43 protein-coding genes, 1 tRNA gene and 12 pseudogenes (1 of these 56 cut by a window edge) are annotated in these 57671 nt (G+C 44.1%); 24 read left to right on the top strand and 32 right to left on the bottom strand.

Translation table 11 applies throughout. The annotated features are described in order from the left end of the window. The 7 genes from ACLWMH_RS08490 to ACLWMH_RS08460 all read right to left on the bottom strand — a co-directional run. A protein-coding gene (locus tag ACLWMH_RS08490) for a leucine-rich repeat domain-containing protein (RefSeq protein WP_411916230.1) crosses the window boundary here: on the bottom strand, positions 1-259 show its beginning. The gene continues 1973 nt to the left of window position 1, outside the view; the window shows 259 of its 2232 coding nt (coding positions 1-259); its start codon is at positions 257-259; the stop codon falls past the left edge of the window. Between the two features lie 17 nt (positions 260-276). Next, a complete protein-coding gene (locus ACLWMH_RS08485; RefSeq protein ID WP_411916229.1) occupies positions 277-3129 on the bottom strand; it encodes a leucine-rich repeat domain-containing protein in 2853 nt (950 codons plus the stop codon). A gap of 432 nt (positions 3130-3561) precedes the next feature. Further along, on the bottom strand, positions 3562-8022 hold the full coding sequence (locus ACLWMH_RS08480) for a choice-of-anchor J domain-containing protein (RefSeq protein WP_411916228.1): 4461 nt from the start codon (positions 8020-8022) through the stop codon (positions 3562-3564). Positions 8023-8400: 378 nt separating this feature from the next. Next, positions 8401-9489: a hypothetical protein gene (locus ACLWMH_RS08475; RefSeq protein WP_411916227.1), complete on the bottom strand. Its 1089-nt coding sequence runs from the start codon at positions 9487-9489 to the stop codon at positions 8401-8403. A 189-nt stretch (positions 9490-9678) separates the two neighbouring features. Next, on the bottom strand, positions 9679-10452 hold the full coding sequence (locus ACLWMH_RS08470) for a hypothetical protein (protein WP_411916226.1): 774 nt from the start codon (positions 10450-10452) through the stop codon (positions 9679-9681). An 84-nt stretch (positions 10453-10536) separates the two neighbouring features. Continuing rightward, positions 10537-10929, bottom strand: a complete 393-nt coding sequence (gene imm40 / locus ACLWMH_RS08465; protein ID WP_411916225.1) for an Imm40 family immunity protein — start codon at positions 10927-10929, stop codon at positions 10537-10539. A 27-nt stretch (positions 10930-10956) separates the two neighbouring features. After that, positions 10957-11304, bottom strand: coding sequence for a hypothetical protein (locus ACLWMH_RS08460; protein ID WP_411916224.1), 348 nt, complete (start codon positions 11302-11304; stop codon positions 10957-10959). Positions 11305-11564: 260 nt separating this feature from the next. Between ACLWMH_RS08460 and ACLWMH_RS08455 the strand changes: the two genes are divergently transcribed. Both ACLWMH_RS08455 and ACLWMH_RS08450 read left to right on the top strand, forming a co-directional pair. Then, a complete protein-coding gene (locus ACLWMH_RS08455; protein ID WP_411916223.1) occupies positions 11565-11744 on the top strand; it encodes a hypothetical protein in 180 nt (59 codons plus the stop codon). A 413-nt stretch (positions 11745-12157) separates the two neighbouring features. Then, positions 12158-12262: pseudogene (locus ACLWMH_RS08450) on the top strand (TraQ conjugal transfer family protein); the annotation flags it as partial. A gap of 480 nt (positions 12263-12742) precedes the next feature. On the opposite strand, the pseudogene ACLWMH_RS08445 reads toward ACLWMH_RS08450, so the two are convergent. The 3 genes and pseudogenes from ACLWMH_RS08445 to ACLWMH_RS08435 all read right to left on the bottom strand — a co-directional run. Continuing rightward, positions 12743-12991, bottom strand: a pseudogene (locus ACLWMH_RS08445) (PcfJ domain-containing protein); the annotation flags it as partial. A gap of 221 nt (positions 12992-13212) precedes the next feature. Then, entirely contained in the window at positions 13213-14826 is a 1614-nt protein-coding gene (locus tag ACLWMH_RS08440) for a TonB family protein (protein ID WP_411916222.1), read from the bottom strand. Between the two features lie 5 nt (positions 14827-14831). Next, on the bottom strand, positions 14832-15206 hold the full coding sequence (locus tag ACLWMH_RS08435; protein ID WP_066042316.1) for a BlaI/MecI/CopY family transcriptional regulator: 375 nt from the start codon (positions 15204-15206) through the stop codon (positions 14832-14834). 122 nt (positions 15207-15328) lie between these two features. Between ACLWMH_RS08435 and ACLWMH_RS08430 the strand changes: the two are divergent. Continuing rightward, positions 15329-15562: pseudogene (locus ACLWMH_RS08430) on the top strand (transposase); the annotation flags it as partial. Between the two features lie 3 nt (positions 15563-15565). Here the strand turns inward: ACLWMH_RS08430 and ACLWMH_RS08425 are convergent. The 4 pseudogenes from ACLWMH_RS08425 to ACLWMH_RS08410 all read right to left on the bottom strand — a co-directional run. Further along, a pseudogene (locus ACLWMH_RS08425) lies at positions 15566-16005 on the bottom strand (PcfJ domain-containing protein); the annotation flags it as partial. Continuing rightward, positions 16002-16405: pseudogene (locus ACLWMH_RS08420) on the bottom strand (PcfK-like family protein). The pseudogenes ACLWMH_RS08425 and ACLWMH_RS08420, both read right to left, overlap by 4 nt. Before the next feature lie 22 nt (positions 16406-16427). Continuing rightward, positions 16428-16613: pseudogene (locus tag ACLWMH_RS08415) on the bottom strand (hypothetical protein); the annotation flags it as partial. Beyond that, positions 16611-16835 (bottom strand): annotated as a pseudogene (locus tag ACLWMH_RS08410) (hypothetical protein); the annotation flags it as partial. The pseudogenes ACLWMH_RS08410 and ACLWMH_RS08415, both read right to left, overlap by 3 nt. A gap of 200 nt (positions 16836-17035) precedes the next feature. On the opposite strand from ACLWMH_RS08410, the gene ACLWMH_RS08405 reads away from it, so the two are divergent. From ACLWMH_RS08405 to ACLWMH_RS08370, 8 genes are all read left to right on the top strand, one after another. Further along, on the top strand, positions 17036-17254 hold the full coding sequence (locus tag ACLWMH_RS08405; protein ID WP_411916221.1) for a TetR/AcrR family transcriptional regulator: 219 nt from the start codon (positions 17036-17038) through the stop codon (positions 17252-17254). A gap of 27 nt (positions 17255-17281) precedes the next feature. After that, entirely contained in the window at positions 17282-17467 is a 186-nt protein-coding gene (locus ACLWMH_RS08400; protein WP_411916220.1) for a hypothetical protein, read from the top strand. A gap of 303 nt (positions 17468-17770) precedes the next feature. After that, positions 17771-18685: a DNA cytosine methyltransferase gene (locus ACLWMH_RS08395; protein ID WP_411916219.1), complete on the top strand. Its 915-nt coding sequence runs from the start codon at positions 17771-17773 to the stop codon at positions 18683-18685. After that, positions 18672-19586 (top strand): DNA cytosine methyltransferase, encoded by a 915-nt coding sequence (locus ACLWMH_RS08390; protein ID WP_411916218.1) that lies wholly within the window; start codon positions 18672-18674, stop codon positions 19584-19586. Before ACLWMH_RS08395 ends, ACLWMH_RS08390 begins: the two co-directional genes overlap by 14 nt. Next, complete coding sequence (locus ACLWMH_RS08385; RefSeq protein WP_411916217.1) at positions 19579-22077, top strand: type IIL restriction-modification enzyme MmeI; 2499 nt, start codon at positions 19579-19581, stop codon at positions 22075-22077. Before ACLWMH_RS08390 ends, ACLWMH_RS08385 begins: the two co-directional genes overlap by 8 nt. Then, positions 22070-24031 (top strand): DEAD/DEAH box helicase, encoded by a 1962-nt coding sequence (locus ACLWMH_RS08380; protein ID WP_411916216.1) that lies wholly within the window; start codon positions 22070-22072, stop codon positions 24029-24031. The genes ACLWMH_RS08385 and ACLWMH_RS08380 overlap by 8 nt, the downstream gene beginning before the upstream one ends. Further along, positions 24024-25751, top strand: a complete 1728-nt coding sequence (locus ACLWMH_RS08375) for a GIY-YIG nuclease family protein (RefSeq protein ID WP_411916215.1) — start codon at positions 24024-24026, stop codon at positions 25749-25751. Before ACLWMH_RS08380 ends, ACLWMH_RS08375 begins: the two co-directional genes overlap by 8 nt. Before the next feature lie 330 nt (positions 25752-26081). After that, positions 26082-26321, top strand: coding sequence for a hypothetical protein (locus tag ACLWMH_RS08370; RefSeq protein WP_411916259.1), 240 nt, complete (start codon positions 26082-26084; stop codon positions 26319-26321). A gap of 9 nt (positions 26322-26330) precedes the next feature. Here ACLWMH_RS08370 and ACLWMH_RS08365 read toward each other — a convergent pair. The 10 genes and pseudogenes from ACLWMH_RS08365 to ACLWMH_RS08320 all read right to left on the bottom strand — a co-directional run. Continuing rightward, a pseudogene (locus tag ACLWMH_RS08365) lies at positions 26331-26616 on the bottom strand (conjugal transfer protein TraG); the annotation flags it as partial. A 57-nt stretch (positions 26617-26673) separates the two neighbouring features. Beyond that, positions 26674-27933: a DUF1302 family protein gene (locus ACLWMH_RS08360; protein WP_411916214.1), complete on the bottom strand. Its 1260-nt coding sequence runs from the start codon at positions 27931-27933 to the stop codon at positions 26674-26676. Continuing rightward, positions 27933-28718 (bottom strand): outer membrane lipoprotein-sorting protein, encoded by a 786-nt coding sequence (locus tag ACLWMH_RS08355; protein ID WP_411916213.1) that lies wholly within the window; start codon positions 28716-28718, stop codon positions 27933-27935. The genes ACLWMH_RS08360 and ACLWMH_RS08355 overlap by 1 nt, the downstream gene beginning before the upstream one ends. A 22-nt stretch (positions 28719-28740) precedes the next feature. Next, positions 28741-30465 carry an ABC transporter ATP-binding protein gene (locus ACLWMH_RS08350; protein WP_411916257.1) on the bottom strand — a complete coding sequence of 575 codons (1725 nt, stop codon included), beginning with the start codon at positions 30463-30465 and terminating at the stop codon, positions 28741-28743. Further along, positions 30458-32242, bottom strand: a complete 1785-nt coding sequence (locus tag ACLWMH_RS08345; RefSeq protein WP_411916212.1) for an ABC transporter ATP-binding protein — start codon at positions 32240-32242, stop codon at positions 30458-30460. Before ACLWMH_RS08345 ends, ACLWMH_RS08350 begins: the two co-directional genes overlap by 8 nt. After that, positions 32242-34632 (bottom strand): efflux RND transporter permease subunit, encoded by a 2391-nt coding sequence (locus ACLWMH_RS08340; protein ID WP_411916211.1) that lies wholly within the window; start codon positions 34630-34632, stop codon positions 32242-32244. The genes ACLWMH_RS08345 and ACLWMH_RS08340 overlap by 1 nt, the downstream gene beginning before the upstream one ends. A 182-nt stretch (positions 34633-34814) precedes the next feature. Further along, a complete protein-coding gene (locus tag ACLWMH_RS08335; protein ID WP_411916210.1) occupies positions 34815-34991 on the bottom strand; it encodes a hypothetical protein in 177 nt (58 codons plus the stop codon). 9 nt (positions 34992-35000) lie between these two features. Beyond that, the gene (locus tag ACLWMH_RS08330; RefSeq protein WP_411916209.1) at positions 35001-35633 is read right to left on the bottom strand and encodes a TetR/AcrR family transcriptional regulator; all 633 of its coding nucleotides are present in this window, start codon (positions 35631-35633) and stop codon (positions 35001-35003) included. A gap of 135 nt (positions 35634-35768) precedes the next feature. After that, entirely contained in the window at positions 35769-36065 is a 297-nt protein-coding gene (locus ACLWMH_RS08325) for a hypothetical protein (RefSeq protein WP_411916208.1), read from the bottom strand. A gap of 627 nt (positions 36066-36692) precedes the next feature. Continuing rightward, a pseudogene (locus ACLWMH_RS08320) lies at positions 36693-37047 on the bottom strand (hypothetical protein). Here ACLWMH_RS08320 and ACLWMH_RS08315 point away from each other — a divergent pair. The 3 genes from ACLWMH_RS08315 (at position 36994) to ACLWMH_RS08305 (ending at position 41301) form a co-directional block, all read left to right on the top strand. Continuing rightward, positions 36994-37140 (top strand): hypothetical protein, encoded by a 147-nt coding sequence (locus tag ACLWMH_RS08315; protein ID WP_411916207.1) that lies wholly within the window; start codon positions 36994-36996, stop codon positions 37138-37140. The pseudogene ACLWMH_RS08320 and the gene ACLWMH_RS08315 sit on opposite strands and share 54 nt — an antisense overlap. Further along, on the top strand, positions 37118-37318 hold the full coding sequence (locus tag ACLWMH_RS08310) for a hypothetical protein (RefSeq protein WP_411916206.1): 201 nt from the start codon (positions 37118-37120) through the stop codon (positions 37316-37318). Before ACLWMH_RS08315 ends, ACLWMH_RS08310 begins: the two co-directional genes overlap by 23 nt. Positions 37319-37602: 284 nt before the next feature. Continuing rightward, positions 37603-41301: a T9SS type A sorting domain-containing protein gene (locus ACLWMH_RS08305; RefSeq protein WP_411916205.1), complete on the top strand. Its 3699-nt coding sequence runs from the start codon at positions 37603-37605 to the stop codon at positions 41299-41301. An 89-nt stretch (positions 41302-41390) separates the two neighbouring features. On the opposite strand, the gene ACLWMH_RS08300 is transcribed toward ACLWMH_RS08305, so the two are convergent. Beyond that, positions 41391-41464 (bottom strand) — tRNA-Arg (locus ACLWMH_RS08300). Positions 41465-41666: 202 nt separating this feature from the next. Here ACLWMH_RS08300 and ACLWMH_RS08295 point away from each other — a divergent pair. Beyond that, complete coding sequence (locus tag ACLWMH_RS08295) at positions 41667-44288, top strand: leucine-rich repeat domain-containing protein (RefSeq protein WP_411916204.1); 2622 nt, start codon at positions 41667-41669, stop codon at positions 44286-44288. Positions 44289-44517: 229 nt separating this feature from the next. Here ACLWMH_RS08295 and ACLWMH_RS08290 read toward each other — a convergent pair. Beyond that, positions 44518-45667: pseudogene (locus ACLWMH_RS08290) on the bottom strand (IS4 family transposase). Positions 45668-45811: 144 nt separating this feature from the next. Here ACLWMH_RS08290 and ACLWMH_RS08285 point away from each other — a divergent pair. The 6 genes from ACLWMH_RS08285 to ACLWMH_RS08260 all read left to right on the top strand — a co-directional run bounded on the left by ACLWMH_RS08285 (position 45812) and on the right by ACLWMH_RS08260 (position 48736). Then, on the top strand, positions 45812-45991 hold the full coding sequence (locus ACLWMH_RS08285) for a hypothetical protein (RefSeq protein WP_411916203.1): 180 nt from the start codon (positions 45812-45814) through the stop codon (positions 45989-45991). Positions 45992-46004: 13 nt separating this feature from the next. Further along, positions 46005-46628 carry a T6SS immunity protein Tdi1 domain-containing protein gene (locus ACLWMH_RS08280; protein ID WP_411916202.1) on the top strand — a complete coding sequence of 208 codons (624 nt, stop codon included), beginning with the start codon at positions 46005-46007 and terminating at the stop codon, positions 46626-46628. 76 nt (positions 46629-46704) lie between these two features. Beyond that, positions 46705-47145, top strand: coding sequence for a transposase (locus ACLWMH_RS08275; protein WP_411916201.1), 441 nt, complete (start codon positions 46705-46707; stop codon positions 47143-47145). Positions 47146-47254: 109 nt separating this feature from the next. Further along, on the top strand, positions 47255-47689 hold the full coding sequence (locus ACLWMH_RS08270; protein WP_411916200.1) for a hypothetical protein: 435 nt from the start codon (positions 47255-47257) through the stop codon (positions 47687-47689). Positions 47690-47865: 176 nt separating this feature from the next. Then, positions 47866-48081, top strand: a complete 216-nt coding sequence (locus tag ACLWMH_RS08265) for a transposase (protein ID WP_411916199.1) — start codon at positions 47866-47868, stop codon at positions 48079-48081. A gap of 112 nt (positions 48082-48193) precedes the next feature. After that, positions 48194-48736, top strand: coding sequence for a DUF4948 family protein (locus ACLWMH_RS08260; RefSeq protein ID WP_411916198.1), 543 nt, complete (start codon positions 48194-48196; stop codon positions 48734-48736). Between the two features lie 15 nt (positions 48737-48751). Here ACLWMH_RS08260 and mobC read toward each other — a convergent pair. The 5 genes and pseudogenes from mobC to mobB all read right to left on the bottom strand — a co-directional run bounded on the left by mobC (position 48752) and on the right by mobB (position 54302). Beyond that, positions 48752-50755: pseudogene (gene mobC, locus ACLWMH_RS08255) on the bottom strand (conjugal transfer protein MobC). Between the two features lie 153 nt (positions 50756-50908). Continuing rightward, positions 50909-51427: an ATP-binding protein gene (locus ACLWMH_RS08250; RefSeq protein WP_411916197.1), complete on the bottom strand. Its 519-nt coding sequence runs from the start codon at positions 51425-51427 to the stop codon at positions 50909-50911. Between the two features lie 55 nt (positions 51428-51482). After that, on the bottom strand, positions 51483-51887 hold the full coding sequence (locus ACLWMH_RS08245) for a hypothetical protein (RefSeq protein WP_411916196.1): 405 nt from the start codon (positions 51885-51887) through the stop codon (positions 51483-51485). Then, positions 51859-52935 carry an N-acetyltransferase gene (locus ACLWMH_RS08240; protein ID WP_411916195.1) on the bottom strand — a complete coding sequence of 359 codons (1077 nt, stop codon included), beginning with the start codon at positions 52933-52935 and terminating at the stop codon, positions 51859-51861. The genes ACLWMH_RS08245 and ACLWMH_RS08240 overlap by 29 nt, the downstream gene beginning before the upstream one ends. An 83-nt stretch (positions 52936-53018) precedes the next feature. Beyond that, positions 53019-54302 (bottom strand): conjugal transfer protein MobB, encoded by a 1284-nt coding sequence (gene mobB / locus ACLWMH_RS08235; protein WP_411916194.1) that lies wholly within the window; start codon positions 54300-54302, stop codon positions 53019-53021. Between the two features lie 55 nt (positions 54303-54357). Between mobB and ACLWMH_RS08230 the strand changes: the two are divergent. The 3 genes and pseudogenes from ACLWMH_RS08230 to ACLWMH_RS08220 form a co-directional block, all read left to right on the top strand. Further along, a pseudogene (locus ACLWMH_RS08230) lies at positions 54358-54840 on the top strand (conjugal transfer protein TraO); the annotation flags it as partial. 12 nt (positions 54841-54852) lie between these two features. Next, positions 54853-55317, top strand: coding sequence for a DUF3872 domain-containing protein (locus tag ACLWMH_RS08225; protein ID WP_411916193.1), 465 nt, complete (start codon positions 54853-54855; stop codon positions 55315-55317). Between the two features lie 208 nt (positions 55318-55525). Next, the gene (locus ACLWMH_RS08220; protein ID WP_411916192.1) at positions 55526-56062 is read left to right on the top strand and encodes a ClbS/DfsB family four-helix bundle protein; all 537 of its coding nucleotides are present in this window, start codon (positions 55526-55528) and stop codon (positions 56060-56062) included. Between the two features lie 38 nt (positions 56063-56100). Here the strand turns inward: ACLWMH_RS08220 and ACLWMH_RS08215 are convergent, their stop codons facing one another. Next, on the bottom strand, positions 56101-57366 hold the full coding sequence (locus ACLWMH_RS08215) for a PcfJ domain-containing protein (RefSeq protein ID WP_411916191.1): 1266 nt from the start codon (positions 57364-57366) through the stop codon (positions 56101-56103). Between the last annotated feature and the right edge of the window lie 305 nt (positions 57367-57671).

Raw genomic sequence — 57671 nt, 5'->3', positions numbered from 1 at the left:
TAAAGCCTACTTTCCCCTTAAGGATGCTTGCATCCCGCAGGTCAAGGATCTTGAGACTATATTGGTTTTGTATCGCCTTCATATCGGCATCATTGAGTGCTCCACTGACCTTCATGTGGATAAGGTCAGAGCGACTTCCAAGGTCAGCCGCTAGCTGTCCGGGCGATTCATTTACAAAGGTATAGACCTCTTGTGCAGATAAGACTCCTAGGCTAGTAAGGAGTACAGTTAAGATGAGTAGTACACGAAACCGTTTCATAGCTTTACGTATTATGATTATTGTAATGTAATTATTGCTGTGTAGCCCCCTAGAGCCAGGAGATATGTTCCAAGGGGAAGGGTGGAGAGATCTATCTCTTGACATCCGCTAGTAGAAGCAATTCGTAAGACATGCGCTCCACTTAGGCTATAGATATCGAGAGGCGTTAAAGCCATCATTTGCCGAGCTCTATCGGATAGATAGACTATACCATCAGTGATCGTAGGGTAAAAGAGTAGATTCTCCGCACACTTTGAGGAAATTTTTTCTATTCCCGATGGTGTACCCTCATAAGGTATGTCTCGCTCTCCATTAAAAGCCATAACGAGCCAGTTCTTCTTTCGAGCCTTATCCGCAGAGCTTTGCGAGCATACATTTGCCTCAGATGGATTTTTAAGGTCTAAAACACGTATCTCTGCTGCCGGACGTTGAGTAGGACTCTTTTGAGGCAACGTCTGAAGTAGTCTGTCCATAGCTTGCTCTCCGATCTTATTACAATCCAGTGCGACAGCCTCTAGTCGAGGAGAGGATGAGAAGTCCAGTTCGGTAAGCCTATTTCTGTAGCATCTTAGTTGCTCTAGTTTAGTCAGACCCTCTAGGGAGAGATGCGTCAGTGCATTACCACTACAATCTAAAGATGCTAAAGATTGGCACCCCTGGAGAGATAGGTCGTCAAGTACTTTATTGTTTGAGCAATCGAGCTCGCGTATAGCCGGTGCCTTGGAGAGATCTAAGCTTTTGATGCGATTAGAGCCACAGTCTAACAGCGTAAGCCCTATGAGTCCCTCAGTAGATAGGATGGTAAGCTTATTAAAGGTGCAAAAGAGAATCTTGAGACGTGACAGTCCTGTCAGGTTTAGTTCGGTAAGTACGTTGTCCGTACAGTTTAGCCACTCTAGATTGCGACAGTCCGTCAGTGTCAAGCGAGTCATCTTGTTTCTAAAGCAGAGCAGGGTTTTGAGCGCTTTAAATGGATTTACATCTAGTGACTCAAGATGATTTTCGGAGCAGTCTAACTTCTCTAAGCTTGGAGCGTGTAGCGTAGTGAGCTTGACGAGGTCGGACTTTGCTACGTCCAATTCCTCTATCTCTCCAACGATTAAGACCTTGGATGCGTATAGTTGATACTCTCCATTTTCCGTAAGTGTAGCACCCCACACCTGTAGCGGTCGTTGGCTTTGCATCTTAAGGTTAATTTTGTCATAATAACCTCTCTTGGTCTCCAATAGGAGATGTGGTGGCAGTGCAAGAGCACCAGACCCATCACCCGCTACATCTACTCGCCATCCATGAGCTATAGCGATGTCTGTATAGCTGGTACTCGCTCCGGGATTTCCCTCGATAGTCAGATTAGTCCAGTCTACCTTTCTTTCTGGCTTTGGAAGGCTTTGATAAAGCTCTGTCAGTGAGGAGGCGTCAAAGTTATTGTGCGCAATCTTTATGATACCGATCTTACGGCAGTGGCTTATGTCAATACGCTCTAAGCGATTTCTCTCAGCCTCAAGTTGGTATAGCTCAGGGCAATTAGAGAGGTCTAGCTGATTTAGTTCTAATCCCCCAAGGTATAGTTTAACAAGCCTTGGGGTATGACTTAAGTCTATCGGAGCCTTCAGGGGATTGTGAGATAGAGCTAGCTCTTGCAGAGCGGGAACGCGAGAGAGGTCTATACTCTTGAGATTATTCTCTCGTATGTAGAGCTCCTCTAGCAGAGGCGTTGACTCCAAATTGATTGAAGATAGTTGGTTGCCTCGTAGGTAGAGCTTGAGCAGTTTTGGGTTGTTAGATAGGTCTAGCTCGGTAAGATTATTACGACGTAGGTAGAGCGCCATAAGATTAGGTGCATGAGAAGTATTGATCGCCGTAGCTCCGGCTCCATTTGCCTCGAAGTGTGTCCAGTCTCCGAAGAATGTTAGCTTATCTCCGAGAGGAGTTCCTTTCACCTCTAGCCTAGCACCTGACGTCTCTTGAGTCATTGCATAGTGCTGCAAATGTCCATCCCCCCAGTCTATTTCAAAAGAGACGGGACCACTCTCGGCCAAGCGCAAGTAGTATATCTGCTCTGTGCGTTGTCGGGTCTCAAGCGTAATCTGAGCAGGCAAGCAACCGGAGCCATCGCCCGGAATTTGTGGTCGCCAATTCTTATCGACGGCTATCGAAGTATTGCTCGTCTTAGCTTCATTAGTATCATCACTCTTCGCATTAATTAGATTTGCCTTACTTGCAGGGGCTGATAGTGTAGGCAAAGTCGCATAAATCTGATCTAGGGTACAGGCGTCGAGCTTATTGTTTGCAAATTGTACTCGTGTAAGCAGAGGGCATCCGGAGAGGTCTAGCTCCTGGAGCTTGTTGTCATTGAGATTGATATTTGTAAGCTTAGAGCCTGCTGAGAGATCTATATGCTCTAGTCCACACGCTTGGAGAGATAAAGCAGTTAACTCAGGAAAAGAACCTACACTAAAGGAGGCTATCTCGTTTTGGGAGAGAATGAGTTTCTTTAGCGGATGCCTCGTTTGCTCCTGATTAGCCACACAACTTGTAATTCTTCCGGCAGTGCAGGTTAGTGCACTGACAGACCCGATGATCTCTATCTTAGATCCTGAGCCCTCTATGAGCAACTCTTTAACTGCCGTCCCCACAGTTTCTGTCTGAGTCCACGAGCCTCGCTGTAGGGTGATCCGGGTTTCTGCTTGGGTTGCAGCTATCTTAATTGACACGGCATCGGATCTGTTTGTCGTTAATTCAATCAGCGCATTAGTCTGCTGCGCGGAGAGAGTACTCACGGGAACCAAAAAGAGCAGACACGCTACCAGCGCCCCAGCGCATAACGAAAGGATATGGGTCACATCAAGTATATTAAACTTTCGATCCATAAGCATTTAAAATAGAAGTCTTAATTATAGTTGATATTCATTTTACTGTCGCCAAAGGTAAGAAAAAGTATTTCAATAAAAAGCTCAAAATCTAGATCTATATGATATGGATAACACTGTCTTACCCTGAAAAAAGATGACTCGTAAGTAAGATAATTCGATGCTTGCCCTGGCGTAAAAAGTAGTCCCTCCGCAGATGTATTCAATTTATTTACTCTTAAACATTTATCTGCCCAAGAAAACTAATTTATCAAAAAGAGAAAGGGCTATATCGGAAAAGAAGCCACTAAGGGTTGGCCCACTTTGGGTCATAGCTATGTTCCGATCTTTATACTTTGGAGATTCGTTTGTCCTTAGAAAAAGAGGTTCCCAAAAGCTTCTTTTTGCGGAAAGTCTTTTGGGAACCCACTTTCTTCGTTATACGATTATCGACTATTTCACAATCGTTTTATACGCATTATCACCAATTACTATTATATAGGCTCCTTGCGCAAGGAATACAAATGAGACATTATCCAATCTTTGTTCCACAATAAGCTCACCGTTGCTTTGATAGATCTTGGCATTTTGTCCGTCTGCACCTTTTATCTGAATGCCTCCTGCAAGCCCGATGACCTCAATCCCGGAATATATATTGGAAATGCCATTGGGAATCTGGAGAGCAGCCTTATTGGTAGGCAACGACTCGCCTTTGTCATAGACAGCGGTTACCAAATAGGTATACTCTTTACCCGGTTCCACATCGGTATCTCTAAATTCCCGGGCAGTTACGTATTCGGTATTCCGTTTCTGTCCGTCACGATAGACATTATATCCTTTTAGCTGTAATTCTTCCGGTTGAGCACCTGCTTTTATATAAGAAATATCGTCTAATAGGAGTGCAAATTTCTTATCTGATACATTTCTGATCGCAAAATATTTGCTTCCTTTCGGCACATCAAAAGTATATTCTTTCCATCCCTTTACATTTTCGACATTAATCGTCTCACCAACCTTGACAAAGTGGTTCGGATCTTTATCGGAAAGAGAGTAAAGAAGCTCTATTTGCTCCGGCAGATAAGGCGCACCCATACCGGCTTTCGCAAAAAACTTGATGGTTTGAGCCGAGCCATCGAGCTCCGGAGATATCAGCCAGTCGTCATTCTGTTGCTTTATCAGTCCTTCTGCAGCACAGGCAAAGCTTGCCAATACTTGATTTCCTGAATAAGGATCCCAACTGGCATAAGGAATACCCGCATTATCTACATTGAACACCTGAAACGCCATAGGTTCGCCTGCATGAGGATAATCTATTGGTCCCATATCGGGGTGTAATGTAATTCGGATTGTTCTCTGCTTATCACGGTCTATCGTAGTCCAATCTCCGAAATTAGATATCAAAAAAGCTTCATAATCCTCAAAGGTATCGAGGGTTCGCTTATTTGCCCGATGAATCAGATCCGGAGCGGTCCAGGAAAGACGGACGTCTCCCTTTTCTGAAATTGCCTTAAGCTCGGTTGGTGTCGGATAGTCCGGATAGATAACGGTTGCTTTTACTTCATTTGAAGTATCGTTGCTCTGCACCTGATCTTCGGAGAAAGAGAGGGCTGCCGTATAAGTATTTACTTCAGGATCCAAGACAGACGCTTTTTCCTTGAAAGAGACAGATGCGATACCATCGGCATCCGCATATACTCCCTGTATACGGTTTACTTCTTTCCCATTCTTAAAAAGAACTACCTCATAATCCACTCCGTATACTTCTTGGGAGGTGTTATTCCGAAACGTAAAGTCAAACTTTCCGTATTCGTTGGTAGTTATTCGTTCGGGACCCGAAAAGCTCCAGGCCATAAGGTCATAATCACTTTTCTCTACAATGGATACATTGTCATAATCGGCAAAATTCTCCAAAGTATGCATTGCTTTCCCCTCAAATCCTATTTGTATAAAAGATGCGGTCTTATACTCCTCAGACAGCTCTACACTGTAGCGGTTCCACCCCGTATCGCCATCCTTTCCTTCCAAACGCAGCAAGGGAACAAATCCTTTGTATTCGGGAGAAATGCTGACCGTCAGGGAATCACCGACTCCGTTGAAGCGTACCCAAAAGTTTAATACGGGTTTTTGCAGTCCTCTTATATCTATTTTGGGGGATTCGCTTCGGGCTGATTTACCAAGAGATGTGGCAGAGAAGGATTGCATACCTCCGTCGTTGTCTTGTGGTAGTACGCCTTTGAAGTCGCTCATACAGTAGCAGTACGCTTCGCCTATCTTCCCGTTTGTCATTTTCGTAAGCCAAGGACCGCTTTTCATTGTAGCTTTGGGGAAAGACTCTACCATAGGAGCCTTAACAGCAGGCCCGGCAATAGCCGTACAGGTCTGCCATGCTTTTCGACCGGATCCGGCATCATTCACGGCATAAACGCTATAGGCCTGAAAGAGTTGCTTGTCTTTGACCGGAAGCTGGTCATCGTAATATGTATTCTTTCCAAGATTTCGATCCGAAGTTTCATATCCGATTGAAATATAATAGGTCAGATTTTCGGGATCGATATAACCTCCGTTCATTCCTTTCTCGGGGGCATCCCAGGAAATATGTATACGTCCGCTTTGCTTCAAGTCTTCTACGGCACGAAGGTTTACTACCCCTCCGGGAACGTCCATGCCCACATATATTCGTTGAGACTTATCGATACTCTCTACGCCATCCGCTGAAACGACTAATACTGAATAGGTATGCAGCCCGGTAGGAACATAGGTATCTTTATAAGAATATTCTGTCCCCGGTACCGCTTCCGTTATTGTGTTAATTGTTTTGCCGTCTCGATTAATCCGGATGCTAAGCTTGCCCTCTATTTTTTCGCCTGAAAGGAGCGTGGTGGGCGCATTAAAGGTAATATGAGCCTCATTTGCTCCCTTTTCTCCGGGAATGACCTTGAAATCGGAAACAGATTCCGGCGCTGTCACGGGAATCTCGATTATGCTCAGATTATCGATATAAATAGAGCCTCGGTTGGCCTCACTTATGGCATGGATGCCTATGTATGCGATGCCGTCGGAGGTCGCCCGGAAGAAGGTGCTCACGGGGATGTTTCTGTTTTGCACTGTAATCTCCATCGGATCTATAAGACGAATGGTCATACCTTCTGCCGAAGGTTGTGTGCCGAGAGCTACTTCAATGCGTTCTACCGGATAAGTGTTGTTTGCGTTAAATGTCACTTTGTATATAGCGCCTTTATTCATCTGAACAGGCGGAGTGATAAGCCAGTCATCGGCAACATTTGCATTTGCACTGTAACCTACTTTTTGCCCTATATCGGAATAGGTCCATGTATTAGTGTCATTATTGCTGTCAAGAATGACAAATCCATCGATATCCTCTTTTCGATCAAACTCATTGAGATAGGGAAGCACCAGAGCATTGCCTATTTGTATTTCTTTCGAGATCAAAGGTAGGCTGATAAATTGTCCGTTCTTTGCAAATATCTTGTAGTAATATACATGCTTTTGCAGAGAAGTTATCTTGTCAGAAATAGAGCAAGTCGCCAGATTTTCCGCCAAAATAACGGAGTCTTGTTCGCTACCTTTGATAAATCTTACGATTTTGTAGCTCAGGTTTTTGTCATCCAGAAAACCCCCTTTTGCACAGCCCGACGGAGCTTTCCACGAAAGCGTTATATCTTGCCCCTGTGCTTCAAGCATACAATCTGATGGAGCAAGAGGAATACCGTATCCGAACCATGCTGTGTCGCAAGTCATTCGACTAGTTGCATCGGGTTTGCCTGCAGTCGCTTTTATTGTGGTTGTAACACCGATAACGGCGCTTCCTTCCGTACTGACGGATATGGGTAACGAAACTTTCTCTCCCGGTGCTCCGGTACTACTCTTCATCAATGCTCCATTTATGCGTACGCACCACTGCAATTGCGAAGGCAAATCTCCGCCGTCCTCCCCCTTGGAGGGTAAGACAAAGGATACATCGGCAGTATTCAATGAGGTTAGCGTAACCTTCAGATCCGTTACTTCTTTGGGAAGTGCCATAAGATCAGGAGCTTGCCACAGAAATACACCCGTAAACTGCTCGCAGGTAGAGGTTCCCTTATCGGCTCCGAAGTCTGCAACCAATTTAGTCGTCGCATCCTCCGGATTTATCTCGAATACACCGGTATCCCAATATTCATTGTAAGTAGAGAACCAGTATATCTTTCCACTGTCGTAATCACAGGTTGCACTCTGCCACATAGCGTTGGTTTCTACCTTCGTACTTCCCACAAGGGTACATTTGGCGGTATACTTGTCTATCTTGTAAAATTTACCGCTTGCTCCGATACCATAGAGTTTGCCCGAGAGATTAGCCGTTAAGCCTACCATTCTCTCTGCAAGCTCTCCAATCGGCTCGGATCTAAAGGATGAGGTGCCGTTTGCCTCGGACATGACAAGTCGTCCGAGCGTTTGAACTTTGGAATAATCCGAATTGGAGAAACAGCCGAAAATCTGCCGGGTCTCCGGATCAAAAGTCAAATCGGAAGCGATAGAAGAAAAAGAAACACTTGTATATTTTTGCTTAAGCGACCAGTCCTTCGTATCATAAACATATAACGTAATGGGGAAGGTAACCTTACTCCCTTTCTCGGTATAATTGATACTATAATAAAGCCCTTGAGCAAAAGTGCCACCTCCGTAGGTGCGAATCCCCTTTTTAACGAGCTTTATTGCTCCGGGGGCACTCGGGGAGAAGGTGTATATTCCATCGCCCTCATAATACGCACCATGTTCGTAAAATGTACCGATAATGCTCCCATAAAGTTTCAAGTCGGAAAGCTTTGTTTGTGACGGTACATATTGTTGCCCTCTTAGTATCAGGGGCATACTCAGTATCCATAGCATCAGATACCGAAATAAATACTTTGTCATCCTTTGCGACATAATATCGTTTTTCCTAGGTTCCCGCAGAGTGTCCCAAAGAATCCATTGCGATGAATTTGTGGATCATGCACACCGGGTCGCATTAGGGCATTTCTGCATCAAATTTCGTTTTGCAAAGATATTATATTTATTCTGTATGTTTAGTAGAAATATCATTGAAATTATGGACAGCTAGATGTCTTAGTCTTGCTATTGGTACTATAAAAGGCAGAAAAATAGGGACTATACACTTCGTCTGTATAGTCCCGTTCTTCCGAAAAATTATTTCCCCACTCGTTGACTTACCTCGTGTATTTGGATTGGGTGGTTGATACTTCGATTCTTGTTCTTTCATATATACAGATAGTAAAGAATATCGAAGCCTCATCACTCTATATCTATCCATTTAATGGTTGTCTCATATTCATTATCCGCCGTGCAAGCACCTTCTTTGGTCAGTATGTAAATGGGAGCTTTGATTCGGCCACCTACAAACTCGCAATCCACACCACAGGTAATGATATAGTGCCACGACTCATTTGAAGTATCGTAATAGTGTACTTCACAATCATTTCCGGGTGCTCCGCAAGCTCCTGTGTAGATAATGGCATAAAGCCGATCACCCACCACCTTTATGTCCTTATAACCATAGGAGTAACTGCTTTCCGGAGGAGTAAATGCGGCTATAGAATGGGTTTGTTTATCTATTCTATACAGAAAAATAGAGCCGGATTCGTTAGTGGTGTAGCAGAAAAAGTCGCTTTTGCTTTCAATAGATATGAGCCGGGGTGGATCCATATAGTTGATTTTTCGGGTAACGGTAGTTGGTTCCCCCTTATCCGACCGGATCTTTCTTTCGGTCCAGTTGCCATAACGGTCTTTCGTAAGATCCTTTATGTTATAGCGGATAGTTTCCTTCCGTCGGTCTTGGGCTTCGTAGTCATACCACCATTCCGTATGGCGTTCTACGGTGGTGAACTTATTGTCTTTATCATAGAGAAAGTGATAGCTATTAACTCCGCCTTCTTGATCTAATAATTCGAGGTTAGCAAGGCTACGGCTTTGGGCACGATAAGTAAATTTAGCGTAGAACGTTCCCCCTTTTAGAGCAGTCAATCTATTCATATCGTCAAACTCCATATTATAAGGCCTATCGCCCAAATCGGAGTATTCTACTTCGGTAAGTTTCCCATCTTTGTCAAAAGTGAGATTTCTAAAAGGAAGCCCCATATTCTCACCGGAATATGAAACAGATTTAACCGGTCCTTGCAGTTCAAAGAGCTCGTAGTTATTGTCAGCACTCTGAAATTTTCCCGCCTCGTAAAGCTTTTGAAGAACTACATCATTCGATTGGACTGATTCTCCTTCACTGCTTTCAGTCTCTGCAATATCCTGTTTATCGGATTGCTTTTTGCAGCTTGAAAGCAGGAGCGTGATGGATATTAGAAGTAGTATTGCTTTGTGCGTATGTACCATAATCTTTGTAATGATAATGGGTTATTTGATTGAGACTTGGCAAAGTTATAACTTTATCTTTTAGCTTATCGCAGCACTTGTAAAGAGTAGATAAAGAGATCTCATCGCTACCACAAAGGGGATGGCTATTTAGATGCATCAAGGCGGAGAGCTTGCTTTGCTTTTTCTTCCGTAAGTAGTTTGTTCTCCTCATAAGAAGTTTGGATGCTCCCGCAAGAAAGCGTGTACAGCCTCTCTCATCCTATTGTAGTAAGCCGCTTCTCCACCGGGAATAGAGTACGACGGATGATAAGAGTTTACGATAATAAAGTGCTGCTTTTCCGAGAAATAGATCCATTCATCATTTCCCTCTCCAAAAGCCTTTACGTCCGGATATAACGCTCTCAAAAGCTCTGTTCCGTGCAGACGAGTGCAATCTAAGTAAATTGAAGCTCCCTTATATATCTCTAATTGCCTCAATAGCAAAGTGCGAGAGGTTTGTACGTAGTCAGCCAATACCTGTTTCTTGATAGAACTCTCTCCAGGTACTTTTTTAAGATTGATCCTTACCCAAGGACACGTCTCGAAGCACTCTTGAGCTACATCGGTAGCGGGATATTCGGGCATTAGGCCATCGCGATCAATATTTAGCAACCCATATATCCAACAGCGAAGATTGCGATAAAAGGTATACTGTATGGACGCAGTTGGCTCTTCAGAATTATTCTTGCGCCCATGCTCTTCTCTTATATCCCACGCTATGTCGTCATTAAGGTCTTTGGTGAGGATTACTAATCCCCGTTTCTTATTGCAATAGGATTTCCATTCGGTCTCTTCGTTACCGGGCAGTCTCCCCCAGTAACCATTGGCGTAGTAAAACTCCCCCAGGTAATGCAATCCATCTCCGGATACTCCTTTGCCATTATCTAAAAGCTTCTGAAATTCTTTGAAGATGCGTTCTTCTTGCTGATGTATAGACTCCATGGGTACTAATGAAAATAAGATTTTTACAAAGGTATATTTTTAGCGTAAAAAACTATATCGGACAGCAATAGTTCGCTTTCCCTATTATTCCAGATATTCAAGGATGTCTGTTTCTGTCACTATTGAAAACAGATTTTTGACGATGTTATTCTCAGGGTAACTTTCAATATACTTTTCAGCTACAAGACAGCTTCTTTGCACAAATTGTTGCTGAGTTTCGCCTGTTTCTAAGTTGCAATACCAACTGTCACAACTATCCGTTATAAGTTCGTTATTAAAGCAGTACACATCACCTCCCAGAATAGGGATGTGATTCTTCCTTAATCTAGAAATGATGTTAAGTGCCTGCTCTTTGGGAAAAGCATAAGCATCAATCCCCAACGGCATTAAGGAATAATAGCTCTTCATATCCGTTCGCTTTGAATGATCGTTGTTGTGGTACGTTTCTACTGAGTTGCTCGCTCTACATGGTCTCATCCTTGGAGGCGGTAGTTACCTTTAGGGCTATAATATAAGATTCCCTTTTTCCCATTCATCTAAAGTTATTTTAGCTGTTAGCGAATGAATATTGTTGTCACTCGCAATAGTTTGCAAAATTTGCCTGGCATTGCGTTCAAAAATAGGCAAAAGATATGTTGCTGCCCACATACGCACACCAACAGATTCGCTATATAGAAACTTAGACAATTGCTTTAGGTTATTTGTCTCTTTTAAATAACGAGCACTTTTAGCTATTACCTGATAGCTTTTGTTTGCTTGTGTGTAATTACCAGCTTCTGTTGCTTCGGCATGCTTTATTGCAGCTTCTTCAAACCTCCTACAAGCCGTTTCTATTCTTTTTAAGGATTCCATCCAAATTTCTTTAATGTTTCAATTCCAAATTTATATGCATCATAACTTTGAGTACTTAGCCATTGGCATACCGTTTTACCACCGGTAAATGGCCGGATAGAAGAATGATACCCTGAAGCTTTTGCCTGAATGCTGCCTGCACCCAGCTTGATTTATATAGGATACACTGCGCAAACTATTTTTACGGCTAAGAATGGCTTTTATCTGATAAGACATATTTTATTAGAAACAAATAGTAGCAACTATACAATGCGAGCAGTATGAACAGCCAAGCAAGGGAACGCTTGGGATATACATCTAATATACTTAGTGCATATATGCAGGGAATAATAAGCGGAATAAAGAAAATAAATTTGCTTTTACGCCAAAATAACAATAGCAATAATAGGAATTGGATAGTAAATAGTATGCTTGCCCAAGCGATTATAGCCACTCCATAAGCCACATTAGGATGGGCTACAGGAGCTAATCTACTTATCAGGCTCATGCTTAATAAATAGATGATGCTAATTATTACATTCACAGCGACTGCGAGGAGTATTCTCATATCAATGGCTTAGATAAAACGGAGGAACTAAGAAATAAAGCAATTTTAATTTCATTTGTCTGTGTCTATGATCGTATAGCTGCGGCTCAATTTGTCGTTTCACTTTTGCCTTTATGAAAAGAAACTCACGCACAAAAGTAATAACAACTTTTTTCTTCATTTGCCCAACGCAATAGCATCTTTGAGACTCACCGCTCAGAAGCCCAAATCAAGCAATTAATTAAAGGAGCATGTCGTATACCGTGATCTTGCAGTCAAACGCCAAGCGGAACTCTGGCTCCAGCATAACGTATCAGCGAGGAAGAATCCTCCCTCTCCACCGACCGCCAAACGATTGACATCTACGTGGGGGACAACTTTGGCCAGCTTCAGCATCTCTCCTTTGACTTTAGCAACGAAAAGAATGAATAGGACTCTTACTATGATAAGAAATACAGAACGTCCCCCGTAAGTTCACGAGGGACGTTTCTTAATCTCTAATCCGAAAGTCAATCGCCTTTTCTGTGAATATGTGGCTTCAAAGAAGGTGTATTCCCAGGAGTCTCTTTGTTATCTCTCTGTCTCCTGTCTGGCTTACCAGTGCTTATCGCGATTCTTTTTGGTCCAGGTTTTATACTCATAAAATGTAACACCAGTCCTTTAGCTGGGGTCTTAATGTTAGACATACTTTATCTCAAGCAATTATCGTGCCAAATTCAAGGGGCAAAACAATTTAATGACAGATTTGGCACTTCTAATGTATTTGTAATTAACCCCTTTTCCTACGACTTTCTTTTGCTTCTTTGCTTTGGTCGCCTGCTCGTACTCAAAGACAAAGAAAAGAAGCCCCCGAAAGTGTTGCCGTCTGTCGGTTTCCTTTTGGGGGCTTTTGTTATTAGGATATGAAGATGTTTAAGCCGTGGCTTTCATTCTTTGCCTTATCAGCTGGTGATTGGCATTGACAAGGCTCACAATTTGGTCGTGGTATGGGCTATTTTGGTTGCACACACCACGGTTTTGGATTACTTGGAGTGTGTCAAGAGAGACCTCTATCGTTTCTATCCGCTTGCCCTCAATGGTAGCCGACAGAATGAGCGAGTTTTCTTTGAGATAGTACTCATTTGAAAATAGGCAGTGATGCAATTCAACTCCTTCGTCCATTTAGAGAATGTTGCGCGAAGTGCTATTCTCGCACATATGATTCATCAAATGTGCTAAGACTTTGCCCGAAGGATGAGATGCCACGCGCTGAGGGCAAGGTGCACGTAGGGCACCAGGCACACACAAAAGGATAAGGGTGATGGGAGCGTATAGCGTACGTGACCGAGCCCGAATTCCGAAAGCAACGAAGCAGATCGACTTTGTGCAATAGTCTCTTAAAGTTATTTGGTTGGTGCTGGGGTAGACCTAGGGAGCTTGAAACTGACAGGGATGGTAAAGCGGGCTCTTGCTGGCTGGCCATCCTGCATACCTGGCTTCCAATTGGGCATCGCATTGACCACTCTTAGCGCCTCGTTGTCTAGTGACTCATCTATGCCCCTAATGACTTTGGCATTGGAGACGGAGCCATCCTGCTCGATGATGAATGTGACGATCACACGCCCTTCGATATTGCCGTCAACAGCCTCCTTTGGGTATTGGATATTTTGGCCGAGCCACTCCATCATTGCCTTTTGTCCGCCTGGAAACTCAGGCATATCATCTAGGTACTCAAAGACCTTTTCCTTAACCTCTGCAGATTGTTGGGTTTTGAAGCTGATTGGAACAAAGAAGCGGGCTCTTGCCGGTTGTCCATCTTGCATGCCTGGTTTCCACTTAGGCATGGCATTGATCACTCTTAGTGCCTCTTTGTCTAGTAACTCGTGGACACTTTTCTTTACCTCGACATTGGAGATAGAGCCATCCTTTTCGACAATAAATGAGACGATTACACGTCCCTCGATATTGCCGTCTACAGCATTCTTTGGGTATTGCATATTTTGACTGATCCACTGCATCATTGCCTTTCCACCTCCTGGAAATTCAGGTAGTACATCTTGCTTTTCAAAGACTTTGTCTTCGGTTGGTGGCGGAGCCACTTCTGTGATGGTGCTTGCTTGGGCTTGCTTGATGGTGACCATCTGAGTACCGAGTGCCAAAAAGGCAAGTACTGGAAGGGCCGAAAGTGCGTAAACTATGGCTAGTTTCTTGTTGGTTCTGTTCTTGCTGTTCATCATTATGATTCGTTTCTTTAGGTTTTGCATAGAAAATGAGAGCGAGGGTAGCTCTACCTTTCGGCCTAGTGTACACTCCAGTAACTGGTACTGGTAGGTCTTTCGATCTCTTCCCTCTCGCAACACCCCTTGGTCTGCTAGGTACTCAAGGTTAGTGCGCAGTTGTTGGAGCAATCCCCACGCACATGGATTCCACCACTGTAAGGGCTGCAGCACCGTACTAATGATGATATCCCAATAGTGCTTCTGCCTGATGTGCTCCAGCTCATGCGACAGAATAGTGGGTGTGATATCGCTTTGTGATAATGACTTGGGGATAAAGATCGCCCTGCCAATCGTGAAGGGGGCTAGCTCTTCATCTACCTCATAAAGTGTGGCGTTGTGACTGAGCTCGCGCTTCGTGGAAGTACGGCATAATCTATAGAGTTTGTACCCGCCAGAGGTGAGCCAGATCAGCGTACTTGCTGCACCAATAGCCCAAGTTGCCATCAGCACTCTGGTCCAGTCAATAGTGTTTCTCTTTGTAGCAGGTGCAGTGATGGTTGGTTCCTCCTCTATCACAATGGTGAAACTGGGGAGTAGCTTGTCTTGTGCCTCCTCTACCTCCCTTTCTGGTACTGCTAAAGAGAACAGAGGGAGCAAAAGGCTAAAAACGATGGCGAGAAGGTAATACCACCGCTTGGCTCGGAGTAGAGTGCTTTTGCGGAGCAATACCACTCCGAGGAGATAAAAGAGAGCAATCCCTATCCCCGACAGCCCTAGATATTTCAACCAAATCATCATACCACTTACTCCTCTTCAATTAGTTTCAAAATCTCTGAGATCTCCTCCTTGCTTACCTTCTCCTCCTGTGCAAAGTGCTGTACCAGACTTTTGTACGAGCCTTTGAAGAAGTTGGCAACAATGTATTTGATGGTCTTGTCGGTGTACTCCTCTAGGCTTACCAAAGGGGCATAGAGGTGTCCACGTCGCTTCCCCGTACGAGTAACATACCCTTTGCTCTCCAGTTTATTGACCACCGAAGCCACCGTGGTGTAGGGAGTATCCGAATGCTCCATCAGGGGGATAGCATCGCTTATCTCTCCCTCTCCAATATGCCATAGTGCACGCATAAAATCCTCCTCGAGAGGGGATAGTCCGTTTAGAAAGTTTAGCTCACTCATATTGTTGTTATCTACGATCAATATCCTTGCTACGATTTATTCGTAGCAAAGTTACGACAATTTCGTAGATAAACAAACTTTCACCCAATATTTTTATCCTACATCGCTAGAAGTGGCTCGAACAAGCAGACGATTCGGGTGTTAGACATGTCAAACAAATCGCTAAAACCATCCGGTTCTATCAATGGGGCATTCTAAATTGGTATGATCACCCCATTTCCAATGGGGTGGTCGAAGGGATCAATAACAAGATCAAAGTCCTCAAAAGGATTGCCTACGGATACAGAGATGTGGACTACTTTCAACTAAGACTTTATGCTCTCCACGATCAGGTCATCACACAAAATCTCGGATGAACCAATATAATGTCCAAAAGTTCGCAGTATGGCTACTAGAGCTTGTCTTCCCGCATCGTTCCACCAATAATGACCAATCTCAATGACCGAGGTCTTTGCTCTGCAACCTTTCTCCATACCTACAACAAGGAGAAACATTCGCAACACTTGATACGCCCCACAAGTGGTTAGGAGCGTGAAGTACTGCTTCTGTTGTAACTTCCGCGCTCTTGTTGTCTTGACTTGCAGACTTGCCCTACATTGAGGGCAAGTGCAAGTATCTATAGGCTGCTCCAACATCCACTATAACCACAATCCATACAAGTCGTACGACCTTTAGGTAAGCGGAAGGCAAAGAGGTCGATGCACTCTCGGAATGCCCACTGATGCTGTGCTTTTGTTATCGGGCATAGTCTCGTACTCAGTGCCATTACGGCTTTCTCAAACTTGTTCCTAGGTTTCATAGGGCAAGGGTGTCAAATAGTGTGGGCTGGGATTGTGTAGAAGATGTTGTCTCGGTTCTTTCAGTTCTCTTGGGTCGCTCGCTTCGCTTCTGCAATTTGACAAGTTCCTCTTGTTGGTATTGCTTGATAGCTTCCTGCCGTGCTTGCTTTTTCTCTTCTTCGGAGAGTTCTACAACGTGATTGACCACAACATTGCAACCAGCTACTTTGTCAACCTCTATATCTCCTCATCAGCAAAGCCATTACAACCACTTCTTTGCACCTCACTCAAGATGTAGAGAATGCACTCCTCTATGTTCTTATGGGGCTTCTGTAGATTGGGTGCAAACAAAGGGTCTGTCATCGCACGTCCATTAAGGTATTCGGCTATCGTTCGGGTAAATTGTTCTGTTCCTTTCATTGTCTTATCGGTATTAGTGCTGTTAATGCTTGGGTATCTCTACGATTTGGTTGATAGGTCCATAGAGGTAGTTGCGTAGGCTGGTGCGGTCGGGAGCATAGTACTCTGCCCACTGTCCATATTGATTGACGAGGTACTTCTTCAATACATCGATGAAGTCAAATCGCCATCCTTGTAGCGGTACGGCAGAGCGGAAGTAGGTATTGTTGAACTGCTTGAGAAAGTTGGTCATAAAGTTCTTCAGCAGTCCATCTTTGCTGTTGAACTTCAGAAAAGTTGCCTGATTAGCTTCAAGTGGCTCAGTTGTTTTGAGCTTGCCCTTATCATCAATCCCCGAAACGATGGTGAGCTTCCCCGCTTCTTACTGGTTCTTTACTTCGGTGCGATCCTCTAAAACCAACACGTAGTTGTCATTGCTATTTGCTTCCATAAATCACTCTGTTTGATTTGAATAATACCTTTCAGACAGCAAATATATAGGCTAAAATCACCTCTTCTAAGTTCCAGAGAATTATAAGGAAAGGAAGTGATGAAAAAGAAAATTCGCCCAAGATTTGGTAGTTTGGGTAGTTTGATTTTTTATGTCAAACTTGGCACTCAGAAGGAACATTATTACAGTAGTACTAAGCGATGATAAGTAAGAGTGAAGAACGTAGGAATCAAATACTCGTTGGGGCATTCAAACTCTTTTTGGTGAAGGAGTATGCGGATGTCACTACGGCGGATTTGGAAGAAATAATCGGATTGTCTAGAGGAGCTATATACTATAAGGTAAAGAACAAAGAAGGGCTATACAGAGCGGTCATTGACAAATTCGTCTTTGAACTGTCTTACCCTGAAAAAAGTTGACTCGTAACTAACCTAATTATGAGTACAATGAAACAGACAAAAGACACAAAGTCTAAGCCCGCACAGGGATCAACAAATCGCCCAAGCAAAGGACATACCACAATGGTCGAACGGCTTGAGGCACTCAAGCGCTATTACATAAATGGCTACTCTGTCAAGCTTCTAGCGAGCCAGTACGAATATTCAATTAAGAAATGCAACTCATACCTATAAAAAATGGATCGCACCCTAAGCACAATCCAACATATTATTCAGAGAAGCAGAGAGAGAAAATCTACCCCAAATTGCCTGAGTCAACTAAAATCAGTATCTTTGAAAAGTCAAGCAATTCATTCTAGTTTGATGACAAAAACGATGTCAACCGATATCCGTTTCAGCCAAAAAAATAAGTTAACCATTTTCAGGGAACGACAATTCAAACAGGCAACAGCCAACGCTTGAAGTTCTAAAGAAGATAGCCTCTATCCTATCTATGGAAATGAAAGATTTGATTGTGGATAAATAAGACTAATAGCAATGGCAAAAAAAACGATACGTGTTATTGACCTATTCGCTGGATGCGGAGGTTTATCTCTCGGCTTTCAAAATGCAGGCTTTGAGATAGCTGCCGCTTATGATTTTTGGGATGAAGCAATAGCCATATATAAACGCAACTTTGATCACCCTATTTACAAGCGTGACTTAAATGATATTGATGATCTGAGTGATATGGAGGCATTTAGATCCAATGTGATTATCGGTGGGCCTCCTTGCCAAGACTATTCAAGTGCCGGACATAGGAACGAGAATCTTGGCCGCGCTCAACTCACTATTAAGTATGCCGAAATTATAACACGGATTCGACCGCAATTCTTTCTAATGGAGAATGTTCCCAATATACAAAAGAGTGAGAAATTGGGAATTGTCTTATCCATGTTCAAAGAAGCTGGCTACGGAATAACTCGCATGGTAATGGATGCGAGTAAATGCGGTGTACCTCAAAAAAGAAAGCGATACATCGTCATAGGTGGTCTGAACGAGAATGATGGTTTCTTAGACAGCCTCCTATTAGAAGGACAGAGCAAAAAGAGTATGACATTGAGGGATTATTTTGGAGATTCGTTGGGATTTGAATATTATTTCAGAGTTCCACGTTCCTATTCACGACGTGGCATATTCAGTATTGACGAGCCATCTATGACTATTAGAGGCGTAGATAGGCCTGTCCCATCTGGATATTCTGGACACCCTAATGATCCAATTCCATTAAATCCATCTATTCGAACACTTACGCCTCAAGAACGTAGCTGGATACAAACATTTCCACGCGATTTTGATTGGGGCGAAGGCTGCAAGACAAACTTAAATCTTGCAATAGGGAATGCTGTGCCTGTAAAATTGGCAGAGTATATTGCACGATGCCTAAAACAGTATATCAATGGCAAAAAATAACTATCGACTAATAGACCTCTTCGCCGGGTGCGGTGGAATGAGTCTCGGATTCCAAAATGCAGGATTTGAGGTTATTGCAGCGTATGATTTTTGGCAAGCAGCCATAGATATATATAAGGAGAATTTCCAGCACCCTATTTACAAGGTTGATTTGTCTCAAAAGAATATAAGCGAAGAACTTGTGGCTGCAAACCCGGACATAATCATAGGAGGGCCACCATGCCAAGACTTCTCCATAGCGGGCAAACGCGAATTTGAAGGTAAACGTGCCAATCTAACCCTGATATATAGTAATATTATTTCAGCGGTTAAGCCTCGTTGGTTCGTCATGGAGAATGTGTATAATATAGAGAAATCTCCCGTGTTTGCTCAAGCCGTATCAAACTTCCGAAAAGCTGGATATGGCATAACAAAACGAATATGGGACGCCAGTTATATGGGGGTTCCTCAAAAGAGGAAACGATATTTTGTAATCGGAAAGCTTGGCGCCCCCGATGATTTCCTCATGCCCAGTTTGTTAAGGGGACTTACGGAGAAACGCATGACAGTGAGACAATATCTAAAGGATTCTCCTTTGGATACAGAATATTACTATATGCACCCACGTAGTTATGCACGAAGAGCCATATTCTCTATTGATGAGTCAAGTGCAACTATTAGAGGCGTAAATAGACCGATTCCTTCTAGCTATCAATTCCATCCCGCAGATAAAACAAGAGACATCAATCTTGTTCGCTCTCTTACATCAAAAGAGCGGAGTTATTTGCAGACATTCCCTGCAGAGTTTATATTTGTAGGAGCTAAAACAGATATAGAGCAAGCTATTGGCAATGCTGTGCCTGTCAAGATGGCTGAATATATTGCAAAGCGAATCATAAGATACATGATGGATTATGATTGACGAGAACGCCATAAGACAACGCTTGGAAAACTTTGAATTTCAAGGTTATGCGAAAGCAGTTTCTAAACTGCTTTCTGCATTCGGTATACTTGAAACAACCATCGCTAAAATTACCTCTAAAATAGACCAAGGTGAAAGCGGGCCATTTTACGTATATCGACGTGCTGTTGTGTATTGTACTGAAGACATGGTGTCGGCGGAAGAGTATATCTCTGCCAAACGGACTATGCCTTTACTAATTGTGTTCACCACACGTCAGATTATCATTACCAATGAATATATTGGTAGGGTTATATGCGACTATGTGGATGTTGCTACATATATCAACTATCTGGCTCCTTTGCAAAGTTGGGATATAAATCGCAATGATCACTATAGTACCTTAGAACTTGACAGCCTCGTGGAATCATTGTACCGAGAATTAATATTGAATGGCAACGATGAGGAAAACACACGTTGCTTCATTTTCTCTCTTCTCTATATGGCACATTTTAGCACTTTGCTAGAGATGTCACAGGTACAAGAAAGTATCAAGGGTTATAATAACAGTGATAAAGAAAAGCTATCCAAGGTCTTTGATTTGTTCTTTGAATGGAAGTGTCCCTTTGTTACGGATAATACACGGGGCTTACTATTGAGCAACGATGTATATAAGTATATCTTTGCGATACTACAATTTGACACGAATTTGATTGATGCCGAATTCCTTACCTCGTTAATCTATAAGATGACAGGTAAGAATGAGGCTGGATTGTATGGGCATCAAACCTCATTTATAAATGTAGAAAAGCTGTTGCAACCATTATTCCTAAATGAGATGCAACGGAAGGCGAATGAATCTACCACAGAAAATGTGTCCCAAGTTGTAACAGAAATATACGATACAAGAGTCTTGGACCCGACCAATGGCCCTGGTTGCTATTTGGTCGCTTCCTACAACGGTTTGCTTCAACAATTGCGCGACATTGAGACCAAATTCGATATCACATGTGGAGACCCCTTGCATATTGACCAGTTTATAGGACTAGTGTCCAATGAACTGACGCGAGAACTTTCCCGTCTAGCACTTACATTTGTGCATAGTTCTGAGCTGAAACGTCTCGGACTTCTAAGCACAGATTCGATACAGGACACATACCATCAGTTGGCTATTCACGTTGGAGATGAACTAAATACTCCATGGGAAAATTATGTCCGCCCTGCAGATGCAGATTTCATGTATGTTGTTGGAAGCCCTGATTTTAAGGGCAACAATAGGATTCCAGCGTCTGCAAAACAGGCTATGTTGCGTATCTTCAAAAGCGAACAACTAAATAGTGCCGATTATTGTTCAGCATGGCTTATGAAAGCTGCCAGGTTTATTTCTGGCACTTCTGCAAAGGCTGCGTTTGTTCTTACGAATTCGGTGTCACAGGGTACACAATCAACTTTCATTCTAGACAAAATAAATGAAGCTGGTTGTGAATACATCTTTGCACATAGGTCTTTTAAATGGAAGACATCCAATGACAATAGTGGCGTAACTGTTGTTATTATTGGAATTGGCACAAAGGGGCGGTTGTCAAGGAAGTATCTATTTGAAGGAGGCAAAGAGTTCCGCTGTCAAGAAATCGGCGCGAGTCTTTTGCCCGATATTGATATACGTGTGAAGCGCCGGACAACACCACTGTCACCATTATTGCCACATATGTGCAAGGGCAATATGCCAGATGGGGCTACTTTCTTGACATTCACGTCAACCGAATTAGATGCTCTCCTGGACGCATATCCGGAAGCAACCAAATTCATTAAACCTCTGTATGGAGGCGAGGAGTTCGTTAAAGGAAAACCGAAATGGGTTTTGTGGATAACAGACAATGAATTAGAAGAAGCCAAACAGATACAAGGAATCGCTGACAGAATAGAGCAAGTACGCCAACAACGCCATAAGCCAAGTTCAACCTCTTCAGATAAGAGCAAAGCGAATCCACATAAGTTTAGGGAGGACCGAACTACAAGTAAAGGAAAGGTCTCGTTAATTGTGCCTTGTGTTACATCTGAAAACCGCCAATATTTTCAGATGGGCATTCTTGGGACCAATGCTATCGTTAATAATAATGTTAGCGTTGTTTTTGACTGCGATATATGGCTATTAGCACTTTTGGAATCTCGGATGCATGAAGTCTGGGCTAAGAATGCCTGTGGAGGGCATGAAACACGTCCAAGGTATTCAAGCGCACTATGCTATAATACTTTTCCTGTTCCAGACTTGACATCCAAACAAATATCTACGTTAAGAAATCTATCAAGAACGCTACTTGAGGTGAGGGAAAAGTATTGCGACAAATCATTAGCCGACATGTACTTGAATATGCCGCCTGAATTAGTTCGGGTTCATAAATTGATAGATGATACCGTGGATTCATACTACAGGAACCAACCTTTTTCTTCAAACGGAGAAAGGTTGATGTGGTTAAAAAACATGTATAATACGCTTATAGACAATGAATAATATCTTCAATACGACATACGACAGGAATGGTAGTAGCGTAACAACAAACGCTATGGGAATGCGCGAAATGCAGCAGAGAATATATGAGAAATATGCTTCTCAGTATCTTTTGCTGAAAGCTCCCCCTGCATCAGGCAAATCAAGGGCTCTTATGTTTGTAGCCATAGAGAAGCTCAAACAGGGTCTGGTAAAAAAGGTCATTGTAGCAGTTCCTGAGCGTTCAATCGGGAAGTCATTTTGCAGCACCAAACTCAAAGCAAATGGTTTCCACTCGGACTGGGTGATATCTCAGAAATACGACCTATGTTCGCCGGGCGTTGAGCCAATGAAGACAAAAGCGTTTGCTGCCTTTATGGAGGATGAAAATGCGTCAGTACTTCTATGCACCCATTCGACACTGAGGTTCGCCTATGAAAAAATAGGTTGCCAGAAATTCAACGATTGCCTTTTGGCCATCGATGAGTTTCATCATGTGTCAGCAGAGGCAGATAGTAAACTAGGCGAACTTATCAGGGCTATAATGGCCGATACTAATGCTCACGTCCTGGCAATGACAGGGTCATATTTCCGTGGTGATTGCGTTGCCGTCTTGAGTCCTAGTGATGAACGGAGGTTTGAGAAAGTCACATACAACTATTACGAGCAACTGAATGGTTATCAATATCTGAAATCCCTCGGGATTGGTTTCCATTTCTACAATGGAGTGTATTTTGAAGCCCTGAAAGATTCTGAGGTCTTGGACTTGTCGAAAAAGACAATTATCTACATCCCTAATGTAAATTCGTCAGAATCAACGGGTGAAAAAATAATGGAGGTTGACCAAATACTTGGCTGTATTGGAACTTACCAATATACTGATGACTTCGGTGTCTATCACATATGTTCTAGTGATGGACGGGAATTGCGTGTTGCTGACTTGGTGAACGATACAGACTATGAGCAGCGTGAAAAAATCATGTCTTATCTAAGGGCTATCAAAAAGCCCGAAGATATGGATATTATTATTGCTTTGGGTATGGCTAAAGAGGGTTTCGATTGGCCTTTCTGCGAGACAACATTAACAATTGGTTATCGAGGTTCTTTGACTGAAATCGTTCAGATTATCGGTAGATGCACACGTGACAGCAAGAACAAGACCCATGCACAGTTCACCAACCTCGTAGCAGAGCCAAGTGCTAATCGTGAAGAAATCGTTGAAAGTGTCAACAATATACTGAAAGCGATATCTGCATCATTGTTAATGGAAGAAGTTATAGCCCCCAAATATAACTTCAAACCAAAAGAGACTTCAACTTCTACAGAAGGGGAAACTGATGGAGCTTCCAAAAACGATGATGGAAGCGGGCATACCATTTTCATTGAAGGGTTCCGTGGAATTAAATCGGATAGGGTAAAAGATATCATCGAGAATGACCTTGTGGATTTAAAGGCAAGAATTCTTCAGAATCCTGATGTACAACACGCAATCGGACAGAATGTACCTGCTGAGACAATTAACAATGGTCTAATTCCCAAGGTTATTCGCGAGGTACTTCCCGACTTAAACGAAGAAGAATCTAAGGAATTGGGCACGTACATTGTGATAGACTCCGTTCTGTCATACAAGGACGTGAAGGATATTAATGGTCAGAAGTTTTTGGAATTTGCTAACCGGCTAATTAACGTAAATGACATAAACATAGACCTGATATATTCGGTAACCCCATTCCATGATGCATACGAGGTATTATCCAAATCTCTAGATGCCCGAGTCTTCCGCTCTATTCAGGCATACATCAAATCGATGCGAATTGATGTAACCGATGATGAGGCCAAGGCTTTTTGGCCAAAAGTTACTGAGTTTGCCAAAAAGATGCAGAGAGAACCCAATTTGGATAGTAACGACCCATATGAGCGTAGATTGGCAGAAGTGCTACTTTACGCGAAGAGAAGAATAATGGAAAGTCATGGCTGAAAAGAATTCTGATTTTATAGACTTTTTGTTTCAGAACGACCCTTTAGGTTTGTTGAAAAAGCAACCTAAAGCTAAACAAAGATCAAATCAAACCGTTCTATTACAGAACTTCGAGGAAATTGTAAATTTCTTCGAAGAGCATGAGCGTGAACCTAAAAAGTCGGCATCTGATATATACGAATTTCAATTGTTCTGCCGTCTTGAAGCCATACGGAATAACTCTAAGATGGTAAAAGAGCTAAAAGAGTTTGATATGTATGGACTTTTGGAAGGGGTAAGCATATCCAATATCACTCTGGAAGACATCTTGGGAGACGATCCTTTAAATCTGTTGTCCGGTGATTACGATAGTTCTATCTTTGAGATGAGTCATGTGCAAAAGTCTGACCGCATACAGCCAGAGTATATATCGCGGCGCAAGTTCTGTCAGGACTTTGACACCTACAGACCAATGTTCGAATCGCTGCATAAGGATTTGGAAGAAGGCAAAAGGAAATTGGCTGTTTATCATCCACAAGATTTGGTCCCCGACAAATTTTATGTTTTGGGAGGTGTCATAGTATACTTAAAATCGGTGGATGGCGAGTCGAACCTATACCGCTTCAAAAGTGGTGATAGGCAACGCTTTGATGGTCGCACGTGTTGCATTTTTGATAATGGGACAACGTCCGATATGTTATATCGTTCACTAGACAAGGCTCTCCAAAAAGAAGGCTATGCTATAACCGACTTTGACGAAGAACAGCTTGTTGCTGAACGAATTGAAGAAAACGATCAGGCAAGAGGCTTTGTTTATGTCCTTAAAAGCAAACACGCCAAATTGCGGAACGTTCCTGATGTATATAAGATTGGGAGCACAACAACATCTGTAACAGACCGCATTAAAAATGCCGTCAATGAACCAACCTACCTTTATGCAGGTGTTGAAGTCGTGCAGGTTTATAGGTGCTATAATATCAAACCCCGTGAGCTAGAGGATAGGTTGCATACCTTCTTCGACCAAGTTCGACTTAATATCAACATCCCAGATGACAGGGGCGTTGTTATCTCACCGCGTGAATGGTTTTGTGTAAATATCAATGTCATTGGAGAGGCCGTTGACAAAATCATCCACAGAACCATAGCTGGTTATGTATATGACCCATCATCACGATCAATCATCGCCAAAAGTGCAAGTCTTGAACCAAAATTGGGTGATGCAGAACTTTACGAGAAGATAATCAATGAAATTAATCTCATAGGAAAAAGCATGGAGCAGAAGCCATCCTTGTATCAAGGTAAGGATGAAGAAGCCCTTCGAGATGTTTTTATCGCTATGTTAGAAAGACGATTTCAGTCAGTAACCGCCACAGCCGAAACTTTCAATCACATAGGGAAAACGGACATCCTACTTAAAGATGCGACAGATAGCTCCAATCTGTTTATTGGCGAATGTAAAATATGGCGTGGTAAAAAGCATTTCATGGAATCCATTAACCAACTGTTTGACAGATATCTTACTTGGAGAGATACCAATGCAGCACTTATGGTTTTTGTCCAAGGAACGGACCTTACTACTGTCATCAGTGTAATAGAGGATTCTGTCACACAGCATCAATATTACAAACGCACCTGCGGAAAGCATAATGAAACATCTTTAAGTTACATCTTCGGTTTGCCCCAAGATGGCCACAGAGAAGTTAAACTGGAAGTTGTGGTATTTAATTTTGACAAATCATAAAGCACTTATGAATGCAACAGATCTTAAAAAATGAATTGCCTTCATCCGTAAGTGGCTCTGTTCTAAAAGAAATCATGAAGGCCATACCAGTTTTATCCGCTTTTGTTTCAATAGCGGATAATTATTTTATGACATACAATACAATAATATGGTTGATACGTTGTACTATCGCTCATTGTCTCTTGTTTTATCTTCTATAGACAACGCTTGAGGTAGAGTAAGGTTTCCTTGCCCATAGGTGGAAAGGTCTGTAATTCGATGTAGTTTGTATAGCCGTCTAAGACTATGTTTGAAAGACCTCTATTGACCTCCTTTTAACTCTCCAGGGATATGCAACGTCTTCTTTCTCTACTATGTAGATGCGGTAAATACCTATCAGTAGAGGCGGGGCAATACCAAATAGAGGGAGAAATACTATCCGCTGTTCGTGATATCTTAGCACGTCAAGAGGCTTTATGTCACTTCAAGACGACAGATATCAAGTCCCTAGAGAATCAAACAGTTGACTTTAGATTGGTGCAAACCTCGGGCAATATGCTTCAAAAGCTACTTGGGGATATTGGCATCTAGCATCTCAATTTACTCCTTAATCAGATGAGAGAGTGTTTGGTCAGCTTTGATACGAGCAGTCTCAGAGTCTACGAGGGATAGCACCTCTTGCTTAACTTGGCGATAATTGGCTTCGCAGACTGTCGGAGCCATTTTCGTTTGTGAAGTCCGCTATGACGGGGATAGGCTGGTAAGCTTTCGTTTCAGCAGAGACCTTGGCAACATCCACAACGATCTCAGCGTGGAAGATTTTCTGATCGATGCGTTCGTCAAAATTGTCTGAGACAGCTCCAACGAACATACCCTGAGTGGGGTTGCGTTTCTATTGTTGTGCTATTCAGTAGGTGTCGTTTGCTTTGCTCATCACATTCGATTAAAAGCTATATTTTGCCTTCGCCCATACTTCTGAATTGTTTTTGTACGTGCTGAACACGCCCTCATTGCCTCCAAACCAATCATACCCGAGAGAGAGCTGAATGAAGTCATTCAGAGAATAGGCGGCAGTAAACCGACTAAACCAACCTTTATGGTTGAGGTCGAAATAGGTGAAGTTGGAGAGTTGTAGAGTGTTATCCAACAGCTTTTTAGACACATTGAGCGTAAGGAGTGAATTGTGACGCGGCTGTGCAATCTGGTCTTCGTACTTTAGGATGCTTTCAGAGGAAAACTGTGCCATCACCACCCAATCTTTGGGGGCATACCAATCGATACCCACGAGATAATTCACAGTGTTGAATCCCTTTTGTTCCTGATCAGACGCATCAGGTCTATAGCTGAAATGCTTCCCCACATTGAAGGCTGCTTCTCCTCGTAATACCAGTTGCCCTAGAGGCTTGGATATGTCTCCTCCGAAAAATCCCATTCGGTAGTATTGCGGAGAAACGACAATGTGGGTATCTGTAGGGCGATACGTAAACACGGGCATCTTGTTCCACGTATGCAATGCGGAGAGCGAAAAGTCCACTCCAGGCAAGGTAAAAGAGAGCTTTCCGCCATACTCGATATTGGCAAAATGAAGACTGGGGTGGCTCCCATTTTCTTCCCAGGCAATAGGCAGTGGGCTATCTTTGGGTAAAATGCACCATGGATTTATTGCATCGGTAGGTAGTTTATACCCTTCAAAGGTTGGCACGGCAAGCAGTTCCAATTTCATTTTATCGTTAAAAACGAAAAGGCGTAGGGCATTGACTGGCATCCGAATGTCATCATAGTCTTGTGCCAAGAACTCTGTCATATCCATAGGAGAGACCAAGTCGGTAATACGCACACCGTCTGCCGCCCCCCAAATGACCAATTGTCGCCCAAGGCGAAAGCCCCAATGGTCATCTCTATGGTCAAGATACGCTTCCCGCAGTTCAAAACCTGTACGCTCTTTTAATAATGCATTGTAAGTTGCGTTGAATGAGACAAAAAGCGAAGAGCCTTCAAAACTTTTACCTATCTCTCCCCTTATTCTCGTGCGCGAAGACATAAAGTTGTTCGGTTTTTCGGATCGGACGGCATGATAGGTATCCACAAATCCTTTGACTTGCCACGATGAAGCCACCTCTTCTTGACCCCATGCGATATGCAGGGGCAAGAAGAGAATAAACAGCAACAAGAATTTTGCTGAATGACTAGTTGTATCTGTCATTAGAATCGGCCTTTTTCCAAGGTGCTTACACTGAATTGAGCCTCGTTCATAGGGGTATTGAACTTAGGATCCTTAACCTCAAGAATCGTCTGATGATTAGTCTGAACATTGGTCATATGCAGTTTTTTTGCAATCCAAAAACCAGAAACCTTCACAATGTCCGACAATTCAAGGCGACGGTGTAGCTTCCCCATCTTGTCGTAGTACTCCACCTTAACGGCGATAAGGCAGTCTTGACGAATCCACGCCACCTTTCTAGAGTAGATCTCACGTTTGTCTTTAGGCGTGTATTCCAGCTTCCAGCACTTGTGTCCGCCAATAGTCTCTTCGCCCAGCAACTGGTGGGAGTCTTCGTCTACATTGCGACTACCCATATCATCATAGGTGAAGTCACTGCCCATAAAGTAATCTTGCTTGGCAGAAGAGCCACTGATGCGGCGGGTTTTCTTCATCGCGGGCAAGTAGAGCCATCTGTCATCGTCTTTATCTGGATTGTCGTAGTCCCAGGTGAGAAAGCCCGTTCCTTTTACATCTCCGGGATATAGGAAGAACATGATACTCTTACGGTCTTTTTTCCCCGCTCCCACGTCTATGGAGTAAGAGATAAGCTTCCGCTCGCGTATTGCCCCACGCTTATTGACCAGTTTCATGACCAATTCCGATTGACGGGTATCGCCATCGGGACGGTCTTTTACTTTTTGGGCAATCTCTCTGCCTGTCTGAGCCATTGCAGTGGCGGCAAAAGCCAAAACCACCAAACTTGCTAAAATAATTCTTTTCATCATGATTGATATTTTGTTGTTGATTTTATCCCATTGACTTTTCAAGCATCTTCCTGTAGGTAGCCGATTGCACCCGCAACTCTGCATCCGTACCCATTGCTTCAATCTTACCTTGATGGAGCAACACGATCTTATTGGCTCCACGAATGGTACGCATGCGGTGAGCGATAACAATGACAGTCTTCTCCTTGATCAGCTCCGACAAAGCCTCTTGTATTAGGCTTTCATTTTCCACATCTAGCGAGGCCGTGGCTTCGTCCATCAAGATGATGGGTGCATCTTTTAGGAGGGCTCTGGCAATGGAGATCCGCTGGCGTTCTCCACCAGAAAGTCGCTCGCCGTTTTCCCCGATGACGGTATCAATACCATCAGGCATACGATCGATAAACTCATCACAGCGGGCAATTTTGGCGACACGAGTCACTTCCTCGTCCGTTGCTCCTTTCTTGCCGATACGAATGTTGTCTTTGATACTGGCATTGAATAGCACTACATCCTGAAAGACAATGGCGTAGTTCTTGAGCAGTGTTTCGGGATCTATCTGACTAATATCCTCGCCACCGAGCAGGATTTTGCCCTGCTGTATGTCCCAAAAGCGAGCGGCCAACTTGGTCAGCGTGGTCTTGCCACTTCCAGAAGCCCCAATCAATGCTGTCACCTCGCCTTGTTTCGCAGTGAAGCTCACGCCGTTGATGACGGTATAATCCTCGTAGCCGAATACTACATCTTTGAAATCTATACTATAATCCCTAGGGTTCATCTCTTGTTTGCCCTCCTGAATAGGCATAGTCTTGATCTCCTTGATACGTGCCACCACACCATCGAGTGTCACGATCATAGCCATAAAGGACAGAATGCCCTCTATAGGCACGTAGATGCTTGCCGTGAGGATGAGGTAGGCGATATAGACCAGAATATTGATTTGTCCGGCAATCAGCATGTTGGCACCGACAATCGCCACCGAGACGATTCCGAGCTTCATCAGCATACCAGCCAGTGCGGTGGCAATACCAGCGGAGAGTTCCATCTTTACCTTATTCCTAGTATTACCATCCATCTTGTGGTAGAACTCGTTCAGTGTCCGCTCTTCTAGATTATAGGACTTAATCTCCTGTATCTGGTCAATCTGCTCTTGTAAGTCGTCAAGCACGTCACGACTGGTCTTCACATAGGCATTCACATCATTCCGTTGTTTCTTCTTGGAAAGTGAAAAGAGTAGTAGCGAGACGGGGATGACCCACAATGCCGCCAATCCGAGCTGCCAATTATAAGCAAGTATCATTACAGATATAATCACCGTGGAAATGGATGTGGCATAGATATGCGGCACGGAGTGTGAGAATATCTGCTCATAGAGATTCAGGTCGCTCATCATCGTCGCCGAGAGGTCGGATACATCACGCTTGCCGAAATATGAGAGAGGCAGTTTCTTCAGACGGTTGGCTATATCAATGCGTGAGTTGGCACTCTCATTATAAACATTGTCGTAAAGGCGTACGTAATCCCACCTTGCCACAAAAAACATCACCAACAGCATCACTAAGATGATGACGATATAGTCTACAAGGGTCAGCTCTACTGGTGCAGGAATACCCTCCAAACTGCCCAAATATTGGAATAAAAAGACAAATCCGATAGTGGGCGGAAACATCTTGGTCAGATTTAGGATGGTATGCGAGAAGATAGACTTCTGCAGGTTCTTCGCACCCTGCTCCGACATGGCGTATTTTTGCTTAAAGAACTTATTCATTTTCATAGTCACCTCCTATTCTCCAATTGGCGGCTTTTTGATACTCGCTCCACAGCTTTTTGTAGACACCGCCTAGGGTTAATAATTCGTTATGCGTACCACTTTCCACGATTTTGCCATTCTCCATTACTAGGATTCTATCGGCATTGATCACCGTGGAGAGCCTATGCGCAATCATCAGCGTGGTTTTGTCCTTTGATAGCTCCTTGAACGAGGCTTGAATGATATGCTCGTTCTCGGGATCTGCAAAAGCGGTTGCCTCGTCAAGTATCACGAAGTCGGCATTCTTCAGGAAAGCCCTTGCGATGGAAAGGCGTTGGATTTCGCCACCTGAAAAATAGGTGCCCTTAGTGCCGTATACGGTATCCAAGCCCTTTTCTAGATTATCGACAATCTCTTTGGCTCCAGCTCTGACGAGAGCTTGCTCTATCTCCTCATCGCTGGCGTTGGGGTTACCTAGCAATAAGTTCTCCCTTAGGCTCATCTTAAAGAGCTTAGACATTTGGAATACAAAAGCTACTTTTTGGCTCAAGGCCTCTTTCTTATACTCCTTGATACTGGTGCCTCCAATGAAGATGTCGCCCTCATCGGCATCGTAGAAGCGAGCTGCCAAACGCGCCACGGTGGTCTTACCTCCTCCTGAAGCTCCCACCAGGGCAACAGTCTCACCTTTGTTCACCTTAAACGATACATTGTCCAGCACTTTGTCTTTTCCGTATGAAAAGGAGACGTTTCTGAACTCCAAGCCCTCTCCAACAGCTGTTGCTTCGCCGTAAGTGAGGTCTTCATAATCCAAAGCTGTGTCAATCTTATCCAACGCCAACTCTGCGAAGTAGATGAAGTTTTGCATGGTGGCACTTCGCATCATAAAGACCCCGAACACAGGCCCTATTAATAGATAGATAACGGAATTACCCAGCACCTCTCGCATATCACCCCCCGAGGTGATCATCATAATGGCAACAGGCACCAAGAAGAATGCCGTAGAGCTTGAAATGGCTTCGTACAGCGACATCTTATTCTTGAACCCCATGCTCCACCGCACTACGAAATCTTTCAGCTTTACGATGAGTGAGTAGAAACGATCGAAGCTCTCCACGCTCTGGGCAAAGGTCTTTACTACTGGGATGCCACGCACGTATTCTACCGATTCGGCAGAAAGATTGGCAAGTCCCTCGTAATACTCTTCCCGCAACTTCTTGCTCTTTGGGGTCGCCATAGTCGCCATCAATAGCATGGTTATGACCATCGGAACAAGGCTCACTAGACCAAGCCGCCAGTCGAAAAGGAAGAAGAAGATCAATAGCACTATGGGCGAAACAATCGTCATGGCGAGGTCGGGCAACTGATGTGCCAGCATCGTGTGGGTCTCTCCAGCCCCATCGACAATCGTCTTGCGGAGATTGCCACTTTCACGATTGGCAAAGAAGCCCAAAGGTTTCGCCATCATCTTCTTCACGCTGAGTTTGATGATGTTGGCCTCTACCTCAAAAGCGAAGAGGTGGGATACCATTAATGCACAGAAATAGAGTAGCATTCCTGCTGCAGCAAAACTTGCTGCCAGAATGGCGTAGTATCGTATGGCTTCCCCATCGACACTACCACTCAAGATAATCCCGCTGACAATCTTATGGATATAGACCATAGGCATCAGCACCAAAATACCCGAGAGGGCCGAGAAAACCATCGCCAGCGGAAGCATATACCTTTTCTTACCTGCGTAGTGGAGTGATCGCTTCAATACCGACGGCTTCTTCTGTTTGTTTGTATTACTCATTATGATTCAATTATGTTTGTTTGTTTATTTGGTCTTTTGATAGTGTTCGTCTCCTTGCCAAACAGACGGAACTTCTGGATGAGTATAGGCGTCACAAAGAGGTCGGCAAGCAGTGCCGACAAGATCCCTGCCACAGATAGTATGCCCATATGTACAAAGGAGAGACCCTCTGATGTGGTGTATACAGCGAAATTGGCACAGATTACTACGCTTGTCAAGACGATTGGAGTACCAATGGTGTGGAATGAACGAAGGATCGCATTCCTATAATTGCCCTTACGGTCAAACTCAAGATGACTATGATTGATGAAGTGTATGGTATCGTCCACAGCCAAGCCGAGGATCATCGGCATAATAGTGCCCGTCATCATATCCAATGGATAGCCCAGCCACCCCATTAGTCCGCCAACGACCAGTGCCGGGGTGATATTAGGGATTAAACCGACAAGTCCTATGCGTACACTGCCGAAAACGATCATCATCAGTATACCTATAATGAGGAGAGAAATGGCGAACGAAACCATTTGCCCGCGTGCAATATACTGCATCATTACGGTAAACTGTGGGATACTTCCAACGGTCGTGACCGCTGCATTGGGAAAGAGCTTCTGTGCGTAAGCAATTATATCGTTCAACTCTCGCTCCGTTTCCCCTGAATCGTATGAATTCATCTCCACCATCAGGCGAAGACGGCGGTAGTCGTAATCTATCCAATACTCCGCTTCACTACCTCCCGCATTTTCGTAAAGGAGCAACAGCTGTGCAACCTCATCAGGGTTATGGGGGATGGTATAATAAGAAGGATTACCGTCATGGAGCGTTTGATTTAGGTCTTTGAGTATATTCAATACCGAGGTCGTTCGTTTGGTCAACTTATACCCACCGGCATGCTGTGCAAGGGAGTCCAATTGCAGTAGCATTGTTGGAGACTTTGCCAATCCATCTTCCGGGAAGTCGATCATTACATCGTAGGTATAAACAGACCCAAGTTCGCTTTCCCCCACCTCCAATAGGTTGTTGACATAATCAATCTTTCGTCCCATCGTTCGCTCCACATCAAAAGCCGTCTCTATTTTGGTGAGTTGGTAGATAAGAACCACAGAGATAATCCCAGTGAGCCATAGTATCAAAGTGCCATGCCTGAGTACACTCTTACCTAAGCTTTCTAGCTTCTGATTCATCCACCTTCCACCAGTCTCCTGCACCTTGGGGTGAGGCTTTCCGTCCTTGCCAAAACTGAGGAGAATGGGCATCAAGGTAATGGTGAAAAGGAATGACAGCATCACACACGAAGAGGAGGCTATTCCGATAAAACGCATCGGCTGCATAGGAATGGCGAGGAATGAAAGCAAGGAAGCGAAAGTGGTGAGTGCACTGAAAAGCACTGGCCACCCCATTTCCCCTACCGTTTCCTCTACGGCTTGTTTCCTTATTCCATGAATGAGGAACCTACGCTTGAAATAGGAGTATACGTGAATATTGTATGCAATGGAAACGGCAAAGACCAACAACATAGGGATCATTACCATACCACTGTCTATGGTCATACCAACATATCCCAGCACCCCATACACCACGATGATGGAGCTGATAGCGGTGAGAAGAGGGACGATGACCCCTCTAAATGAACGTGTCACCAATAGGAGAATAAGAATGGAGACGAGGGTTGCGATACCCATTACACGTGGCATTTCCGTCCCTATCCATTTCATTTTCATCGCTGTCACATAGGGTAGCCCAGTTCCTTTGGGATGAAGTGCCTTGTACTTGTCCTTGGTGATAATATGATCTAGTTCATTTCCCGTAAGGACCTCGGGAGAAACAGGATTCTTCCCCTTATTCCAAACAGAGTCTTCGGGAAAAGTACGTAGCTTGAGTATAATCCACGAAAGCGTCCCATCTTTGGAAATTAATCGCTCTGCTACGTGAGGTTTCATATAAGCCTTGCGACGAATCTCTTCCAATTGCTTGGGATCCGTAGGGATCGTGTCGGGGACTATCTGCTCAATGGCGATACCATCTTCGCCTCCCATCATAAACTCGATGTCAGTAAGAGAGGTGATTTTGTCGGCGTACGAAAGGCTGTCCACCATCTCGTTCGTTAGTTCACGGATCAGCTCCAGATTGTCTTTCGTAAACGAATTGTCACACCTAGTCAGCACGGCTGCGAAGTTGTCATTCCCGAATATCTCCTTGAATTCTTCGGTCTTGACAAGCATCGGGTCGTCTTCGAGGAAGTAGTCTTCCCATGAGGCACTTACCTTGAAGTACCTAAGTCCCGATACGCCGATGGCAAGGATCAGGATAAACCCTCCCAGCACTACCCAGCGATTACGCATCATTCTTTTGCCACGTAAGGCAAACCAATTGTTAATTCTTTCTATTTTCATATCGTTTCATGTTATATTGATCTTGAAGTGTCTTTACTCCTAAGTGGCAATAGTCCAAAAGAGAACAGGAGAACGTTTTGTTCAAAAACAAAGCGAGCCGCCTCTGTAGGCGACTCGCTCGATAGGATGATTTCCTAAAATGAAATCTCTTATACTGCAGGACTCCAGAATAAATTCCCCCGCTACTTTGTATTTGGATAGTCTGTATCATTGATTTCATTCTTTATTGTCATTGACCACTCGTCCCAAGCTTTAGTGCAATAGACATTGCCATGGCTTTGCCCACACTTATCAGCATCAAAGTGAGAAAGCCCATCAATGCCCTCTTCAAAGAGTAATTCTTCCATTGCTAGTGACATATGTAATGCTCACAATCCTCTCTGATGATCTACCTTCATAAGTTGCTTCCACCCACCTGTACTGAAGTGAATGTATTCACCGATAAAGCATTCGATATCCTCGGAGGAGAGCTCCTCGTGCAATACAATCTCTCTCATCATACTAATCCACCAAGAGCTGATGAAGTGTATGAAAAAAGGGGAAACACTAGTATGTAGCTTTGGATATAATTCTTTCATCCTTTCTAGATAGTCGATTCCAGTTGTCGTGCTTTTATCAATCCATCGCTCCCAATAGTCTTCAAATCGTGTATCTCGAGCATCGAGAAATAGCAACCTAAACTCTTTGCGATAACGAGTAATCACACCCATTACCTCTTGCATGGATTCACGGTGATACTCTTCTGAGGTAAAGATCTCAAGTGAAAGGGTCTTATCACAATTATGTTTTTCCAGCATATTAGTCATCGCCTCCAAAAGTGGACGCAAGACGATTGCCAGCAAATCATCCTTGCAGGGATAATAATTGTATATGTTGCTTAGCCCAACACCAGACAGCTTGGAAATCTCACGCATAGATACCGCCTTGAAGCCTTTCCTTAGAAACGCTTCTCGAGCTGTATCTTGCAATAGTCTGCGTGTATGTTCCTTTGTCGTCTGCATAATAACAACTTAATCCTATCTTCTGCGAGCAAAATTCGCAAAGTTTTTCAGAACGCACAATACCTAAAAAGGGGGATTTTCCGACCAGCCTTCTTGTTGTTTATGACACGATAGAACTACGATATGAATGATTATTCATACTTCCAAGTAGTGCATTCCTCTACTAATCCCTCCAATAGCAACCTCGAAGGCATTGGCATCCCATTCTTTGATGAGGTGAGCAAGTGCAGGGGCGGTATTGATGCGGGTAGTCTCAGAGTCTACGAGGGATAGCACCTCTTGCTTGATTTGGCGGTAATTGGCTTCGATAGTCTCACGCAGACTATCGGAGCCATTTTCGTTTGTGATGTCCGCTATGATGGCGTTCGACACGGCTCTGAGAGAGGGGCGTCTGAGGGATGCTGAGTCATTGCTTGATGAAATTAAAGGCAAAGACGCTTTCTATTCTAGTTGCTCGAAATTGATTGACGAATACCTTCACTTATATTGCCCTTTGCCCAACGCAAGGTGCGGTTGGTAGAGTTGCCGCCTTATGAGCGTACAGTGTGGTATAGTACCTTAAAATGTTATAATGTTAATGTGGATCTTAATTGTCAGTTTCTACAGTCTATCATTATTGTCCCTGCTTGACAACGATACACATCTCGAACGTGAGGATTCCCTTCATAATGATTTTTTAGATCTTCCATCAAGGACTCGTATTCCTCGTCACTCGCTACTTTCTCTATGCGAACATTAATGAGTCTTCCTATAGGAAATACCTTGTACTCTCTATCTGGAGTATATTCTTCTGTACCTCCCATTAAACCGTAGCTCTCGTATTCTGTATATAAGCTTTCAACCACTTTGTCCGTTATCTTAAACAGTTCTTTGTGCTTAATTTCATTACAACCTGATTCATCACAACCTGACAACGTAATTATAGTTGTAAATAAGAATATGACATTTAAGAGTATAGGCTATTCTTATATGCTTGCCTTGCGACAATGGCCTCTCGTAAGTTTTAAAAAAAACATGAGAGTTCATCGTAACATAATGTAGAGAAGATTGCTACTTCTTTTAGACCCCTTTGCTATACAATTTCACAAGCTGATTGGTGTAGCTGTATAGGTAAGCTTTTAGGCTATTGCGGTTGGGAGCATAGTACTCTGTCCATATTGATTGACGAGGTATTTCTTTAGTGCATCAGGGATGTCAAAGCGGTAGCCCAAATGGTACAGCTATACGGAAACGTGGGCTTGAGTTTATGGCTTTGCAGAGCCAAGTCTTCTCCTCTCGGTTCTTCGTTTCGCCAGAATTGAGTTTCGCACTCAGAATGTATACTTTGCTGCTGCAAAGGTTTTCAACAGGGTACGTCCCAATGGACGAACTTGGTAGCCAACGCCTGCTCAGTTTGTTCAAATTCAGAACTTATGCGGTAATGAGAGGAGGAGCTATGACTGGGAAGCAGAAGTGCAATGCCTTAACACAAGAAGCAAAAGACAGTGGACTTGATTTCAGTGGCTAAAGAAATCTTGAAAGAGCAAAAACCGATAGCTTATAGTGACTTGGTGGTCTCAGTAATGGAGGAGATGGATGTCAAAGATAGGACGGCAAAAAAATATATTGCCTATATGAGAGAACAAAATATCCTATCTCAAGATAGTATGGGTAACTATATAAAAGGCAAACTATGTCATACTTAGCCGAGAAAAGGCACCACGAGCAGCCATACAATATTAAGCCATTCAATTAAATAGCCTACGACATCGGCCATCTCAATCGGTTTATCCGCAACACTCCCGCTTAAGCACACCACTCCCTTACGACCTTTGCCGAGCCCAGTTAATCACTTTTTGGCATTCAATACGAAGCAAATCAGTACTGTTAGGTATTTCCAGCAGGGGGAATAGCCCGTAACTTTGCATAGATAAAGGGGAACGAGTTGCGACGCTCCCCGATCACTTGTAATTCAAATAAACATCTATCTATGCAACAGAAACGACTACGTTTTAGAACATTGCTCTTGTGCCTCTTGCTCCCGCTCATCGGGCAGCTGCAAGCGCAGGCCATAGACTTGGGAGACTTTGCCAATCCCTCGTCACACTTCGACCAGAGCGTCGGGCAGACGGCGCCCTTTGACTTTGATTACCTCAGCAGCGTCACCCAGCAGAGCTACACCGCTGTGGAGCTACAAGGATCAGAGGGCAAGCTTAAGGAACTCTTTAACCCCACCCAGCGACCTCAAGATGGCAATGTATGCCTTAAGAGTGACGTCGCTCTTGCGACCAGCAAGCTCTGGGTCGTATCCTATGCTGATCAAGAGTTGAGAAATCCAGCCTACGAAGGCAAAGAGGATCCACTCAATGGCTACATCAAGCTCACCACGGCACGCGCTGTCGGCGAAACCATTGATATGAAGCTCATAGCTGAAAATCCTAGGTTCAATAACATAACCATCGAGGGTGTCAAGGAGGCTCCCCAAATCGGTAATAAGAAAGTGAAGTACACACTCACTAGTCAGACTATCGTACTGAGGGGATCTATCAAGAGCTTTGACTGTGGCAAGAGTCAGATTACTAAAGTCGAGTTAATCCAGTGTCCTACGCTCGAGAGCTTCTTCCTCGGAGATAACCAAATTTCCGAGCTGGACTTCACCGCCTGTGTCAAGCTGACGAACTTCAATTGCTACAACAATCAGCTTACCAAGTTAGATCTCACTCCCCTCAAGAAGCTCAAATGGTTCAACTGCTACGGCAATAAGCTCACCAAGCTAGACTTAACCTCCTGTCCTGGAGTCACAGCCATACGCTGTCAAGACAACCAGCTCTCCGAGATAGTTATCCCTCAGGGCTCTCTCCTCTCTGCTATCGATTGCTCTAAGAATCAGCTCGCTGAGCTAGACATGTCTCACTGCACCAAGCTCAGAAGTCTCAATTGCAGTGACAACCTACTCACCAATTTAGACCTCTCACAGAGTCCTGCACTGGACAATCTCGTCTGCTACAACAATAAGATACGTGGCAAAGCGATGACCCAGCTTATCAAGAGTCTCGCTGACCGCTCGCAGAAGAGTACCAAGGGCAAGTTTAAGGTACACTTTAACCCCACCCAGCGACTTCAAGATGGCAATGTATGCCTTAAGAGTGATGTCGCTCTTGCGACCAGCAAGCACTGGGTCGTATCCTATGCTGATCAAGAGTTAAAAGACCCAGCCTACGAAGGCGAAGAGGCTCCACTCAATGGTTCCATCACGCTCACCACGAGTCGCCAGATCGGGAGCAAGATAGGACTAGTCATCGAGGCTCCGGGTGCCGTCCAGATAGCGGGAGTCAAAGAGACACCTGTGCTAGGTAAGTATCAGAACTACACCATCACCAGCCAGCAGGTCACTATACAAGGAGAGATCACCAAGCTACAGTGTAGTAGTAACAACCTCTCGGCACTCCAGCTGACAGACTGCCCCACGCTACGGACGCTTGTCTGTTTCAATAATGAAGTCACAGCTCTCGACCTCTCGCATGCTCCTAGCCTTGACTCTTTGATCTGCTACATCAATAAGATTGAGTCGCTAGACTTCTCTCACTCTCCACATCTGCAACTCATAGATATACAGCAAAATAAACTTGCCTCCATAGACTTAGCGCCGCTCCAAAAGCTCAAGAAGATCAACTGCGCTAAGAACAAACTCAAGACTCTCAACCTTACCACCGCCAAGGCTCTAGAACGTCTAGACTGCTTTGACAATCAGCTTACGCAGCTCGAGCTACCACAGACGGCCACCCTTACTTGGATCAACTGTGGAGGCAACCAGCTATCCTCACTAGACGTCTCTGCATGTACGGGACTGCAGACACTCTCTTGCTACAAGAATCAGATACGCAAGCAGGCCATGACTCAGCTCGTGCAGGCTCTCCCAGATCGTACAGGTATGGAGCCTGCGGGCATGTTTGGAGTGCACTTTGATGAGACCAAGATGGACGAAGATGGCAATATATGCCTTCCCAGTGATGTAGCCATAGCTCGGGGCAAGAACTGGCTTGTGCGCGCTGTATCCTCTCAGACAGACTACGCTGGACTAGCTACGGGTGTCATCATGATTACCCCCAGTGAGGGCGTTGAGGAGATATCGCTGACCATCCGGGCTGTCGGCGATGTCACCATAGAAGGTGTCATAGAGGAGCCCACTATCGGGGAGAAAGCGACCTACACGCTCCTAAACAAAGTTGTCACCATACGAGGTGACATCACCTCTCTCGGATGTAGTAGTTCCAAGCTACAAGAGTTGGACCTCATCAGCTGCCCTAATCTGACGCAGCTCTCCTGCTATAGCAACAACCTCGTATACCTCTCCCTCTACAAGTGCCCTAAACTCACCTCACTGAGCTGTCACACCAACAAGATAGAGAGACTAGAGCTCGTAGAGTGTTCCAGCCTCAGCTCACTCGACTGCTCTAGCAATCAAATCAAAGGCGAGGCTATGACTCAGCTCATGAAGAGCCTACCCGACCGCACGGGACTCAAGCAGGGTGAGATGACCCTCTACTTCTCTAGAGACGAGATAGACTTTGATGGCAATGTGTGCTACGATACGGACGTAGCTATTGCTAAGGCTAAGAACTGGAAGGTGGGCTTCACTATGTCCAAAGATGAGTACGAAGGCAAGGTATCGCCCCAAGCCCAGCAAGCCACCATCACCCTCACCACCAGTCGCCCCATAGGTCAGAAGATCTCTCTAATGATCAAGGCTGAGGACGACTTCACCATCGAGGGGGTCGATGGAGTACCTTTTAAGGGATCCTATATCAAGTACACCCTCACTAGCCAGACCATTACCATACGTGGTCGCATCACTCAGCTCGCTTGCTGGGGTAATGATCTCACAGCTATCTCACTAGAGAACTGCCAGGATCTGATAGTACTAGCCTGCTCATCTAATAAATTGACTGCCCTAGACCTCTCGCACTGCCCCAAGCTCTTTCTCCTAGCCTGTGCTAGGAATCAAATCAAAGGCGATGCCATGAAAGCTCTCGCTGAGAGTCTCCCTGATAGGAGCAACACAGATTCCGGGATCTGGCAGGTGCACAAGTCTCTAGATAAGATAGCCGAAGATGGCAACGTCTGCCTCAAGAGCGACGTAGCCATTGCGACGCAACGGGGGTGGCGAGTCGTCTTCTCAGAGACCAACGAGGACTACCCTGGAGCTGATCCCAGCGCATCAACCTATACGGTAGACCTCAAGGTCGGCACTGGCGGTACAGCCTCTATCACAGGCTACTCAGACCTCAAGGCAGTCCCCGTGGGGACCACGCTTACAGTCGTTGCATCCCCAGATGAGGGATACAAGCTCGCGCAGATACTTGTCAATGAGGTAGACTGCACCGAGAGCAAGAGCTTTGTCGTCAAGAAACCAACGATAGTCCAGGTGACTTTCCAGAAGGTAGATCGCATCGAGAGCGTCACAACTCCAGCTTTAGAGATTTACCCTAACCCTGTCACAGACTATCTAATCGTACGAGGTGGAGCTGGCGAAGCTACACTACACCTATACGATACTGCGGGAGCACTCGTCCTGACGGGTCAGACCGACAGCCAAGGCACCGCCACGCTAGCACTCGGCTCCATCCCCAGCGGACTGTACATCCTAGTCGTAGGCGACCAGCCTACCTCCGTCCTAGTTGCAAGGTAGAGGAGGCTCAGACCTATGGTCACTCTAAAAGAAGGGAGACACTCCACGTGGAGTGTCTCCCTTCTCATTTGTATAGCAGTCGTGTTAAGTGACTCGGGTGGGATTCAAACCCACGACCTTTAGAACCGGAATCTGACGCTCTATTCAGCTAAGCTACCGAGCCTCTTCCTATCGCTACAAAGGTACGGAAAAAGAGATTAGACCTTAGCCGACCCAGTTAGTTACGTCTGGGTATTCACCACGTAGCAAATCAGCATTGTTAGGTATTTCCAGCAGGGAGAATAGCCCGTAACTTTGCATAAATAAAGGGGAACCATGAGTTGCGACGCTCCCCGATCACTTGTAATTCAAATAAACATCTATCTATGCAACAGAAACGACTACGTTTTAGCACATTACTCCTATGCCTCTTGCTCCCGCTCATCGGGCAGCTGCAGGCGCAGACCATAGACTTGGGAGACTTTGCCAATCCCTCGTCACACTTCAACCAAAGCATCGGGCAGACGGCGCCCTTTGACTTTGATTACCTCAGTAGCGTCACCCAGCAGATCTACACCGCTACAGAGCTACAAGGAATAGAGGGCAAGGAGATCACCAAGCTAGCCTTCCAGATCTATCTGTCTGAAGGCGAGTCCTACAACACGGAGTACACCAACGACCTCCAGATCTACCTCACCAACGTATCCAACGACCTCTTTGAGTCAGTAGCTGGCAAGTATCACTGGCTACCTATCAATGCCGAGCAGGATCTCTATATGAAGAAGACGATCACACTCGACCTACTGGACTTAACAATCAATGGCAATCACGAGACCTCAAAGGCTGGCATAGCCTATCACACGCTAGAGCTAGAGCTCGATAAGCCTTTTGTCTACACAGGGCAGTCTATCCTTCTCTCCGTACGCTCTAAGGCTAGTAAGTCCGCTGTCAATGGTCCAGGCAGATCCAATATAGAGTTCTGTAGCTATCCTAAGAATGTCAAAGAGATGCCCGTCCGTACAATCAATAAAGCAACAGACAAAGCTATCAACGAAGGCTTCGTCGGTGTACTCGGTGAGGCGGCTGATCGTGGGCAGAAGGATCGTGCCGTGATGCGCATCACCTTCCGTGACGCCAGCACGCCTCAGCCTAGCTACGACCCGATACACCCTGTCGTACAGCTCACCGAGGCTGGATCTCTAGCTAAGCTGATGCAGGGGATGGATCTCCTCAAGTGCCAGTCCATCACGGTCTCTGGTCCGATGAATGCTGAGGACTGCAAGACAATCCGTGACAACATGGGCAATCTGACTGAGATCAACATCGCAGATGCGACCTTTACTGAGGATCAGCTCCCCGAGGCTGCTTTTTATAATATGCCTCTCGTTCGCAAGGTGACACTTCCCCGCACCCTCAAGGTGGTTGGCGAGAGGGCTCTAGCTCAGATGTATCAGCTGGAGGAAGTCGTCCTCGGCAGTCAGGTGACTAAGATATGCGATAGCGCCTTTGCGCAGAATCGCAGTCTCACCAAGCTTAGCCCGATGCCTGCGCTCATCACTATTGGCAAATACGCCTTTAATGAGTGTACCGCACTCACCGCATTCCCTTGGCCTGAGACATTGACGACGCTAGACACAGAGAGCTTCTCTGGCTCTGGACTCACCGAGGTGCGCCTACCCAATGTTGCTGTCGTCCCCAGCACCTGCTTCTCCAGCTGTAAGGCTCTTACAAAAGTGTATCTCGGAGCCAAGACGACAGAGGTTATGTTTGGCGCATTTGCTTATTGTAAGGCGCTGACAGATATTACAGTTGAGGCGGTCCAACCTCCTAAGTCTCACATCAAGGCCTTCAATGGGCTTAAGCCTGCGAACATCAATCTCTTCGTACCTAATAATGCGCAAGAGGCCTACAAGGCGGCTAAAGTGTGGAAGGGCTTCCACATCTTGCCCATTCCAGGCACAGAGCCACAAATTAAGAAGTACCTACTCACCTATCGTGTCATTGGCGAGCATGGTACCCTCAAAGCCACAACGGCTACCGGCACCGTAATAGACTCGCAGACGGAGGTCGAGGAGCATACGGCTATCACCTTTACCGCAGATCCTAAGCTTGACTACGTCGTCAAGAGCTTTAAGATCAATGGTACAGAGACCCCCATGACCGCCGGCAAGCAAAATGTCCAGACGTATACATACAACATTGAAGCGGCCACAGAGGTGACGGTCGAGTTCGTCCATCGTCCCTATACGGTCACTTACTCTGTACGAGACGGTGTGGGAGGCACGATCACAGCTACCTACAAGGGACAGCCACTCGCCTCAGGAGCTACGACACCTGCTGGAGAGTCTGCGACGATCATCTTCACCGCCCACCCAGAGGAACACTACCACGTCAAGAAGTGGGTCGTCAATGGTCTCGAGGGCCCCAAGCCTGCTGAAAACAATCAGTGGCAGGTCATCTCGGGCAAGGACTACGTCGTTGAGGTCATCTTCGAGCGTGACAAGGTCTACTATATGGTCAATGTATCACAGGTAGGCAACGGTGGTCCCATCTACTTAGAGGTAGGTGGCGTACGTAGTGCGCTCAAGAGCAAAGTGCCTGAGAACATGGACATCCGCGTCTACGTCGAGCCAGACGAGGGCTACCGTCTAGACTACTGGATGGTCAATAGGGAGCGCATCAACCCTGTCGATGGCTCGTTAGAGTACACGACCAAGGCAACGAAGGATCTACGCATCGTAGCCTATTATGCCAAGGAGGAAAAGAACAATGCCATCGATGCGCCAACAGCGGGCACGGCCGATGTAGCTATTGCCCTAGAGGGGCAGAAGATTACCCTGACCAGCAATACGGGTAGTGCTCTCGGCTCCGTCGCCCTCTATGACTACTCAGGTCGTCTCATTGAGCAGCGTGTCGTGGCCGACAAGCTCTGCACGCTCACCGCACCACAGGCTGGCATGTACCTACTCTCTATCGGCACGACCACTGCAAAGGTTTTGGTCAAGTAATAAGATTATAGGGAGAGCTCACCTCAAAGCTCTCTGCTAACATCACAATAATAGGACGCACAGACATGTAAATAGGTGTCTGTGCGTCTTTTTTTAGGAGACATCCGAGGGAAAAAGGGCTAATTCCCAATAGTGTCCTAAACGTTTTTTTTCGAGTGATGGGTGTAAGAGAGCTGTCAAGCGGGTCAATCGCCCTTTGACATTTGCTGTAAAAACGGGGGTATCCCCCCTATGCTATTTCGGACTCGTCCGGAAGCGGTGAAAACGGCTCTTTTATCCATTGAAAAGGTCGATTTTGGTGAAAGTATTGAGCCTCAAAGATGCTGTTAAATTGGAGAGACACCATGGGTGTTTTGCAATTCGCTTAAGATATTGAAGTAGGAGAATCGTAATCAGAGCCGTCCAAGTCTGAATCTCGACAGCGTTTTGAGAGGTCCCCAGAAAACTCTTGATATGCAGGTTTTGCTTGAGGTTTCTAAAGAAGATCTCAATCTTCCAACGTGAGCGATATAGTGCTGCAATAGTACTGGCTACATGCTTAAAGTCATTGGTATACAAATCAATCGTGTAACCTCCTTAACTTTGTAGAGGCCTATCCTACGAATCTTCTTAGGGTACTTGCTCGCTGTCTCTACGCCTGTCAGTCTTACCTCTTCATCTTTCAGTATCTCTTGAGATGTCGTATCAGGCAAGTCTCTCTCTCTGATTGATTCAAATTGGATGTTGTCTCTTCCTCTGACGATGAAAACAACCCCTGTGCTGTCCCAATGATTCAGAAGCTCAGCATCACTGTAGATTCGATCAGCGACAACGATGGTTCCTCGGGCAAAGTGGAGCTTTTTGACAATCGTATTGTCGGCTCCCTTGCCATTGCTTATACAGACGAATTCAGGCAGAAGTGTCTCAAAATCAAGCACTGTATGTATCTTGACAGCTCCTTTAGTATAAGTATAAAGAGCCCAGTCATACATACTTAGACAGAGGAACATTAGGGTTGAGTCTAGAAGACAACCCTTTGCCTTCAGCCGTTTCTTCATCTGCTTGAGACCTCCGTGCTGTCCCAAATATTGGAAGAGGGCATAAAAGACATCTTCGAAGAACTGAGAAGTCCTATTGGCGTTTTGGTAACTGATATTGGATTTGGATGGGGCTCGTGAGAGTCCTAAGTGATTGAGATTGCCTGTGGCAGATTGTAGCCCCTCTGAGATTTGACGTAGCGACACGCTACCCGAGAATTGGCTGAAGATCATAGTCACCAAATGGCTCCACGAGTTAAAGCCCTTTGCATGCTTGTCCGTGTCATGCTTCTTGACTAATCGTTGGATGATTTCTCGAGGTATGAGTCGGATTACTTGTGCGAATAGTGTTATATTTGCCATTGAAAAGGGTGGTTTGTGACAGCTTTTACTAGCTGTGCTTTGTTTCAATTACAAACCTACCCTTTTCTCTTTACCCTGCAAAACGTTTAGGACACTATTGACTAAAATCAGTATCTTTGAAAAGTCAAGACAACTCATTCTAGTATGACGACGAAAACGATGTCAACCGAAATCAGTTTCAGCAAAAAAATAAGTCAACCATTTTCAGGGAACGACAGTAGGGCTGCATCAACAGAGAATCAAATAAGACAAAGTTACGGAATACCACCTAAAACCATAGCAGATATTCCAGATGACGCTATGATGAATGTAATTTTATTGTAAATTAACAATAAATATGGATAATATAAAGAACTTTATTGAAAGAAACAACGGTACTTATAATAAGTATAAGAATATTTCGGAGAATACGATCTCAAAATATATAAGCCTTTTTAAGGGTAGATTTCCAGAAGAACTTATATGGATTTGGAGAAATATGGGGGCTGGAGTATTCGAAGATGGGTATTTGCAAATTGTAGATCCTGAAGAATATGATTTTGCATTTGATTATATTGATAAACTATTGGAACCATGTATTATTTGGGGAATTACAGCATTAGGTGATTTGCTGTTGTGGGAGGGTAATGATAATTGGACTATCGCTCCTGATGAAGGAAACCGTGCAGCCTTCCTCAATATTAGAAACTTTCAAAAAAGTATGCTAGGTCGTAAAGTCAATGTGTTTTTAAACATTTTAATAAATGACAAAGATGATTTAATAGATACATACAAAGCTAAACCCTACTTAGATGTTAAAGGAAAGTTACCTGCTTTACAATACGGACAATGCTATGGTTATGTACCGGCATTAGCTTTAGGAGGAAAAGCATCCAATAAAAACCTGCAAGTAGTAGATGCAAAATCTTATATTGACATTATTGGACAGGCTGTAGGAAAAATCATAGATTTAGAAGGGTAATATAATTTTATTCAAAGAACTGCCATGTGTCTTACCCTGAAAAAGTTGACTCGTAACTAACATAATTATGAGCACAATGAAACAGAGAAAAGACACGAAGTCTAACCCCTCACAGGGATCAAAAAGACTCCCGACCAAGGGACATGCGACAACGGCCGAACGGATTGAAGCACTAAAGCGCTATTACGTAAATGGCTACTCGATCCAGCTTCTAGCAAACCAGTATCAGGTAACCTCATGTACGATTCGCAATTGGATTCGTATCTTTGAGCAAGAAAACCCTGAAGTGGCTAAAGCTATGAACAAAAAGAGAATACCCCCACAATGGACCTCCTCAGAGGAGCTCCGCAAGGACGACTATGTTGCCCTGAAAGCACGTATTATGGAGCTCGAAAAAGCTCTTCACCAAGCCTGCTTAGAGCGAGACGTCTTCAAGACCTGCTTGGAGGTGTACGGCATTGATGAGCAAAAAATAAGTCAACCATTTTCAGGGAACGACATCCTGATAATCCTGTAAATAGAGATTTGTTTAAAATAGATAGAGAAGCCTATTGGAAACAGAGAGCAGAAGTAGAAATAAATGCACGAAAAAATAAAGGAATTTGCAAACAATAAAATTGATATTTATGTTGTCAGAAAAAGTTAAAAATTATTTGATAGAAACAGGATTGTACGACGAAACTGAAGATACAAATTATCGAAAAGTAATGTTAGATTTAGGGATTAAATTGGATACGACCTTCGCCCAATTTAATCTTTATACAAATGCTGTAACATTTAAAGGTCGTAGTTATGAACTATATAATGTCTGTTGGTTTAAAATATATTCCGATGATTTGGATTATGGTATAGAATCAGCCCATAAAGTTCTAAAATTACCCGACGAATATATCCCATTAGATAGTTTTGAGGGAGAAGGAGGTTTTTTCTATAATCGAAAGACAGGGGAAGTTTTAGAACTTGAACTTGGACAAAAGTTAATTGATTTTCAGAATGGGCAACTACGACCTCAATGGAAAGATTTTAATTCTTTCTTGGAGTGGTTTTTTGAATTAGAATAAACTTAAACCTGCCTTGATTGTGGAGGGTTGTTTCTGCTTTCTTTTCTTCCGCCTTTGGCGGAACATCGGCAGGTGCTTTTTTGTGGCTTCGCCACTAAAAAATGACTTTTTCGGGCAAGTATGCAAAGTGTCCTCTCCTGAAATAGTACACAGTTGGGACGCCAACCCCAACAACTATGAAAGAAGAAAAAAGTAACCGAGGACGAAAGGGATATCCCCTAGATTTCAAATGGAGAGTCATTGATGACCTCCTAGCCACTGGCGAGAGCATCGCCACGACCAGCCAGCGCTACGGCATTACCACACGCACCATTCGAAATTGGTTGCGTACCTTTGGAGTAGAGTTACCCAACCAAAGCAGCAGTAGCACTATGAGCAAAACTAACAAATGAGTACACTCACAGGACTAACAAAAATGACCCGAGTACCATCTCAGTAATACCTTCCCAACTGTGTACTTTTTTCAGGAAGAGGACAAGATAATAAACCTATAAATATTAAGAAATGCCTAAATCATCAATATTCTTTTTAATCACATTCATTTTTTTGCTTTTTGGATGTACAAGAAATAATATGCCGTCAGATCATCAAATGTTAGAGCATTTCAATCTCTACGAGTCTGAATTTGAGAGATTGAGAAAAATTTCTGTTAAGTACGATGGATTTCATTATCCCCCTTATGACGAAACAGATAGTACAGCCTATGTTATTTCATCTAAAGATAAAAAGGAATTGGACTCTTTAATCAAGAGACTGGATATTATTAGTATACAGTATGATGGGATATCAGAAGTATGCTTGCTCTTTCATACATGGGGTGTTTCTATCAGCGGAGGGTACAAGGAGTATGTCTATACTCCAAATCTTGAGGATCATATAAAGAACTACGATAAAGAGGTTGCCTTAGATCCCAGCACTGAAATGTATATCGTAGAAAGAATTACGGAAGAAGATTTGGATCAAGTTGCCCAAAGATATTCTGCAAATATAGAGTTATATCGTCCTATAAAAAATGGTTGGTATATACATCTCAGTCGAGAGAATTGATTCTTGAGATGTATGCTATTCTTTTATGAGGTAACGTAAAGATGGATTTGTTTTGATGCGCTCTATTTCTAATTCTATCAATGACATAACCTCCCGTTTTACGCGCTTGTAGTTGGCTTCGATAGTCTCTTTGAGACTATCGGAGCCATTTTCGTTTGTGAAGTCCGCTATCATAGGAATAGGCTGGTAAGCTTTCGTTTCAGCAGAGACCTTGGCAACATCCACAACGATTTCTGCGTGGAAGATTTTCTGATCGATGCGTTCATCGAAATTGTCAGAGACAGCCCCAACGAACATACCTTGTGTAAGGTTACTAATCTTACTTGCAGGAATCAAGCTATCCATCTGCGTAGATATAGATGTGGACTTGTCGTTACGGTTGATGGTCATGGACTGGCGCTGTTGAAGAACTTTGCCGAAACGCTCTGAAAGCGTCTTAGCCGTTTCACCTACAACTTGCCCGCTAAAAACATTACCCACCGTGTTCTGTATCACCTTACTCTCCTTATCCCCATAATCTCGGGTCAGCTGCGAGAAGTCCTGAAAGCCTAAGCACACAGCGACCTTGTTACTTCTGGCTGTAGCGATCAGGTTATCCAGACCACGAAAGTAGATAGTCGGTAGCTCATCTATAATCACCGAGCTTTTAAGTTGATGCTTCTTATTGATGAGCTTCACAATGCGACTATTGTAGAGCCCAAGAGCAGCCGAATAGATGTTCTGTCGGTCGGGGTTGTTCCCTACCACAAGCACTTTCGGCTCATTAGGATTGTTGATGTCTAGAGAGAAGTCATCGCCCGTCATCACCCAGTATAGAGCGGGAGAAATCATTCGTGACAGTGGTATTTTGGCACTGGCTATTTGCCCCTGTAACTGGTCTTGCGCTCCACCCTCCCAAGCGTCCATGAAAGGCGAAAGGTAGTTCGCCAGTTCATCGTAAGAGGTGAGTATCGGGAATATCTGGGCATACGGTCGATTCAAGAATTCTATGGCATGTGGAAAGGTGCAATACTTCCCCTCCTCGTATATCTTCAAAAACCAGATGATAGCTGCAAGCAAGATAATTAGAGACTCCACAAAGAAATCACCTTGCTTCTGAATCCAGGAGCGGTTCAGATTGAGCATAATAGTGTAAGCACTCTCGTAAGCATCTGATATATCCGTCATAAAGGCTGGATTGATGGGATTACAGCGGTGCGACTTACGAGGGTCATCAAAGTTAATCACAAAGAACTGTGGTTGTACCTTATAAGCATCCAAATGGGGGCGTAAATGGTTACAGGCAATCTCCGATAGGTCGGGGAACTTGTAGTCGTAGATGTACATCGCAAAACCTTTCTCAATCTACTGCTTGATGTAGTTATTCACGACAGCGAAAGACTTGCCCGAGCCAGGCGTACCCAAGACCATTGAAGCTCGAAACGGATTGACCACATTGATCCAGCCATTGTTCCATTTCTTCTTGTAGTAAAAGCGTGTCGGCAGATTGACCGAGTACTCGTTCTCCATCAGTCTCGTCTCTTGCATGAAACTCTCATTCTCCGTATTGAATACATCGTCCATAAGGTTATTTTTCAGCAGGCGACTCATCCATACGCCAGCCATTAGCAGGCAGATATACCCCACAGAGAGTGTGAAGATGTAGAGCGAAGCTGCACCAACGACTCCAATCGGGAGTGCCAGCAGCCACCAATTGAGGAAGAAAAGTACAAACTCAATGGCTAAGACCGTCCAAATCTTAGCCCAAGTAATCTTCTCTTCCTTTACACCACGAGTTCCTAAGCAAGAAAGAGCAAGGAACAGCACACAAAAGAGCTTCGTCCAGAGAATCGAGGAGAAGAGCCCTGCTGTCCGTTGAAAGTTCATCAGAATCTTATCGAGTACCGAGAGTGTCAAGCCCCAAGTATGGAATGCTTCATAGCAAAACCAGTAGCAGTTGATGAGGAGGAATAGCACAGAGATCCCTCTTATAAAGTCCATAATCTTGCCCAATGCTCTCAAATCATCTTCTTGTGCCATAATGTCCTTTATCTTAATATCTTTGCAAATATAAGAGTTCAAAGTGACGGGCACTTATAATTAGGAGCCGAGAGTGAATTTAGGGGAAGAATAAGGCACAATAATTCAAAGGCAGAAAAGTGGAATTGGAAGATTTAACTAAAAAATGCTCGCTCAAATATATGGCTTTATAATATCAAGAAGTAAATCCGATTCATCTGCTGTCAAAATAAAGCATGGGACTTTTAGTACAGATGCAACTTGTTTTGCGTATTCTTTTGCGCAGCTTTGAAATTCACGTAACAAATCAATATTATAATCCTTGTTGTCTCTTGTCATGAGCCTATTTTGAACTACTTCTTCATCGGCTGAAATGACAATAATAAGAGATGGATTCATATTGATAAAAGTGGATAATGGAACTTTTTGAATACATCCACTACAAGTTAAAAGGCAAAAATGACCATCAAGCAATATGGAGTTGGTTCCTATCTCATCTAATGACTCTAACGCCTGAATTAAAATATCTTGATTCCCCTGAACATCAACCACTTCTTTATCCTTACTGTTTTCCCAGTTTATTAACTCACTGGATGAATAGTAATGCAAATCATCTCGTTTATCTGTAATGGATTTGCAGACAGCACTTTTCCCAACTCCATGGATTCCTCCGACAAAAATTATTCTATTCATAAGCTTATTCTGAACTACTGTTCTCGATAAAAGAATGTTGGCATATAGGATGAGTTCACTTGAGTTTTAACAATTCAAAACTGCACTCCTCTATATATCGAAAAGACTGAGGAGCGACAAATGTTTCATTATGAATCCTAGGATCAATTGGTTTTTCGTACAAGCGTGGTTCTGTAATTCGCAGGGCAAAGCCAGTTTTCTTACCTTCAAAATACTGATCAAAGCGTTTTTTTGAAAGACCAGAAACTTTAGAGGTTTTACGCCAAATCTCTTGAGGAGAGTCTTCAATAATCTGTTCAATCCGAAACTCGCCGACAATTTTTCCAATGGGCATCGTAGCGTAGACTACGACTTTAGAAATATCAGCCATTTTAAAAATAGACCTCCTATATTCAAAGAGCTTCTCCCCTTCAAAAATGACCTTAACAAACTCAGGCTTGATTGATAATAATATATTCATCGACACCTCCTAATTTAAGTATTTCCTCAAATTGGTTATCTGTAAGCTCTATGAAGCCAGCATAAGCATCCCGACTAATTCCGACTTTCTCGATAAGATCTTTTCGAATGACCCTTGTTGTCAAAGCCGCATTGTAGGTCATTTTTATTACTACGAGGTTCTGCTTTTTGAATCGTTTAGCAAGATCCTTTTCATCAAAGATGCTATAAGCATTTGCATAGCCAATATATTCCTCTACAGAGGAAAAGTCATTGCGTGTTTTTACCTCTTCTACACGGCATATAGATGTCACTACACTTCGATACCCTGCATTACTCTTTCCGTCTGATGTCCGATATATAACTAATAAATCCCCGGGCTTCAGTTTGTCAAGACCCATCATATTGGATACATAGATTTTATGTATGCTATTTGTATGAGAAACATCTTTAATTAACTCGTACCTTTCTTTTCTCTCGTTGTGCAGGATTGAGTCAGGGAACATACGTGTATGAAATTCTGGATATATTGATAGAGAGTATTTTTTGTTGCCACGTATCGGAATCAATGGATAGTCTTTCAATAGATCACCAGTAGTGTCAACCAATCTTTTTACGAATACTAATTCGTCTCCTTTCTGTCCTTTTTGAATAAACCCGTATTTCTTAAGCATCTTAATGAGAGCTTCATGCTTTTGGAATATTGTAAGATAGATTTCCTCTACTCGCTCTGTAATAGCGACATCGGTAATCCTTTTAATAAATCGTTCCCCAAGCTTAGTATTATGTGCATCAACTTTGAATGTCCCCACCTTGAGACGTTTAGCAGGAGAAAGTATAGGAGAAACGTCTTCTACAATGCCTTCTTCAATCTTAGTGTAGAGAAATGCCTGAATATAGCCTTCCTCATCCATTAAAATAAAAGCGGTCTCCGATTTTTCAGCTTTCCGATTAAACCAGTCAGAAAAACCTTTATAGTCTTCTTTGAGACTGTCGAAAAAAGGGTCGTTTAGATTGATTGATGAAAAGGGGACAAGATCAAGTCTATCCTTATTGGTTTGTTCATTCATAATTATTCTATCGTGTCATAATGTTCAACGTATGCTCTGCACAAAATTACTATAAAATTACTATTTCAATTTGACAACGTCACTCATCTCTTTAGTCCTCTAATATATGGGCGATTTTGCCTGCGAAGTTTCCGTCGCCAAGCCGCCTCTTTCCAATCATCGTTGCTACTACCGAGTGGAAGGTCACCGACAATATCATCTACCAACTCATCGACAAGGTTGTCTCCCTCGTCCGCATCTGACTGTAACGGTTGAATAGTTGGAACTTCTTCTTTCAATTGAGAGGAAGAAATGCCATACAATGTTTCATCCATAAATGGATTGTAGGTCGGATTGGAGAGGTAGGCATTAAATGTATTGGCCGAGTACCCCTTGCCTAGTCGGGAGCCATTGAGTGCAATGCCATTCGCATCGTCTATGAACGTAATACCATAGATACGCCCGCTCTCATTCTTTCGGATAACCGTTCGCAAGCCTTGTTCTTCCAATCGATGTCGCAGTGCTTCCTCTGTCTGGGGAGAAGTACGCATTACTTGTAGGACTTTCTCCCTTACGGCTGGTATCAGTGGCTTGATAGCTTGCTTAGATTGTTGCATCCTATTCTGCACGGCTGTATAGCCCACACCACGACCGATCTCCGAGGCATGGATGGGTGTACTTACCTTATCGCCCTTATCATCAGTCGGTACATAGACCAGTCCATCGTACTTCTTCCCTCGAAACTCTGTTTTGACTTCTTCCACGGCAAGATTGTAGTGGGAAAGAATGGCATTGAGTTCTCCCAACGAACAGAAACGGTAATGCTTCAGAACAGAACGAGCTATAGATGCTACCTGCTCTTTGATATTTCCTTTTGCCATATCCACCTTTGAGAGCTCTTGTAGCGATTTATCTGTAATCTCTGTGCTGGAAATTAGATGGTACTTCTTCTCCAGCGCATCCGTAATTTTCTTGCTTCGTCTGCTTTCAAACTTGTCATTGATCTTTCGACCATCGCCATCTACCCGAAGCGATACGATGTGTATATGCTCACGGGCGATATCATTGTGCTTGAACACAATGTAGGGTTGCTTACCATAACCTAGAGCCTCCATATACTCCTTAGCTATCTGCGAGAGCATTTCATCGGACAGCTTCTCGTCTGGATGCGGATTGAGCGAGCAATGGAAGACCGTTTTCTTTGTTCGACACTTTTCGGGTATCAATGCCTGCATATCTGCAAGCACTTCCGACATCGTATATTCGCCCGCACTATTTTGGTACAAGCCATGTGCCAGTAGGAGTGTTGCTCCCTTCTTATTCACCTTCTTGAAGTTGTAGCCGAGTGCACCCCCGAGGTTCTCCGTTGCTGAAATCTTGGCAATCATTACTTGCGGTAATCAATGGTCAGAGAGACAGCCTGCTCCTGCAAAGCAATAATCTGAGCTGGTCGGCTCTATTCCGATTATCAAGGGGGAGAAACTATTCGCAAAGGAGAGTTTTGGGGTAGGTCTTGCGTTCGCACACTACTTCAAGCGGGCGAACTACGCTTTTCTCTTGGCGGAATATGAGCAGCAAGGGTTGACTTATCGCTCTTACAATGTTCCACTACATGATGCGCTCCTGCATTTCGGCTATATGCACCCGATACTCTCAGATAGGGGGAAGAATGTCTTTGGCTACTTGGGACTATCCGCTCTCTGCGGTAATGAAGAGCTGAACGAGGATAAACGGTTGCTACCCGATGGGGCTACACTCCTGGATCGGTCTCGCTTTACTTATGGTGGGGCGATACATAGCTCGGTGGAACTGTTCCTTACAGACAATCTGCTCTTCGTCCTCAAGGCTCAAGGGCGACTGCTCTTCGGCTCTGACCTGCATCGTTTTCGTCCTGCTATCTCAGCAGGACTCAAGTTCAATATCTAACTACCAACAACAATGAAAAAGTTCCTAGTGAATACGATATGGGCTGTTGGGGGGATTGCCCTCGCCCTCTTTTGTCTATCTGCTTGTACTCGTGAGCTGGATGTGCAGCAGGCTTACGACTTCTCGCTTGAAGTGATGCCGGTGCAGAACTCCATAGCTAAGGGGGAAACGGCTGAAATACGCTGTAGTCTCAAAAGAAGTGGTCGCTTTGCCAATACGCAATACACGATCCGTTACTTCCAGCCAGATGGCAAGGGTTGCTTGAAGATGGATGATGGCACTGTATTCAAACCGAATGACCGCTATCCGCTCACAAGAGATACCTTCCGTCTCTATTACACCTCACTCTCCACTGACCGCCAAACGATTGACATCTACGTGGAGGACAACTTCGGACAAGTCCAGCAACGGACTTTCAACTTCAACAATGAAAGAGAGGATAAACCAAAATCATCAATAGAAATACAGCCAACTTAGGAAGAAGTGTAATCTTCTTTGATTGCGACTTTCTTTTGCTTCTTTGCTTTGGTCGCCTGCTCGTACTCAAAGACAAAGAAAAGAAGCCCCCGAAAGTGTTGCCGTCTGTCGGCTACCTTTTGGGGGCTTTTGTTATTGAATCTACGAACAAGGTTCCGAATCTTCGTCCTTTTACTTACCTTTGAGACAAACAAAGAATAAAGAGGATATGGCAAGAGCTACAACAAAGGCGGATTTGATGACATCTGCGAATCAACAATTTGTGAAGATGTGGAAGCTCATCGACAGTATGAGTGAGGAGCAACAAGCGACCCCTTTTGCAGTTGAAATGACTACAAGCGGTAAGGAGACACATTGGAGAAGAGACAAGAACCTAAGGGATGTACTTGTACACTTGTACGAGTGGCATAATCTGTTATTGAATTGGGTTCAAGCCAATAGCAATGGGGTGCCTAAGCCTTTTCTTCCCGAACCTTACAATTGGAGAACCTACCCAGCACTGAATGTCGAGTTTTGGAAGAAGCACCAAAGCACATTGTTGGCGGAAGCAAAGGAAAACTTGAAAGCGTCTCATAATGCTGTAATGGCTTTGATAGGAAATTATTCCAATGATGAACTTTTCTCCAAAGGCTCATTGCCTTGGACTGGGACATCTACACTCGGAGCATATTGTGTCTCGGTAACGGCAAGTCACTACGATTGGGCGATGAAGAAGATAAAGAAGCATATCAAATACTTGAAATAAACTTAGTGGAAAAGAGCCGACAGCTCCTTTACCGATCTTCATCGTACAACTTCCCGTATCAGTTGGCTATGGGCATTGACAAGGCTCTCAATTTGCTCGTGGTATGGGGTGTTTTGGTTGCACACACCACGGCTCTGTATCACTTGGAGTGTGTCCAGAGAGACTTCTATCGTCTCTATTCGTTTGCCCTCAATGGTAGCCGACAGGATTAGTGAGTTCTCTTTGAGATAGTACTCATTTGAAAATAGGCAGTGATGCAATTCAGCTCCTTCCTCTATATACTCCTGCACGCTCTCTAACACGTGTACTTGGATTGTGCCGTCCGTGAAACAGATGCCGAAGAACTTTGACTTGAGTTCACGAAAACGCGCTTCGTCCGCCATTGCCTTTTCCCGCTTTCGCTCCATCGCCTCCCGCTCACGCTGTCTGCGCAGCTCCGCTTCTCGTTTGTTATGCTCTCCTCTGAGGTCGGAGGGGCAGATGTATTTCGGATTGTGGATGTCCTTACCCAATCGTTTGAGCATATCTACATAGTCACACCATAAGGCAATGTCGCTTATTATGTAGTGGTGACGAAGTGTCAGCTTGTATGAGTTCCAATAGTTGTCAAGTCCTTTGCCCCTTGATAGGAGGTGTCTTAAATCTTTATATCGTCCTGCTTTCATCATTGTTTCTGCACGACTATCAGTAAGTAGAGCTGGGATGAGTTGAGTAGGTGCTATGCCGTGAAACTCTCCGTTGAAGCCATTCCTATAAAGCGTATTCGTGACCTTTAGCTTCGGATATATCTGCGAATAGGCTACATATCGGTAAGCTTCGCTATCGTTACGGATAGCCATCGGAGAGCAAAAAGAAAAGCTATCAATATAGTGTCCAAAAGTTCGCTGTATGGCTACTAATGCTTGTCTCACTGCATCGTTCCACCAATAATGCCCAATCTCAATGACAGAGCTCTGTGCTCTGCAACCTTTCTCCATTTCAGCCACGAGGAGGAACATCCGCAACACTTGATACGCACCACAAGTGGTTAGTAGCGTGAAGTACTGCTTCTGTTGTAACTTACGCGCTCTTGTTGTCTTGACTTGCAACCTTGCCCTACATTGAGGGCAAGTGCAAGTATCTATAGGCTGCTCTAAAGTCCAACTATAACCACAATCCATACAAGTCGTACGACCTTTAGGTAAGCGGAAGGCAAAGTGGTCTATGCACTCTTGGAATGCCCACTGACGCTGTGCTTTTGTTATTGGGCATAGTTTCGTACTCAGTGCCATTACGGTTTTCTCAAACTTGTTCCTAGGTTTCATAAGGCAAGGGTGTCAAATAGTGTGGGTTGCAGTTGTGTAGAAGATGTTTTACGGTTGTAAAAATTAGTGTAGCAGAAAATGACCTTTTGGCGAATACCTAACACCACCTATAGGTATTCATCGGTAGTCAGTGTAAACGAGAAAAGTCGCTGTAGAAGCTTGTTCTACAACGACTTTCCCTTGATTTGAAGCCTTATTTGAATACCTTGTTGAAACTCTAAATAAGACCTCTTGCGGAAGCGGGGGGAAATGAACTTACGCCCATAACTTCCTATGTCTCACTCTCTTTATATACTCTCTAAAAT

It is taken from the genome of Porphyromonas miyakawae, from assembly GCF_045865415.1.
Classification (GTDB): Bacteria; Bacteroidota; Bacteroidia; order Bacteroidales; family Porphyromonadaceae; genus Porphyromonas; species Porphyromonas miyakawae.
The sequence above is the reverse complement of the archived record's forward strand: the minus strand, read 5'-3'. Positions and strand labels throughout refer to the sequence as shown.

What these genes read in the sequence shown, in the direction of transcription:
- ACLWMH_RS08240 (WP_411916195.1), bottom strand. Translation starts at nt 52,935, where the DNA reads ATGAATGAACAAACCAATAAGGATAGACTTGATCTTGTCCCCTTTTCA.
- imm40 (WP_411916225.1), bottom strand. Translation starts at nt 10,929, where the DNA reads ATGAGACCATGTAGAGCGAGCAACTCAGTAGAAACGTACCACAACAAC.
- ACLWMH_RS08405 (WP_411916221.1), top strand. Translation starts at nt 17,036, where the DNA reads ATGATAAGTAAGAGTGAAGAACGTAGGAATCAAATACTCGTTGGGGCA.
- ACLWMH_RS08315 (WP_411916207.1), top strand. Translation starts at nt 36,994, where the DNA reads ATGGACGAACTTGGTAGCCAACGCCTGCTCAGTTTGTTCAAATTCAGA.
- ACLWMH_RS08245 (WP_411916196.1), bottom strand. Translation starts at nt 51,887, where the DNA reads ATGAATATATTATTATCAATCAAGCCTGAGTTTGTTAAGGTCATTTTT.
- ACLWMH_RS08250 (WP_411916197.1), bottom strand. Translation starts at nt 51,427, where the DNA reads ATGAATAGAATAATTTTTGTCGGAGGAATCCATGGAGTTGGGAAAAGT.
- ACLWMH_RS08380 (WP_411916216.1), top strand. Translation starts at nt 22,070, where the DNA reads ATGAATAATATCTTCAATACGACATACGACAGGAATGGTAGTAGCGTA.
- ACLWMH_RS08470 (WP_411916226.1), bottom strand. Translation starts at nt 10,452, where the DNA reads ATGGAGTCTATACATCAGCAAGAAGAACGCATCTTCAAAGAATTTCAG.
- ACLWMH_RS08350 (WP_411916257.1), bottom strand. Translation starts at nt 30,465, where the DNA reads ATGAATAAGTTCTTTAAGCAAAAATACGCCATGTCGGAGCAGGGTGCG.
- mobB (WP_411916194.1), bottom strand. Translation starts at nt 54,302, where the DNA reads ATGATTGCCAAGATTTCAGCAACGGAGAACCTCGGGGGTGCACTCGGC.
- ACLWMH_RS08400 (WP_411916220.1), top strand. Translation starts at nt 17,282, where the DNA reads ATGAAACAGACAAAAGACACAAAGTCTAAGCCCGCACAGGGATCAACA.
- ACLWMH_RS08295 (WP_411916204.1), top strand. Translation starts at nt 41,667, where the DNA reads ATGCAACAGAAACGACTACGTTTTAGCACATTACTCCTATGCCTCTTG.
- ACLWMH_RS08455 (WP_411916223.1), top strand. Translation starts at nt 11,565, where the DNA reads ATGAACAGCCAAGCAAGGGAACGCTTGGGATATACATCTAATATACTT.
- ACLWMH_RS08265 (WP_411916199.1), top strand. Translation starts at nt 47,866, where the DNA reads ATGAAAGAAGAAAAAAGTAACCGAGGACGAAAGGGATATCCCCTAGAT.
- ACLWMH_RS08440 (WP_411916222.1), bottom strand. Translation starts at nt 14,826, where the DNA reads ATGATGATTTGGTTGAAATATCTAGGGCTGTCGGGGATAGGGATTGCT.
- ACLWMH_RS08340 (WP_411916211.1), bottom strand. Translation starts at nt 34,632, where the DNA reads ATGAAAATAGAAAGAATTAACAATTGGTTTGCCTTACGTGGCAAAAGA.
- ACLWMH_RS08260 (WP_411916198.1), top strand. Translation starts at nt 48,194, where the DNA reads ATGCCTAAATCATCAATATTCTTTTTAATCACATTCATTTTTTTGCTT.
- ACLWMH_RS08395 (WP_411916219.1), top strand. Translation starts at nt 17,771, where the DNA reads ATGGCAAAAAAAACGATACGTGTTATTGACCTATTCGCTGGATGCGGA.
- ACLWMH_RS08330 (WP_411916209.1), bottom strand. Translation starts at nt 35,633, where the DNA reads ATGCAGACGACAAAGGAACATACACGCAGACTATTGCAAGATACAGCT.
- ACLWMH_RS08305 (WP_411916205.1), top strand. Translation starts at nt 37,603, where the DNA reads ATGCAACAGAAACGACTACGTTTTAGAACATTGCTCTTGTGCCTCTTG.
- ACLWMH_RS08280 (WP_411916202.1), top strand. Translation starts at nt 46,005, where the DNA reads ATGGATAATATAAAGAACTTTATTGAAAGAAACAACGGTACTTATAAT.
- ACLWMH_RS08270 (WP_411916200.1), top strand. Translation starts at nt 47,255, where the DNA reads ATGTTGTCAGAAAAAGTTAAAAATTATTTGATAGAAACAGGATTGTAC.
- ACLWMH_RS08360 (WP_411916214.1), bottom strand. Translation starts at nt 27,933, where the DNA reads ATGACAGATACAACTAGTCATTCAGCAAAATTCTTGTTGCTGTTTATT.
- ACLWMH_RS08215 (WP_411916191.1), bottom strand. Translation starts at nt 57,366, where the DNA reads ATGAAACCTAGGAACAAGTTTGAGAAAACCGTAATGGCACTGAGTACG.
- ACLWMH_RS08390 (WP_411916218.1), top strand. Translation starts at nt 18,672, where the DNA reads ATGGCAAAAAATAACTATCGACTAATAGACCTCTTCGCCGGGTGCGGT.
- ACLWMH_RS08385 (WP_411916217.1), top strand. Translation starts at nt 19,579, where the DNA reads ATGATTGACGAGAACGCCATAAGACAACGCTTGGAAAACTTTGAATTT.
- ACLWMH_RS08370 (WP_411916259.1), top strand. Translation starts at nt 26,082, where the DNA reads ATGCAACGTCTTCTTTCTCTACTATGTAGATGCGGTAAATACCTATCA.
- ACLWMH_RS08460 (WP_411916224.1), bottom strand. Translation starts at nt 11,304, where the DNA reads ATGGAATCCTTAAAAAGAATAGAAACGGCTTGTAGGAGGTTTGAAGAA.
- ACLWMH_RS08335 (WP_411916210.1), bottom strand. Translation starts at nt 34,991, where the DNA reads ATGTCACTAGCAATGGAAGAATTACTCTTTGAAGAGGGCATTGATGGG.
- ACLWMH_RS08225 (WP_411916193.1), top strand. Translation starts at nt 54,853, where the DNA reads ATGAAAAAGTTCCTAGTGAATACGATATGGGCTGTTGGGGGGATTGCC.
- ACLWMH_RS08220 (WP_411916192.1), top strand. Translation starts at nt 55,526, where the DNA reads ATGGCAAGAGCTACAACAAAGGCGGATTTGATGACATCTGCGAATCAA.
- ACLWMH_RS08285 (WP_411916203.1), top strand. Translation starts at nt 45,812, where the DNA reads ATGACGACGAAAACGATGTCAACCGAAATCAGTTTCAGCAAAAAAATA.
- ACLWMH_RS08345 (WP_411916212.1), bottom strand. Translation starts at nt 32,242, where the DNA reads ATGAGTAATACAAACAAACAGAAGAAGCCGTCGGTATTGAAGCGATCA.
- ACLWMH_RS08375 (WP_411916215.1), top strand. Translation starts at nt 24,024, where the DNA reads ATGGCTGAAAAGAATTCTGATTTTATAGACTTTTTGTTTCAGAACGAC.
- ACLWMH_RS08480 (WP_411916228.1), bottom strand. Translation starts at nt 8,022, where the DNA reads ATGACAAAGTATTTATTTCGGTATCTGATGCTATGGATACTGAGTATG.
- ACLWMH_RS08475 (WP_411916227.1), bottom strand. Translation starts at nt 9,489, where the DNA reads ATGGTACATACGCACAAAGCAATACTACTTCTAATATCCATCACGCTC.
- ACLWMH_RS08485 (WP_411916229.1), bottom strand. Translation starts at nt 3,129, where the DNA reads ATGGATCGAAAGTTTAATATACTTGATGTGACCCATATCCTTTCGTTA.
- ACLWMH_RS08355 (WP_411916213.1), bottom strand. Translation starts at nt 28,718, where the DNA reads ATGATGAAAAGAATTATTTTAGCAAGTTTGGTGGTTTTGGCTTTTGCC.
- ACLWMH_RS08435 (WP_066042316.1), bottom strand. Translation starts at nt 15,206, where the DNA reads ATGAGTGAGCTAAACTTTCTAAACGGACTATCCCCTCTCGAGGAGGAT.
- ACLWMH_RS08275 (WP_411916201.1), top strand. Translation starts at nt 46,705, where the DNA reads ATGAAACAGAGAAAAGACACGAAGTCTAACCCCTCACAGGGATCAAAA.